Origin of the sequence: uncultured Devosia sp., assembly GCF_913055165.1 — a bacterium.
Taxonomy (GTDB): Bacteria; Pseudomonadota; Alphaproteobacteria; order Rhizobiales; family Devosiaceae; genus Devosia.
The window spans coordinates 1-57,490 of sequence record NZ_CAJXJS010000018.1 but is presented as its reverse complement, the minus strand read 5'-3'; the positions used below and the strand labels follow the sequence as shown (position 1 = coordinate 57,490).

Genomic DNA, 57,490 nt, shown 5'->3' with positions numbered 1-57,490 from the left:
GCGCTTGCGTGCCTCATTGGCGCCGATGACGGTTTCCACCAGTCGCAAATTGACGCCATGCTCCTGGGCGATGGCCAGGAGCGCTGAAGTGTCCTTGGGAAAGCACGATCCGCCATAGCCCGGCCCCGCCTGCAGGAATGCTTCCCCAATCCGGCTATCGAGCCCGATCCCGTGAGCGACTTCTCCGACATCGGCGCCCACGGCCTCGCAAAGGTCTGCACACTCATTGATGAAGGCGATCTTGGTTGCCAGGAAGGCATTGGCGGCGCACTTGACCAGTTCGGCCTCGCGCCGGCCCATGCAGACCACCGGCGTCCCTAGCTGTTCAAGCGGGGCATAGAGCGCCCGCAGGGTATTGCGCGCCGTTTCGTCTCCGGCACCGACGATGATGCGGTCCGGTGCCATGAAGTCCTCGATTGCCGAACCTTCGCGCAAAAATTCGGGATTGGAAATCACCGAGAACCGCATATCGGGGCGCGCCCGCTGCAACAGGGCTTGTACGCGATCCCCCGTGCCCACCGGCACGGTGGACTTGATAATCAGCATCTGCGGATGGGTCGCTTTCTCCGCGATCTCCTGGGCAACGGCGAAGATGGCGGAAAGGTCGGCGCTGCCATTGGCCTGCGGCGGGGTGCCAACGGCGGCCATTACGGCGTGAATCTCACGCCCGAGAGCCGGTAGCCTGCTGGTGAATCCAAGGCGTCCCCGGGCCACATTACGCGTGATCGTCTCGGTCAGTTGCGGTTCGTAAATGGGTATTTGGCCAGCCTGCAGCTGTTCGATCTTGGCCGGATCATTGTCCACGCACAGCACATGGTGTCCCAACTCAGCTAGGCATGCGCCCGATACCAAACCGACATATCCCGAACCGATGATAATAAGGCGCATGGTCTTGTACTCACACTGACTGACTGAAACTAGATAGAGACCGCGGCCTGGCTCCGCGGGACCGGCGCAACGCCGGGCTGACTTTGGATGGACGCCGACGGGCTAGTGTCGAGCCGGGCGAAATAACGGATGGTCTTGGCCAGCCCTTCAGCCAGCGGGACACGCGGCATCCAGCCCAGCAGGCTGCTGGCGCGGGTAATGTCGGGGCGGCGCCTGCGAGGGTCGTCGACCGGCAGGGGCTTGTGGACGATCCTTGAGGTCGAGCCGGTCATCTCGATGACGATCCGGGCCAGTTCGCCAACGCTGATTTCCGCCGGATTGCCGATATTGACCGGGCCTTCGACCTCCGGCCCCGAGGCCATCAGGCGTACGAAACCTTCGATCAGATCGTCGACATAACAGAAAGAACGCGTCTGCTGGCCCTCTCCATAGACAGTGATGTCCTCGCCGCGCAGGGCCTGGAGGATAAAATTCGACACCACCCGCCCATCGTCGGGTTGCATGCGCGGGCCGTAAGTGTTGAAGATGCGGACAATCTTGACCACCACACCGGTCTGCCGAGCGAAGTCGGTGATCAAGGTCTCGGCAAAGCGCTTGCCTTCGTCGTAGCAGGAGCGCGGCCCGACCGTGTTCACATTGCCGCAATAGTCTTCACGCTGGGGGTGCACTTCGGGGTCGCCATAGACCTCTGAGGTTGAGGCATGCATCACTCGCGCCCCGTCCCTGTCAGCCCGGTACAGCACATTGGCCGCCCCTTCTGCGCAGATCAGCGCGGTCCGCACAGGGTCGCTCTGATAGTGCACCGGTGAGGCCGGGCAGGCCAGGTTGTAGATCTCGTCAAAGGAGGGCAACTGGTCGGGCAGGGCATCCAACACATCATGCTCGACCAGTTCGAACCGGTTGCTGCGCGCCAGGGCGGCGACGTTGGCCGGGCGGCCGGTGTGGAAGTTGTCGATGCAGGTAACCCGGTGACCTTCCCCGATCAGGCGGGCGCACAGATGCGAGCCCAGAAAGCCCGCCCCACCTGTCACGCAGATGGATTTGGGCGCAGCTATCCTGCGGCCGGCGCGCTCCTCGCGTACCTGCCCGGTCGTTTTATGCCGGGCGCTCATTGCTGCACCAGGCCGACGCCGAGGGTCAGGTCCTTGGGGCGAGGAACCGGCAGGGGAATATCCACCATGCCAACCTTGGCGACTTCGTCCGCGCCACCAGCCATCCAACCACCTTCTGGCGGCCGGACGACGGCGCGATATCCGGCCTCATATATGGGTAGCAGGCCGGCCTGATAATTGTAGTGCACCTCGTCGCCATCGTGGATCAGCACCATCTCCGCCGAGGTGATTTCGATATCATTCACACGCACGAAATCGATGAACAGATTGCGGTCCAACACACCATCCTCGCCGAGCCCTTCCTGACGCGTGAACTTGTCATTGGTCAGCACCAGGCTGATCTCGGAATCCGGCATGAGCGCCGTGTCCGGGATGGTGAACGAGAATTGTTCGAGGAAGGAATTTGGCCGCGGCTTGGTGAACAGGCGTCCGTCACTCTCCGTGCTGATTGCCCGGGTCAGCGTCCCGCTGCCAATCACCTTGTCATTGATCAAAAGATCAAAGCTTGGCGGGCCGTCATACGCTTCTCCGGCAATCGAAACGACGATCAGCGAATCGGCCATCGCCGGCAAGATTGCCAACATGGAGAGCGCAGTCGAGGCGCCCAGGATTTTTGCCAATACTACTTGTGATATCTTCAACATCTTGACTCACCACTAATAAACGCACGTATCACAAAGCGTATGCAGAAAATCTCCCGCATAGATCGCCTCTATCCTGACAATACTGTAGCTTTTGAACTTAATTGCCGCCATTAATACAACGATCTAGACAGTTCTGACTAATTGCCCTGGTCTGGCCATTCCGTCATTTTTTCTCCCAGGGGATAGCCGGTGGACGATTCGGGGAGGCAGAAGTGAAGCGTCGGAACTTGATCGTGGGGGCCGCGGCAGCGCTCACTGTGGGCCAATTGGTCGGCTGTGCCCGCGTCGATCGAACCGAGACCGGTTCGGTAACCACCAGTCCTGATCAGGCCCCTGCCCGTCAGCCTCGCCCGGCCACGCCCCCGCCCGTCCGCGCTCTGCGTTCGGCGGCCTCGTCACGTGGGCTCTATTTCGGCGCGGCCATTCAGGCCGGCACGCTCGGCGACAGTCGTCTGCGCTCGATTGTGGTGCGGGATTGCTCCACCATCACACCGGAATGGGCGATGAAATGGGACGCCTTGGCTCCCGGCAGGACCTACAATTTCAGCGAGATGGACCAGCTCGCCAGCTTTGCTGCCCGCAATGGCCTGGCCATGCGTGGCCACACGTTGCTTTGGCACAAGAGCCTGCCGTCCTGGGCGGCATCTGCGCTCGCCTCCAGCCGGGACTGGGCGATCATCGACGACCATTTCTCAAAAGTGATTGGCCGTTATGGCAACCAGGTTCGCGAATGGGACGTGATAAACGAGCCAATCGAACCCAATCACGGGGGTAGGGGCCTGCGGAACAATCAGTTCTACAAGGCCTTTGGGGAGGATTACATCGAGCGCGCGCTGGAATCGGCTCGTGCCCGAGCCCCGCGCGCACGCATGGTCATCAATGAATATGGGCTGGAGTATAATAGCGGCTATGAGGGGCAGCGTCGTCTGTCACTCTTGCGCCTGCTTGAGCGGCTGCGCTCCCGCGGTGCCCCGGTCGATACAGTCGGCCTGCAGGCACATCTGGATCTGCGCAAGGGCACTGTCTATGCTGACGGCATCTATGGGCTGATGCGCGACATCCGCAATATGGGGCTCAAGGTTGCGATCACCGAGCTTGATGTAGCCGAAGCCAATACCGGCCTTTCCGTGGAGAGGCGCGACTCTCTCGTGGCAGATGAAACCCGCCGCTACCTCGATATCGTGCTGCAGTTCAACAATGTGCTGGGTGTCAGCACCTGGGGGTTGAATGACAGCCATTCCTGGTTGCGCACGCAAAGAAGCAGCGCCAATCGCGGCCTGCCCTACGACCGGGAATGGCAGGCTAAGCCCATGCATAATGCAATTCTGACCGCGTTCGCTTGATTGAGCCGCATCGGCTTAGCGGACCGCCTCCATCAGGCTGGTATAGAGCGCCCGTGTTTCGGGACTGGGCTCCACGCCCAGATCGTCCGCAAGCACCGAGCGCATTGACGCGTAGAGTTCGCTGACGCGAACGAAGTGCCGCCGTTCGGCCGCCTCGGCCATCAATACCCGCACCGCATCCTCACGATATGGATCAAGCTCAAGCAGCCGGCGGGCGCAGGCGGAACGCTCGTTCTGCGTGTATTGGCCATCGGCGTGGATGCCTTCGGCAATGCCGTCCACGGCCTGCAGCAATAGCTCATCTCGCCGGGATGACAGCCAATCCTCGAATTCAGAACTGCTGCTGCCCTGATCGGCCAGCAATTCGCCCCCGTAGATCTTGCACAGCGCATGGGGGCTGTAGGTGACATCGCCCGAGATATGGCGGATCATCTCGATCAGGTCACAATAGACCTCGGGCCCTGGCGCCAGATGCAGGGTGGAAACACTGGCTTCGATTAGCCGGAAGCCTTGCTGATCCTGCAGATGCCGGATACGAGCGACGGCTTGCCGCAGATTGGCGCCGGCCTTGCCGTCCTCGGCATTGGGCCATAGCAAAGCCGCCAGCCGGCTCCGCGGCTGCACTTGGTCAGGCGTGGACAGGATAAGGTAAGCGGCGATCCGAAAAAAACTCGCAGGGACGCCCTGAACCAGTGTGCCGTCCGCGATCAGACAGCAGGTGCCCAGCAGCTTTACCGTTATTTGGTGCGGCGCTTGAGTACCCATCTGCGCCCTCCGTCCCTTTGTACGCTAGTCTAACGCGGAATTTGTTTATCCTGTCCTAAACCAAGACTATTTTGTAGAAGCTACTTCTTCTAAATCGGCTCGTCACGAATTTTTGTTCGTCTGAGCTGCTGTCCTACTTTTTCACTATGGTCTTATGCCGCTTGCGGCAAAAAAGGCCCACATGTCTCTGTTGACTGCCGTGATCGCCTTGATGGCCGACTGCACCCTCTCAAATTCTGTGTCGTCCAAGGCCTCGGATTTCCCGTATTTCAACTCATCGCCAAATTCGACAATGCGCATTAATTGCGTCCCGCTCAATTCACCATTGGAGTCGAATGAATAGATGCAATGGTTATATTTGTTCCGGACCTTGGCTTCTTTCTTGAGGCGGTCGGTGAGATCCAGTACGGCGGTACGGGTGGCCGCGGGTGTCGAAGGCAATTTGGCCAGCCGGTCCAGCAGGTCCAGTCGCGCGCGCGTTGTGTTCAGCGTCAAAAAGATGATGACCGCGGCATCCTTGGATGTCCCGGCCAGATGCGCGATGAGATAGATGAACAGGCTCTCTGTATTGGTCCAGACATAGTTCAACTGGCCGACCTGCTGGAGCACCCTGTCCAGGCTGGGCATTGTCCTTACCCCGGATAGGCGCGGCGGCGGTGGTCTTGTCCCGTCACAGCGCCTCCTCTCTCCGAGCGATGCTCATGCAGATAGGCCGCCGCTTGCGTGCGATTGGTCACTCGGAGTTTGGCGATGAGATTGTGCACATGGGCTTTGACCGTGTGCTCGGAAAGCGCCATGCGATCGGCGATCAGCTTGTTCTGATAGCCTTCCGAGACCAGTGTCAGGATTTCCCGTTCCCGCGCGGTCAGAGAGTCAAGGCCGCTCTCGGCGCTGGTTTCGTTGCCCTGGTCACGCACAGCTGACTGTGCGCCATTGGCTCTCGGCGCTGGAGGGGTGGGTGCCTTGTCCACTGGTCCAGGCGGCGGCGACAGGCGCTGCTGCGCCTCAAAATGTCCGCCGGCGCTCTGAGACTCACGCGGTAAATACTCGCCGCCGGCCATGACCAGCCGCATCAAGGCGAACCAGACATCAAGCGGCAGGGTGGTCGGCAGCAGTCCCTGGATCAGACGGTGTTCGACCACGAGCGGGTCAACGACCGGACGTCCGCTATCGATGGCCACCGCAATAGCCGCCTTCGGGAACCGCACCCGGCATTGCTCGACGAAGGAGGGGCCGATCGATCGTGCGCCAGCCCCCAGCAAGACCAGTCTCACATTATTGTCGGGGCCAAGGCCATCATCTATCCGGTCGACAAGGAAAACCTCGACCTCCCGGAAGTGATCCTGCAGCGCACCGCATAGGCACTGATATATCGTCTGTTTCGGAGCAACAAAAATGAGACGCGGTGTCTCGGAGTCCAACGGCCGTTCTTCGATCTGCTGCGGATCGCGCAGACCGTCATAAAGGTTTTCACGCACTTTACCACTCCCTCCCCGGCGATTACTGTGTTTGGGGCCCACAGCTTTGCTTGGTGCCATCGCTCCCAAGGTTGACAAAAGGTTAACATCGGGGGCGTGACTCTGGCGTGATTCGTTCCCCGGCAAGACTAATTCAATGGATTGAGCTGTGGTGGCGCTTCCCCGCCGGAAATCAGCCATTCGATGGAGAAACACGCCCGTTTCATCCCTCCTTGAGGGTATTGAAAACGATCTAGCTCCGAAGTGCACCGAACAGATGTTCTAAATCGATAAGATTAAGATTGGGCCGATCAGCCTAGGCTGAAGTGGCAACTATACTTCTCTCCCTATCGAGCAATACTTGACCCTGCGATGCGAAATTCGCTGCGTCGCGTTGGGTAATTGGGTTCTGGATTCATACGTGCTGACCGGTTTCTGCGTACGGCACCAGCGATCTGCGTATCTCGCGTATGCCCTTCAAGTCATGAGCGACCAAGCATACCTCCATTCGAGATGACAGGGGGTCCTGGTAGCTCAGCCATTATTTATCATTGAGGAGAGTAACTATGGCTGACGACTTCAACAACAACAGCGGCGGACAGACCGATAACTCGGTCAATTTCGACGACTTCGACGACTTCGAACCCGAAGATTCCTATAACGATAATTCGACCGACAACTCGACGACGGTCGATGATATCGAAGTGGATGTCGAGGACTCGGGGAACTCCAATTCCTATAACGACAATTCCACCGACACCGATGTGGACGTGGATGCCGACATAGACGTTGAAGACACCGGAAACTCCAACTCCTACAACGACAACTCGACCGAGAACGATGTCGATCTGGATGTCGAGGTCGAGGACTCTCTGAATAACAATTCAGACAACAACTCGCACAACGACAACTCGGACAATCGTGACCAATCCCTGGCCTTCGCCATGGATGACTCGTTGAACGATAACTCCAACACCAACTCCCAGAACGACAACTCGACCGACAATTCGACCACCATCGATGACATCGAAGTTGAAGTTGAGGATGTGGGTAACACCAACTCCTACAACGACAATTCGACCGACGTCGATCTGGATGCCGACATCGAAGACGTTGCCAACAACAAGTCGGTCAACGGCTCGATGAACGACAACTCGAACAATTCGGTCAATGGCTCGATGAACGACAACTCGACCGACAACTCCACCGACATTGATGCCGATGTCGACCTGGATGTCGATGTGGAGATCGAGGACTCGTTCAACTCGTCCGACGACGATGCCACCGGCTCGTTCAATTCCGATGACGACTTCGCCGACCTCGATATCGGTACCGCCACGCTGGACAATATGCTCATCAACAGCGGTTCGCTCGAATTCGACCCAGGTGATGACGTCAACTTCGAGAACGTCTTCAATGGCGCCTTCTCGGGCGGCGGCGGCGACACCGGCTTTGCCATCAACCAGGTGGCAGACATCGTCGATAACGACTCGCTGAGCAACGTTCAGAACAACGCAAACGGCACGTACAACGCTTATGCCTATGCGGACGATGCTGACGCCGATGACAATGACTTCGAAGGTGATGCCGGCAACAACTCCACCGCCAGCAACATCGCCGATGCCAGCGCAGCGGTGAGCGGTTCGGCCTTCAACATGGAAGTCGTGCTTGGTGCAAACCTGCAGCAGAACGCAGTCGATGCGACGGTGGTTGGCGGCAACAACCACATGAACAACGACTCCAGCAGCGACGACGCATAAGCGAGCGCCCCCAACGCTTGCCAAGGATCTGCGCGGTAGCGCCCCCACCGCGCAGATCATCTGATTTTAGCCGGTCCGCTATCAGCCGGATGGGCAAATGGGAGGTGTTCCGTGTTTTTTCCAAGCGATCCGATTTCAGAAATTGTCGTCCACTTTCTCGGCTATTTCGAGATCGCGGTGGAAGACATGCGCGTCCGGATTGAGCTCGAGCAGATCGAGCACGATGGTGATCCGGCTCCCCAGGCCCCCGAGATGCGGCAGATTTCGGTAGACGTCCTCCAGGCCTATGCCCTGGGCGCCTACGACCCGGGCGTCCACTACGCCCCGCCCGATTTCCCTATTCGTGGTGAAGCGTTGTTCGGGCCGGTTCATATCGCCCTTCCAAGCGCTCCCAATTTTGCTCACCCCGATTTTGACAAGCCCCTTGCGCATTGGCCCTTCGCTCCTGGTGACATTGTCGTTCCGCTGATCGGCACCGAGCCGGGCTCGGTCATTGCGCTGATCTCGCAATCCCTCACCCAGTCCGACAATGACCTCTTCGTCATGGGCGCGCTCGACGAACCGCTAGTCTATCATTCCGGCGCCGATGCGGGGCTTCTCGGGCTCCAGTATGCCAGCGGCGCCGTTCTGGGTCCGCTTGCCAATGGTCCGGGCATGGAGGGGCATGAGGATGTGCCCCTGGTAATGGACGCTGTTGACGCAACCACGCTCCAGCATCAATCCAGTCCTGATACACAGTTCCACGAGGTCGATGGCCTGACCGGCACCTATGTCAACGGAGAGCTGGTGGACGAGGATCCTCTGCTGTCCGAAGCCCTGCCAGCGCATTTGCAGGCGGAGGTCGAGGACGCCACCCCGGCGGACACGATTGTGGTCACGGGCAAGCCCGAGGCGCATCTCCAGATCATAAGTGACGATACCCAGGGCTCGGTGACTTACAAGGCCGGCGGCAATTTTCTCGTCAACGAAGCGGCCGTCGTCAATGCCGGCCTGATCGGCACGCATTTCGTCGTCGGCGGTGATTTCCACCAGCTCGACGCAATCATCCAGACCAATTCCTACGCCGACAATGATACGATCAGCGATGACTTTCCCCTTGCGGCCAAGACTGGTGGCACGGAGGCGGTCAATATGGCCAGCTTCGTTCAGGAAACGCTCGATGTCGCCGGTGAGGCCGCCGAGGCCGATCCTGGGATATTCCCCGTCAATTGGCAGATCAGCATCGTTTCGGGCGACATCATCTTCCTGGAGTGGATGAAGCAGCTGACCTTCATGTCCGATCAGGACGTCGGCGTGCTGACTGCCGCCGGCTCCAATGCAGTGGTGACCAGCGGCGAGAATATCGGGCTGAACAGCGTCAGCTTTGCCAATATCGGCTCGCTCTATGACCTCATCCTGGTCGGAGGCAATGTATTCGACGCCAACATCATCATCCAGAACAACATCCTGTACGACAACGACACCATCGCCATGCTCGGCGCCGGTGATGACACCTATTCGGCCTCCGGAAGCCTCAATACCAGCAACAACCTGCTTTGGAACCAGGCGTCGATCCACAATGTCGGCGCCACGGACGTGCAGCAGGGTATTTCCGATCACTACCAGGCGGCCATGGATGGGCTCGCCAATGGCAACAAGTCCATGCCGACAAGCTTTCACAAATCGGCGGACTTCGAAGGCGTCTCCATCCCCAAGGTGCTCTATGTTTCCGGCAGCATCTATGATCTGCGCTATATCGAGCAGACCAATATCCTGGGCGATGCTGACTTCGTCGCCCTGCAGAAAAAGGCCTTTCTCGATGGTCAGCCGGCCACGGAATGGCAGATCGACACCGGCTCGAACGCCCTGGTCAATGTCGCCGCCATCAAGGACTATGACACCTTCGGCGACACCATCGAAGTCGGCGGCAATCACTATTCCGATGCGGTGCTCATCCAGGCCAATATCCTGGAGGCCCAGGGTGAGGACGACGAGCCCGATGCCCTTGTGAGCGAGGTCGTCGCCTTCCTCGACCATTCCGAGATCTTGGCCGACACCCCGGACTACACCCTCGCCGATACCTCCCACGACGCGGCGCCCGTCGATCTCATGCAATCCGTTCTCGCGTAATCCTGTACCCGGACCGACCAGATGACCTTTGAGCACCTGACCCGCACCGACCGAGAGGCGCTGGGCCGTCAGCTCCGCCAGGCCAGCCAGGTTCGATCCGACCGGATGGACCAGATCATGGACGATATCCATCTGGCCGCCGCCGAACTCGATGAGCTTGCGCGTGGCTATGCCCCGGCGACCCAGACAGGCGAGGACAATAGCGCCCAGCGCGCAGTTGAGGCCCCGACCGCCGCCCGAAAGAACGGCGCGACGCCTCCGCCACGTTCGGTGCTGCGGCCGCGGCCAGGCGACCTGCGCGATGAGGTTCCAGCGCTCGAGGAAGCCTCTGCCCGCGAGGTCGACCCGCCTCCCGCTTCCGAAGACATCACGCCCCCTGGTGAGTCAGACACGACCACGACTGTGCGTGCCGGAGCCTTGCAGGACGCAGACGAAGCCAAATCCGGGCCTGAGCCAGATTCTGAAGCGGTGGACGAGGCTCCCCAACCCCAGACGACGGACGCGCGTTCGGAAGGTCCGCAGGGGGACTTCCGAACCCCAGACAAGGACGCGCCAAAGACCCGCATCCCACCCATTGTTGAAGGAGACCGTGGACCACTTAAGTCGACACGCTCCGGGTCCGGGGGCGGAGGCAGCAAGGGCTCGAGTGGCGCCGGGAATGGCGGCGGGGGCGGGGATAATCGTGGCTTTCACAAGCGGGCGCCGCAGCCCAATTTTACCCAGAGCTTGGCCAATGGCATGGCGGCGGTGCGCACCAATCTGGCCATTGTCATGGCCTTCACCGTCTTCATCAACATCCTGGTCCTGGCCATTCCGATCTATCTGTTCCAGATTTCGGATCGCGTGCTGACCAGCCGGTCCATGGACACGCTGGTCATGCTGACAGCGGCTGTCGTCGGTGCCGTCGTGCTGCAGGCCATTCTCGACGCTGTGCGACGCTTCATTCTGATGCGCACGGCGGTCGAAATCGCCGTGCAGCTGGGCTCCCCAATCCTGAGCGCGGCGGCGCGCGCTTCGTTGCACAGCAATGGCCGGGACTATCAGGTGCTGGGCGATCTCCAGCAATTGCGCAGCTTTATCGTGTCGGGCACGCTGCTGTCCTTCCTCGATGCACCCATGGCGCCGCTGTTTGTGGTGGCAGTCTTCCTCATCCATCCCCAGCTCGGGCTGGTGGTGGTCGGTGCAGCGATCTGCCTGATGATCATCGCCATGATCAACCAACGCTTGACCGCCCGCTCCTTCACCGATGCCAATAATTTCCTCAGTCGCGCGACGCTGCACCTCGATTCCATGTCGCGCAACTCGCAGATTATCAATGCACTGGCCATGATCCCCGAAGTTGTCCGTATCTGGGGGCGCGACACGGCCAATTCCCTGCAGGCTCAGGTCAGGGCGCAGGACCGCAATATCATCATGTCGAGCATCTCCAAGGGCGTGCGCCTGCTGACCCAGGTGACGATGCTCGGCTGGGGCGCCTATCTGGCCATCCAGGGCGAAATCACCGGCGGCATGGTGATTGCCGGCTCGATCATCGCGGCTCGCGCCTTGACCCCCATCGAAGGCACGATCGAGGGGTGGAGCGGCTTTTCCCAGTTCCGCGCGTCCTTCGGGCGGATCAAGGGCCTGCTCAATTCGTCCCCATTCAACTTCCAGCGCCTGCTCCTGCCCGAGCCCAAGGGGCGGCTGGATGTCGAGCGCATCCTGTTTGTGCCGCCGCCCAACAAGAAGGTGTTGCTCAACGGCATTTCCTTCTCGCTGATGCCCGGCGAATCTCTGGCTGTCATCGGCAATTCGGGGGCCGGCAAGACCACGCTGGGCAAGATGCTGGTCGGCTCGATCCTGCCAACCTCGGGCTCGGTGCGCCTGGACCTGATGGACCTGCGCAACTGGGATCAGCGCCAATTCGGCGAAAATATCGGCTATCTGCCTCAGGACGTGCAGCTGTTTCCCGGCACCATCAAGGCCAATATCGCCCGCATGCGGGAGGATGTGAATGACCGCGACATCTTCGAGGCCGCCGTCCTGGCCGATGTGCACGAACTGATCGCCGGTCTGTCTCAGGGCTACGAAACCTTCGTTGCCGCCGACGGCGCTCCGCTCTCGGGCGGACAGAAGCAGCGCATTGCTCTGGCGCGGGCCTTTTTCGGCAATCCCAAGCTGGTGGTGCTCGACGAACCCAATTCCAACCTGGATTCTCAGGGCGAAGCGGCCCTGGCCAAGGCCCTGGAGCATGCCCGCAAGCAGAAGATCACCGTGGTGACCATCACCCAGCGCCCGGCCCTGCTCAATGTCGTCGACAAGATCCTGGTGCTCAACAATGGCTCGGTTTCCATGTTCGGCACGCGCACCGAGGTGATGGCGGCGTTGACCGGCAAGGCCGGCCCCAGCCCGGCCGGCATCAAGGCACAGGGACCTGTGAGGGAGAACTAGAACATGTCCGCTGCCGGCGAACTGCAGAATCTGGAATGGTATAGCGGCGTGCCGCGCTCTATCCGCACGCCGGTCTGGATCGGTATCCTGCTGGTGGCGCTGGCCTTCGGTGGATTTGGCAGCTGGTCGGCCACCGCGCCACTGTCCGCGGCTGTGATTGCTCAGGGCAGCTTCGTGGCCACGGGCGAAAACAAGATTGTCCAGCATCTCGAGGGCGGTATCATCAAGGACCTGCTGGTGCGCGAAGGCGACAAGGTCATTGCCGGGCAGAGCCTGCTCCTGCTCGATGAGACGGCGGCCAATGCTGCCACCAAGCAATTGCAGTTGCGGGTCATCCGCCTGGAAGCCATTCGCGCCCGGCTCAATGCCGAGGCTCTGGAGCTGGACGAATATGTGCCGCCTGACATCGTTAAGGACCACATGGGCAATCCTGAGATAGCCGCCGTGGTCGAAAGCCAGCGTACCAATTTCAAGGCAGCCCGCGACAAGCTGGTCAATGAAAAGCAGTTGATCGGGCAGAACGTGGCAGCGCTCGAATTCCGCATTAGTGGCCGGCAGGCCCAAATCGAATCCATGCAGCGCCAATTGGCATTGCTTCGCGAGGATCATGCGGCCATGCTCGAACTGTTCGATAAGGGCGTCGTCGCCCAGTCTTCTGTCCGGGCCATAGAACGCTCTGTCTTCGATGCCGAGGGCGATATCTCGCGCCTCGAGTCCGAAGTGCAGGAAGCCTATACCCAGCTCGACAAATATCAGGGCGAGGTCATCCAGGCCCGCGATGCGGTGCGCCAGGCAGCGCTTGATGAAATGCAGACCGTGGAAGGCGAATTGGAGGCGCTGCGCGAACAGACACTCCAGGCCCAGAACGTGCTCAATCGCACCACCGTCTCGTCTCCGGTCGCCGGCACGATCGTCCGCATGTACTATCACACGACCGGCGGCGTGGTGGAAAGCGGCAAGCCCATCTTCGAGATTCTGCCCGCCGATGTACCGCTGATCGTCGAGGTCAAGATCCCGCGCATGCAGATCGACGAGGTCAAGGAAGGCCAGATGGCCAATATCCGCCTGACCGCTCTTAACCAGCGCACCACGCCGGTGCTGGACGGGCAGGTGCAGTACATTTCCGCTGACACCATCGCCGATGCTCAGGGCATGCATCGCGATGTCTACCTGGCCCGGGTTACCATTCCACCCGACCAGATTGCCCGCGTTCCCGGCTTCAGCCCCACGCCGGGCATGCCGGCCGAAGTACTTGTTCGTACGCGCGAACGCACCTTCCTGGACTATCTGATCAAGCCAGTGATGGACAGCATGGCGCGGGCGTTCCACGAGCAGTAGCGCTGCGCCTCTCCGCCTGATCTGACGGTCGGGATGGAGATCCCCGCCGGATTGGTGCGCCCCCGCTGAATGCGCAGCCGATGTGATCGTCATCCTGCCGGGCCAGTCTGCGCGGTTGGTCCGGGTTATTGGCCTTCCGATAGACAAGTCCTACCATCCGCCAAGGCACCACGACACCTTCAGGGCAACAACCGGCCCGGTCGTGAGGTCCTGCTTGCCATATTTGGTTATGCTAGATAACTAAATATGGCGGCGGGTGCGAATTGGCCTGCTTGTCTGAATTCGAGGGAGGACGAACGATGGCATCGCCAGGGCACGAAGAGTCTATCTCTGCGAAGGCCTTGCGAGCGGCAGGCGATGTTGCGGCCGCACACGATATCGGCGCCTTGGACCAGGCAAGCGGTGGCGCTGACCGGAAGCTGGCACCCACCCGTCGCGGCCTCGTGGAACGCCTGATTTATGGGCCTCCGCCGGAGCCTGCAGAATTGCAGGCAGGTGGACGCATAGCGGCCGAGCTGATGAGACAGTCACATCCCGTCGTCGACCGCGCGCTCGATATCCTGGGGCAGGGGACGGCCTTCACCGCTGATGGCAATCTGTCCGATCAGGTGCGGCGGGCCTTGGCTGAAACCGGAGCCTACGGTTTGACTGTGCCGGCCCAGTTTGGCGGGCGCGGCGAGACCTATCTGCGACTGGCGGCCGTCGAGGAGGCACTGGCTGCCAACGGTCTTGGTCCGATGGCCGTGGAAATCTCCGGTCACCTGACCATCGGGGCAGGGTCATTGATCGCTTATGGCAATGACGACCAGCAACGCACATTCCTGCCTCTGGTGGCCGAAGGCGTACCCATGGCCTTTGCCCTTACCGAGGTCGGCACGGGCGTCAACGCGAAAAAGATCGAGGCCTATGTCACCCGAGACGAGAGCGGCGATTATCGCCTCTTCGCCGAGGGCGCCAGCAACAAGCTCTGGATCACCAATGCCCGCCATGGGGCACTTGTTGGCATCGTCGCGCGCCTAGGGAAGGGCGGCAAGCAGCTGGGTCTGTTCCTGACCCGCCTGCCCGAGACCGATGTTGAGGAAGCAGAGCAGGGCTGGTCGTTCCGCTGCACCCCTTCCGGAGTTGCCGCCTTCACGGCCAACGACAATAGCCGCCTGCACTTTTCCAACTATCCCATACCGGCCGCCAATTTGGTCGAAGGCGATGGGGTGGAGGTGCTGTTCTATAGCCTCCGGCTGGGTCGATGCATGCTGGCGGCGATGTCTGCCGGCTATCAGCGCATGCTGGCCTGCGATGCGGCCCACTATGCGCGCCAGCGGCCCGGCGTTGGCGGGCTGATCATGCGGCATGAATTGCCACAGCTAGCCATAGGACGGATGCTGGGTGGCTCGCTACAGGCGCAGGCATTGGCTTTTATGTCCCTTAGCCAGGATGCCAGCGGCGCCGATCTTGCCGGCCTGCGTGACCTGACCAAATCCTCGGCCGCCCAGACCGGACTTGAGTCCATGACCGCCTGCGAGCACGTCCTTGGAGGACGCAGCTTTGCCAGCGACAGCCGCGTCAATGCCGCTCGGGCCAATCTCCATCTCTTTGGCGTTGTCGAAGGTGAGGACGAGATGATCCGCATGGGCATGGTGCGGGACGTGACCCGGGCCTTTGTCGATCATTATCTGGCCCCACTTCTGGGCGAGTTGCAGGCGGCCAACCTGGATGCGGACGGCAGGCCGGTGGCCGCCGACCGGCGGATATTGAAGCTCGACCCATCCACACTGTTGCGCCATCCCCGCCGTGCGGGTGGAGCACTTTTGCGGTTGCTGCTGAACCCGGCCCTGTACCGCCTGGGGCTCTGGGTCCTGCGTAACCTCCGGCCACAAGGGCTGGAGCTGCGCCGACAGGATCTGTCCGGATTGCCTGAATCATTGCGCCATCATGCTGAATTTGCGGCCCGCGAATTGAGGCATCTGCGCTGGACCTATCTGCGCCTGAGCCTCAGTTTTCAGCTTGAGCTGGCCAGTGCCCAGATTGTGTTGCAAAGGTTTGGGCAGCAGGTGGAGTGGCTGGTCTCGATTCTGACCCTCTGTCATCACGTGGCAGCACAGGATGAATCGCAATGGCGGATCGCGGACCTGCAATGCGCGCTCCTTCGGGAACGCGTGCAGGCAGGCAAAGCGGGGCTCCGGTCGCGCCAGCTGCGAGAATTGCGCAAGCGGATCGGTGCCGTTGGCCGCGATGTAATCGACCAGACGAGCACCATGCTGGCCGGACTGGAGCCGGCGCCATTCGCGCACCCGTTCGAGGACAAGGCCGGGACTTAGCTATTGCGGCGATATATGTTATGTGTCATAACTAAATTGCCAGGGAGGAATGCATGACACATCAGGCGAATTCAATCCGCCAGGTGCGGCTGGGCAACATGGCCGCGACCGCCGAAAAACGACCGGACGGGACGATTATTTTGCAATCGGTGGCGGAGCTGGGTCCATACCCCCGCTCCATCGTTGATGCCCTGGCGGCATGGGCCCAGCGGACGCCAGATGCCCTGCTGATTGCGGACCGGCAAGGCGCGGGCTGGCGCGAGCTGAGCTATGCCGATGTGCTTGCGCGCATCGCCCCGCTTGCCCAGGCCCTACTGGACGCAGGCCTGTCAGCAGAACGTCCCCTGATGATCCTGTCGGGCAATGAAATCGAACATTTCCTGCTTGGCATGGCGGCCATCTGGGTCGGCATTCCCTATGCGCCAATTTCGCCGGCCTATTCGCTGATTTCGACTGACTATGGCAAGCTGCGCCACATAGCCGGCCTGCTCACCCCCGGCATGGTCTATGCCAGCGACGGCGAAAAGTTCGCCCCTGCCATCAATGCCGTATTCGGCGCCGAGATTCCCTTGGTCGTGCGCGCCAATCCCATTTCCGGTCGACCAGTTTCGGTCTTTGATGACCTGCTGACGACGCCGGTAACCGACGCGGTGGCCGCGGCCCATGAGGCTATCGCGGCCGATACTGTCGCCAAGGTGCTGTTCACCTCCGGCTCCACCGGCCTGCCCAAGGGCGTGATCACCACCAATCGTATGATGGCCTGTAACCAGCAGATGATCCGGCAGGCCCTGGCCTTTGTGGAAGACGAGCCTCCGGTCCTGCTCGATTGGATGCCCTGGAACCACGTGGCCGGTGGCAGTCACAATACCGGCCTTGCCATCTACAATGGCGGCAGCTTCTACATTGACGATGGCCAGCCCACGCCGGGCCGGTTTGATCGGACGCTGGAAAACCTGGCACTTGTTCAGCCGACATTTTTCACCAATGTCCCCAAAGCCTATGAAATTCTGGTCGGGGCGCTGGATGAGTACCCGCAGGCCCGGCGGAATCTGTTCGCGCGGCTCAAGGTCCTGCAATATGCGGGCGCAGGCCTGCCGCAGCATGTTTTTGAGGGGCTGCATCGGGCCGCGCTGGCCGAGACCGGCGAGCGCATCATGATCATCACCGGTTATGGCTCGACCGAGACGGCGCCCTTTGCTTCCACGACCACCTGGCCGGTTGAAGAGGCCGGACATATCGGATTGCCCGCCGCCGGCATTGCCTTCAAGCTCGTGCCCAGCGGTGACAAGACCGAACTCCGCCTCAAGGGCCCCAATGTCACGCCCGGCTACTGGCGCGACGCCGAAAAGACCGCCGAGGCTTTTGACGAGGAAGGCTTCTACAAGATCGGCGACGCGGTCCGCTTTGCTGATCCTCAGGACCTCTCCAAAGGTCTGGTTTTCGACGGCCGCGTCACGGAGGACTTCAAGCTCTCCACGGGTACCTGGGTCAATTTCGCCGCCGTGCGCTCGGGGGTCATAGCCGCCTGCGCCCCGCTGATCCGCGACGTGGTCATTACCGGCCTCGACCGCAATTTCATCGGCGCGATGATCTTTCCGGATATGGCGGCCTGCGCGCGCCATGCGGGGTTGCCCGCTGATGCAGGTGCGGAGGCCATTCTGGCCCATCCCGCCGTCCGGCAGACATTTGCGCAAAGCCTTGCGGCTTTGGCCGAAAAGGCAACCGGCAGCTCAAACCATGTCGCCCGCGCCTTGCTGATGCTCGACGCCCCCGACATCGACAAGGGCGAAGTTACCGACAAGGGATCGATCAACCAACGCGCCGTGCGCACGCACCGGGCCACTTTGCTCGAAAGCCTCTACGCTGATGCACCAGGTCCCGACATTTTCGTTCTAGCCAGGAAAGGCGCCTAGTATGAGCAAAGGCCTCCGCCTCACCTTCGACGACGCCTACCTGCTTGGAGGCGCCCGCACGCCCTTTGTCGACTATCGCGGCGCCTTGAGCGAGATCTCACCCATCGACCTCGGCATCAAGGCGGCGCGCGCTGCTATTGAAAGGACCGGCGTCAAGGCTGCCGATATCGGCCACACCATTGCCGGCTCCATGGCCCAGGCCTCGTTCGACGCCTATGTCACGCCGCGCCATATTGGGCTCTATGCCGGCGCGCCAATCGATGCGCCGGCGCATCTCGTGCAGCGCATCTGCGGCACCGGCATCGAGGTCATCGCCCAGGCGGCGGATTCGGTCTCACTGGGCCGCGTCGACCTGGCCCTGGCCGCAGGCTGTGAATCGATGAGCCGCAACCCGATTGCCGCCTACACCCATCGCAATGGCTTTGCCATGGGTAAGGTGGAGTTCAAGGACTTCCTCTGGGAAGCGCTCTACGACCCGGCCGGCTGTGTCAATATGGGCGACACGGCGGAGAACCTCGCCAAGCAGTACAACATCCCGCGCGAGCGGGTGGACCGCTTCGCCGAGCGCAGCTTCAACCGCGCCATCGCGGCCCGGGACGCACGCATCCTCGCCGAGGAAATCGTTCCGGTGATCAGCGAAACCTTCGAGATCGAAACGCTCGACAAGCGTGGCATCAAGCTGCCGCGCGGTGTCGAGAGCGTCGACACGGATTCGCACATCCGTCCCTCGCCCTATGAGGTCCTGTCCAAGCTCCGCCCCGCCTTTGGCGGCGTGCAGACCGGCGGCAATTCCTCGGCCATCGTCGATGGGGCAGGGGCTGTGCTTGTGGCTTCGGGCGCTTATGCCAGGGCCAATGGGCACAAGCCCCTGGCCCGTATTCTCGCCAGCGCTGCTGTCGGCGTGCCGCCACAGATCATGGGTATCGGACCGGCTCCCGCCATTCGTGCCGTGCTGGAAGTTGCCGGCATGCGGCTCGATCAGATCGACCGCATCGAGATCAACGAGGCCTTCGGCGCGCAGATCCTGGCCTGTGTCGATGAACTGGGACTGGACGAGGACAAGCTTAACGTCAATGGCGGCGCCATCGCCATCGGCCATCCGCTGGGCGTTACCGGCATCCGGCTCGGCTTGACCCTGGCCAATGAACTCAAGCGCTCCGGCACCCGCTACGGCATCGCCTCGGCCTGTATCGGCGGCGGCCAGGGCATTGCCATGCTGATCGAGAACCCGGAGGCCGCGTGATGGATATTGCCGGTAAGGTTGCCTTCGTCACTGGCGGCGCCTCGGGCCTCGGCGCGGCCACGGCGCGCACCCTCGCGGCAGGCGGCGCAAAGGTCGGTATTTTCGACCGCGACGCCGCCAAGGGTGAGGCCATTGCGGCCGAACTGGGCGGAAAATTCTTCACCGTTGACGTCTCGGACGCCGCCAGCGCCGAAGCGGCGGTAACGTCGGCCGTGGAAGCGCTCGGCGCCCCTTCGGTGCTGGTCAATTGCGCCGGCATCGGCACGGCCGGGCGCATTGTCGGGCGCGAAGGCCCCATGGCTCTGGATGCCTTTACCCGGGTCATCAACGTCAATCTGGTGGGCAGCTTCAACATGATGCGGCTTTGTGCCCATGCCATGTCCTTGGCGGAAGCCGACCAGAACGGTCAGCGCGGGGTGATCATCTCCACCGCCTCGGTCGCCGCATTTGAAGGACAGATCGGCCAGGCCGCCTATGCCGCCTCCAAGGGAGGCATCGTCTCGCTGACCCTGCCGGCCGCGCGCGAATTTGCCCGTTTCGGCATTCGTGTTCTCGCCATCGCGCCGGGCCTCTTCCTGACGCCATTGCTGGAGGGCCTGCCGCAGGAGACGCAGGAGGGCCTTGCCGCCGCTATTCCCAATCCGGCCCGCCTCGGTCGGCCGGACGAATTCGCGGCCCTGGTCAAGTCCATGGTCGAGAACGACTATCTCAATGGCGAAGTGGTGCGGCTCGACGGCGCCCTGCGCATGCAGCCCAAATAGGAGCCCGGGATGTTCAGCAACACCACACGGGTGGAAATCCAGTTCGGCGATTGCGACCCGGCCGGCATCGTCTATTACCCCAATTATTTCCGCTTCTTCGACAATGCCACCGCGGCCATGCTCTCGGCGGCCTTTGCCATGCACAAGCGCAACTGGCTGGCCCATTACGGCATTGCCGGCATTCCCATGGTCGATACCGGCGCCCGCTTCATCCGGCCATCCAGTTTTGGCGATGTTGTCGAGATCAGGAGCGAGATTGCCGAGCTGGGCCGTTCCAGCTTTGCCGTCAAGCACAGCCTCCTCAAGGATGGCGAGCTTGCCATTGAGGCCCATGAAAAGCGCGTCTGGGTCGTGCGCAGCGAGGATGGCGGCATTCGTTCTGCGCCGTTGCCCGAAGAAGTCCGCACGCTCCTGGGCCAGCCCGCATGACCAACCCGAAGGAAAAACTGATGCCCCAGGAGCAGGTGCTCACCATCACCAAAACGGGTTCGATCTGCCATCTGCAGCTCAACCGCCCCGACAAGCGCAACGCGCTCAACGACGATCTCATCGCCGCACTCGACGCCTTTTTTGCGGCGGTTCCGGCGTCGGCACGGGCGATCGTCATTTCCGGCACCGGCGGGCATTTTTCTTCCGGGCTTGATCTGTCCCAGCATGTGGCTCGCCAGCCGCTTGAGGTCATGGCCCATTCGCGCAACTGGCACCGGGTCATGGCGATGATCGCCAATTCGACCGTGCCGGTCATTGCGGCCATGAATGGCGCGGTCATGGGCGGTGGCCTGGAACTGGCCGCCACCTGCCATGTGCGGGTCGCCGAGGAAACCGTGCGGTTCCAGATGCCCGAGGGATTGCGCGGCATTTTTGTTGGCGGCGGCGGCTCGGTGCGCATTTCCCGTCTCATCGGTCCCGACCGGATGACCGAGATGATGCTGACTGGGCGCTCCTATTCGGGCATTGAGGGCGAGCGTCTGGGCCTTGCCCACCATGTGGTGCCCGAGGGCAGTGCCTTGGAAAAGGCCTTTGAACTGGCCGGGCGCATCGCGAAAAACTCGCCCACCATCAATGGTTTCATCATCCAGGCTATTGCCCAGATCGGCACCATGCCGCCTGAAGCCGGCCTCTATGCTGAAAGCCTGACGGCCGCATTGAGCCAGACGGGTCCCGATGCGGAAGAGGGCCTGCGGGCCTTCCTCGAGAAACGTGCCCCCAATTTTGGCTGAATTGGCTCCAGCCTCATTGCGGGGCTGGCGGCTGCCTGCTTCTGGTTCAGATCAGGCGGTCGAGCAGGGCCAGCAACAGCGCCCGCGCCTCTGTGCCGCCCAGCTGCGTGACGATTTCGTCTTCCAGGGCTCGGTGCCGGGACTTGGCCAATCGCAGAAAGTTCTGGCCCGCCGTGGTCAGGTGCAGCGCATTGGCGCGCTTATCCTCCAGCGAAGGAATGCGTTCGACCAGCCCGCGCTGTTCCAGGCCGTGCACCAGCGTCACGAAATTGGCGCGCTTGATACCGAGCACCTCGGCAATTTCGGTCTGCTTGCGACCAGGATTGTCGTCGATCAGCACCAGCACGGAATAGTCGGCTGGTCGCAGCTTGAGTTCTTCGAAGACGGCGATGAACTTCTGGAATACGCTCAGTTGCGCCCGGCGCAGCCGGTAGCCCACAATCGAGGTTGTGGCATCGGTCTTGAGGGCGGCATCCGCCTCGGGACCACTGGGAGAAGATTTTCTGGCGCGGCTCATGGTCATTCGACCCTAGCGGTGCCGGTAGGGAAGGCAAGCCGGCAAGGGACCAACGGCGACAAATGCACCGAAAAATGCACAAGATAAGCGCCGGGCTTTCCAGCGGGCGAGTCATGCGCTGCGGTTATCGGTTGCAGGGTCTCAATCGATGATTTTGGCAAGTAAGCTGTCGTTCATATAGTCTGAGTGTTATAGGTTGGCGGGCAATTGTCATTTTACTTGCGCCCCTGGAGCACCTTAAATCGACGCCGAAGGTAGGGGAGACCTGAGTGTTTAGAGACGAGTCCGCTTTGGGACGATTGGTGGTGGGGCTGGCAAGGGCTCTGGCGATCGCCGGGGGTCTGGTGCTCATGGCCATGGTCGCCATGATCGTGGTCAGCATCATTGGGCGCGCCTTGCTGTTCATCGGACTGCGGCCGATCACCGGAGACTATGAGCTGGTGTCGATCGGCATGGGGTTTGCCATTTTTGCCTTCATGCCCTGGGCGCATCTGACCCGAAGCCATGCCCTGGTGTCACTCGTCACCGATAGCTTTGGCGTGCGCATCAATAGCTGGATACTGGTCATCACTGACATCATGATGCTCGTGGCATCCGCCTTTATCGCGTGGCGGCTCTATTTCGGCATGATGGACAAGTTCGCCTACCGCGAAACCACACTGCTGCTGCGCTTTCCGTTGAGCTGGGCCTATGCGCTGGCCTTTGTCGGCGCGGTAGTTCTGGTCGTGGTGGCCCTTTACGTCTTGGGACGATCCTTGAGCTATGCCCTTAGCGGCGAAGCCGAGCCCAAGCAGGCGGGAGCGGAAGTATGACCGCATTGATGCTTGGTTTCCTCGGCTTGCCGGCCGTCCTCATTCTGATCTTCCTGCGCGTGCCCATCGGCATTGCCATGCTCACCATCGGGGTGTTCGGCAGCTGGTTGGTCACCGGTAGCTTCAATCCTATCTCCGCACAATTCAAGAACCTGGCCTATTCCACCTACGCGTCCTATTCGCTCTCGGTGGTGCCGCTCTTTCTGCTCATGGGCCAGTTCGCCACTCTCGGTGGCCTGTCTGCGGGGCTCTTCAATGCGGCGGCGGCTTGGCTCGGGCACAAGCGGGGCGGCGTCGCCATGGCCGCCATCGGTGCCAGTGCCGGCTTTGGCGCTATTTGCGGGTCCTCGCTGGCCACCGCGGCAACAATGGGCCAGGTGGCCCTGCCTGAGTTGAAGAAATACGGCTATTCAGGCGCCCTTTCCACCGGCGCAGTCGCAGCGGGCGGCACGCTTGGCATTCTCATCCCGCCCTCCATCATCCTGGTGATCTTTGCGGTCCTGACCGAGCAGAATATTGCCAAGCTGTTCATGGGCGCCTTTGTGCCCGGCATTCTGGCGGCGATCGGCTATATCATCGTCATCATGCTCTATGTCCGCATGGTTCCCGGTTCGGGCGGCGTGCGCGAGCGTCTCCCTTATAGCGAGCGGTTCCGGGCGCTGTTCAAGACCTGGCCGGTGCTGGTGGTTTTCCTGGCGGTGATCGGCGGCATCTATGCCGGTATCTTTACGCCCACCGAAGCGGCCGCGGTCGGCGCCGCGGGCACCTTCCTCATCGCCCTGGCGGCCCGCAGCCTGGATCGCAAGACGATCATGGAAGCGTGCCTCGCCACGGCCAGCTCCACGGCCATGATCTTCCTCATCGTGCTGGGTGCGGCCGCACTCAATGGCTTCCTGGCTTTGTCTCAGGTGCCTCAGGTTCTGGCCGCATGGGTCGGGGAGCAGGGCTTCAATCCCTGGCTCGTCATGATCCTGGTGCTGATCTTCTATCTGGTGATGGGCTGCGTCATGGACTCGCTCTCCATGATACTTCTCACCGTGCCGATCCTCTATCCGATGATGTCGGTGCTCGATTTCGGCCTGACGCCGGACGAGTTCGGCATCTGGTTCGGTATTATCGTGCTGATCGTGGTGGAAGTGGGTTTGATAACCCCACCCGTGGGCATGAATCTGTTTATCATCAATTCCATGGCTCGAGAAACGAAGCTGTCGGAAACCTATCGCGGCGTCCTGCCCTTCGTGGCCAGCGACATGGTCCGCACCGCCATTCTGGTTGCATTCCCGCCCATCACTTTGGGGCTGGTCTGGATGCTTTACTAGAATATTGACCCGCCTGCGCCCGATCGGGGAGACTGGGCGCAAGCAGTGAACCGGCCAATTTGGCCAAGACAGGGAGGAAAAATCCAATGAAGACCAAGATGTTGGTTATGGGGGCGCTGACTGCGCTGGCCATGTCCACCAGTGCCTTTGCCCAGGAAGTCACTCTGCGCATTCACCAGATGCTGCCGGCTCAGGCCACTATCCCGGCCCAGGCCATCGAGCCCTGGGCGGCCAAAGTGGCTGACGAGTCCGGCGGTCGCATCAAGTTCGAACTTTATCCGGCCATGCAGCTCGGTGGCGCGCCGCCGGAACTTTATGACCAGGCCAAGGATGGTGTGGTCGACATCATCTGGACCGTGCTCGGCTATACCCCCGGCCGCTTCCCCAAGTCGGAAGTGTTCGAATTGCCGTTCATGACCCCCAATGGCGAAGTGGGCTCGGCCGCCTTCTACAACTACGTCATGGAAAATTCGGCTGAAGAATTTGCCGGCGTGCATGTCATTGCCCTGCATACCCATGGTCCGGGCCTGTTCCACTCCAAGAACCCGATCACCAGCCTGGAAGACCTCCAGGGCATGAAGGTGCGCGGTGGTTCCCGGATCATCTCGGACATGCTGGCCAATCTGGGTGCCGAACCGATCGGCATGCCCGTGCCGCAGGTCACCGAGGCGCTCTCCAAGGGCGTTATCGATGCCACCACAATCCCCTGGGAAGTGACGCCGTCGCTGCGCGTGGCCGAGCTGGTCAAAAATCACACCGGCTTCACCAGCCAGAATGGTCTTTACACCCAGACCTTCGGCTTCGTGATGAACATGGACAGCTATAACAACCTGCCCGACGACCTGAAGGCGATCATCGACGCCAATTCCGGCCTCGAAACCTCGCGTCAGTTCGGCCGCGTCATGGACAATGGTGATGCCACTGGCCTCTCCATTGCCGTCAATGCTGGCAACAACGTTGTCCAGCTCGATGAAGCCGAAACGCAGCGCTGGATCGATGCGGCCCAGCCGACCATCGACAAGTGGTTCGCCGACATGGAAGCGCAGGGCATTGACGGCCAGGCACTCTATGCGGCCGCCCAGGCCGCCGTCGAAGCCCAGATGTAAGTTAGACAATCTGAACACGATGAAGGGCCCGGTCAGTGCGCTGACCGGGCCCCTTTCTTTTTGCGCTGTGCACGGACTTCCGTGCCTGCCTCGGCAGCGGAGCAGTTCCTACCCCGGCAAGCCCACATAGTTTTCTGCCAGCACTTCCTGCGCGGCGCGCGAGCCGGCCAGATAGTCGAACTCGGCGCGCTGGATGCGGCGGCCAAAGCGTCCGGTTTCAGGGAAGGTGTGCAAGAGGCTCGTCATCCACCAGCTGAAACGCTCGGCCTTCCAGATCCGGGCCAGAGCCCGCTGAGAATAAGTGTCGATGCCTGCCTGTGAGGCTTCGGCGTAATGCTCGATCAGCGCATCGGCAAGCATGCCCACATCGCTCATCGCCAGGTTTAGCCCCTTGGCGCCTGTTGGCGGCACGATATGGGCGGCATCGCCCGCCAGGAAAAGCCGTCCAAACCGCAGTGGTTCGGCCACAAAACTGCGCAGCGGCGCGATGGATTTTTCGATCGAGGGTCCGGTCTGCAGGGCTTCGGCGGTTTCACTGTTGAGGCGCAGGCGCAATTCGTCCCAGAAGCGCTCGTCGCTCCAGCTTTCCACCTTCTCTTCGGCAGGCACCTGCACATAATAGCGGCTGCGGGTCATGGAACGTTGCGAGCACAGAGCAAAGCCGCGCTCGTGATGGGCATAGATCAGTTCGTGAGCCACCGGCGGCTTGTCGACCAATACGCCCAGCCAGCCAAAGGGATAGACGCGCTCGAACGTGGTGAGTGCTTCGGCCGGAACGCTGGCCCGGCAGACCCCGTGATAGCCGTCGCAGCCGGCGATGTAGTCGCAATCGAGCCGGTGGGTCACCCCGTCCCTGGACCAGGTTACATAGGGCTGGCCGTCGAAATCATGCACGGCAACGTCGTCGGCCTCATAGATCGTTTCGCCCTGCCGGGCTTCCATCAGGTCGCGGGTAACCTCCGTCTGGCCATAGACGGTGACATGATTGCCGACCAGTCCTGTAAAGTCGATGCGCAGCCGGTCGCCATCGAAGCTCAGATCAGTGCCGTGATGGACCAGCCCTTCCGCATCCAGACGGTCGGCCACCTGTGCCCGGTGCATCAGGTCGACGGAGCCTTGCTCCAATACGCCGGCCCGAATACGACCCAGCACGTAGTCGGCGCTCTTGCGCTCGAGAATGACGTTGTCAATGCCTGCCAGATCCAGCAGGCGGCCCAGCATGAGGCCGGCGGGTCCGGCGCCAATAATGGCGACCTGTGTACGCATGTGCTCCTCCCATTTTGCGCAATCATGCGCATCTAGGGGGCGTGCGTGAATGGACAGAGCGCGCAAACTCTTGCATTATCTGAACATGACCTCGATCCCCACCTACACCCTCTATGGCGAAACCGACAAGGATGCCCGACAGGATTGGTTGCACTGGGAAACTATCCAGGCTCGCAGCCGCCTGCATGATTATCGCATAGCCCCGCACCGGCACGATCAGTTCTTCCAGGTGCTTCACCTCAGTGCTGGGCAGGCAAAAATGGCTCTGGATGGTGATGTGCACCCGCTTGTGCCCGAAAGTGTGGCTGTCGTGCCCGCCGGCACGGTGCATGGCTATGCCTTCAGCACCGATGTGCGGGGTTTGGTGGTGACCCTTATGGAACGCGATCTGGCGGGGTTGGGTCTGCCGGTACCGCCAGCCATGGTTATTGACAGTGGTTGCGGCGATATCGTCGCCGCCCTGGCTCGCCTCACCACAGAGGCGGATCGACCTGGCGCCGCGCATGACGTGGCCATGCGGGCCCATCTGACCCTGCTGCTGGTCTCGCTGCAGCGTGCGGGACCGGAGAGTGAGGCGGCAGACGCCGGCGGGCGGGCCGCGCAATTGGTGGCGCGGTTTCGCGAACTGGTCGAGCAGGGCTATCGTCAATCCCGGCGAGTGGCAGACTATGCCGATGCCATCGGGATCAGTCATACGCACCTCAATCGCCTGTGCCGGCAGCGTCTGGGCCTGTCGGCGCTGGCTGTGATCGAGCAGCGGGTGGCGCTGGAGGCCAGGCGGCAATTGCTGTTCTCGGCCCTGCCGATCAAGCAGATCGGCGCCGAACTCGGCTATGATGATCCGGCCTATTTTTCCCGCTTCATCACTCGTCTCTATGGCATGTCCCCGGCATCGCTGCGCGACCGCATGCGGCGGCATTGAGCTTGGTGCGGGCTACCCGCCGTCGTGCCGCAGGCGCTCGGCCACCTCGCGCACCGACTGCATCAGATTGGCTGTGGCAAGGGAGGTGGCCGTATCGGTTCGGGTGGTGAAGCCCACTGGGCCCAGTGTTTCGCTGGTATCCACCGGCAATATGGCCAATTGCCCTTCGGCCACGTCATCGGCCACCACGCCTTCAGAGATGATCCATATCGAGTCATTTTGGCGCACATAGGAGCGGCCAAAGGCATTGGAGACCGTTTCGATTTCGTCCCGCAACTGGGTAACCCCATGCGCCAAGAGGATGCGCTCCACCACCGGTCGGATCACCGAGTCGGGTGTGGGCATCAGGATCTGGTAGCTCTCGATCAGCGGCAGGCTGAATTCCTGAGCGCTGAGCACGGGGTGCCCCGGACGCACGGCCAGCACCACGCGTTCCGAATACAGATGTTCGAAGCTGAGCCCCATCATGGCATTCGGTTCGGCCATGCGTCCGATCACCAGATCGACATCGCCGGTGCGCAGCAGTGAGAGCAGGTATCCGTTTGGCCCGGTGATGATGCGGGTGGTTACGCCAGTATTCTGGTCGGTAAAGGCGCGGACGGCGTCGGGCAGCATGCGTGCCGACACGGTTGGCAGGGCCCCCACCCGCACCATGGCTGCATCATGGGTGCCCCGCGCCGCATCGATGCCCTGCCGCAGCGCCGCGATGCTGGTGGACGCATATCGGAAAAACACTTCACCAAAGGAGGTGAGGGCCAGACGCCGCCGGCTGCGATCGAACAATTGCTCGCCCAGCAGCGCCTCAAGCTCCTGAATGGTCTTGGTAGCGGCTGGCTGGCTGATATTGAGCGCGTCGGCGGCCCCGGCCATGGATCTCAGGCGCGCCACCTCCAGAAAGCAGGCGATGTGCCGAAGCCGGATTCGGGGGTCGATGATGCGTTGAGCCATGACGTTCAGTTATCGCTATTGGGGAAATCGAGCCGGATTTCTCAATTGCGGGGTCAACTCGATAACCCATGGATTATGAAATGCCCGAGACTTATCATTTTACAGCGCCCGTGCCAGCCCCTTAAATCGGAACAAGAGGACGCCATGACTTTCACCCGCATCAACGGCACATTGCTGCACTTTCGCCTTTCTGGGCCGGAGGATGCCCCGGCGTTGGTCTTCGTCAATTCCCTGGGCACCGATGCGCGCATTTGGGACGAGGTGATCGCGGCCTTGTCAGGCCAATATCGGTGCCTGTCCTATGACAAGCGTGGCCACGGCCTCAGCGACGCACCCCAGGGCGACTACAGCCTCGACGATCACCTCGATGATCTCGCCGGTCTCATGGACCAAACCGGCATTGGCCGGGTCGTGGTCATCGGCGTGTCGGTCGGCGGGTTGATTGCCCAGGGCCTTGCCCTTCGTGCCCCCGAGCGCGTGGCGGGTCTGGTTCTGTGTTGCACAGCGCCGCGCATGGGCGACGCCGCCATGTGGTCTGCCCGCATCGAAACGGCGCGGACCGAGGGCCTCCTGCCCCTGGCCGATCCGGTCATGGAGCGCTGGTTCAGCCCCGGCTTCCGGGCGCAACACACTGTCGAGTTGAGTGGCTGGCGCAACCTTTTCCTGCGCACCGATCCGCTTGGCTATGCCAATACCTGCGCCACCTTGCGCGATACCGATCTGACATCGCGTATTCCGGCCATTTCGGCGCCGACGCTGATCCTGGCCGGCAGCGCTGATCTTGCTGCGCCGGTCGATCTGGTGCGCAACTGCACCGCTATTCCTGGCTCACGTTTCGAAGTTCTCGATGGCGTTGGCCACATTCCCGGCATTGAGCAACCGGCCGCCGTGGCGCGCCTGGTGCGTGATTTTCTCAAGGAGGTCGGCCATGGCTGACGCGACTTTGTTTGACCGCGGCATGCGCACGCGCCGCTCGGTCCTGGGCGACAACCATGTCGACAATGCCACGGCGCGCAAGACCGGATTTGACGAGGACTTCCAGACCTTCATCACCGAAGGCGCCTGGGGCTCGGTCTGGTCACGGCCTGGTCTGACCCGGCGCGAGCGCTCGATCATCACCCTGGCGTTGCTTGCCGGCCTCGGACACGAGGAAGAATTCGCCATGCATGTGCGCGCCACGGTCAATACCGGCGCCACTGAAGACGATATCAAGGAACTGCTGCTGCATGTGGCCGTCTATGCCGGCGTGCCTGCAGCCAACAGCGCCTATAAAATTGCCAAAAACGAACTCGCCAAGCGCCAGGAGGCAGCACAATGAGTGGCATCATTCTACCCGGAGCCGACGGACTGCTGTTCCAGCGCGACCGCGACTGGCATCCGCCCGCCGATACACCCGGCTACAAGTCGTCCACCTTCCGGGCGCCCAAGCACAGTCTGCTCTCTCTGGGGCCGACCAAGTCGGAAATGACCGGTCCCACCTTTGGGCACGAAAAGCTCGGCGCGCTCGACAATGACCTCATCCGCAATTTCAGCCAGGACGGCACCGATGCCATCGGCCAGCGCATGATCGTCTACGGACAGGTGCTCGATGAGAATGCCCGGCCCGTGCCCAACACGCTGGTGGAATACTGGCAGGCCAATGCCGGCGGTCGCTATCGCCACAAGAAGGAAGGGTATCTCGCCGCGCTCGATCCCAATTTCGGCGGCTTCGGCCGTTCGATCACCGACGCGAACGGCTTCTATCACTTCCGCACCATCAAGCCCGGCGCCTATCCCTGGCCCAATACCGGCAATGACTGGCGTCCGGCCCATATCCACTTCTCGGTTTTCGGCCATGCCTTTGCGCAGCGCCTGATCACCCAGATGTATTTCGAGGGCGACCCGATGATCTGGCAGTGCCCGATTGTCTCGACCATCCCCGACAAGTCGGCCATCGACCAGTTGATCGCCCGGCTTGATCGCCTCAACACAACGCCCATGGATGCGCTCTGCTACCGCTTCGATATCGTGCTGCGCGGCCGCCGCTCGACCATGTTCGAAAACAAGCTGGAGGGGAACTGATGCTGCACCCTGTTCCGACCCTGAAAGAAACCCCGTCCCAGACCGCTGGCCCCTATGTCCATATCGGCATGACGCCCAATTTCTGCGGCATCACCGGAGTTGTCGACGCCGATTTGGGCAAGACCATGATCAACGGCGAAGTCGAGGGTGAGCGCATCAACGTGGCCGTCAACGTGTTTGACGGCGCGGGCGTGCCCCTGTTCGACGGTGTTGTCGAAATCTGGCAAGCCGATGCCAGCGGCAATTTCACCGGTCCCACGGCCCCCAATTCCAACTCTGCGCCCGCCTTTACCGGCTGGGGGCGCCAGCCGCTGACCGAGGCGGGGGCTGCCACCTTCGAAACCGTCAAGCCCGGCCGCGTGCCGGGGCCAGATGGCAAGCTCATGGCGCCCCATATCGCGCTCTGGATCGTGGCGCGCGGCATCAATATCGGCCTCCAGACCCGCCTCTATTTCGAGGACGAGGCCGAGGCCAATGCGAGTGATTTCGTGCTTAACAAGATCATGGACAAGCGTCGCCGCGAAACCCTGATCGCGCGGAAAGACGGCTCGACCTATACGCTGGACATCCATCTCCAGGGCGAAAAGGAAACCGTGTTCTTCGACATGTGAGGTGGGCCTGAAGCGCCCCCTCCCGACCTCCCCCTCAAGGGGGAGGTGTCGCAGCCAGTCTGTCGCTCGATCTGCGCAAAATCACCGGCCCGATATCCCCCCTTGCAGGGGAGGTTGGGAAGGGGGATGGTCGACGCGAAGCACGAAACGAAGCACTGAGCGATGACCCTCCTTTCCGCCCTCGCCGGCGATCCGGAAATCGAAACCCTGCTCTCGGACGAGGCCCAGCTAGCCGCCATGCTGGCATTCGAACGCGCCTTGGCCGAGGCCAGTGCGGAAGTGGGCTTCATCTCCGAGGATGCCGCGACGACGATTCTGTCTGCCCTTCGTAGTTTCCAGCCCGACTGGCCGGACCTAGAAGCCGGCATGGCCCAGGATGGCGTCGTCGTTCCAGCGCTGATCAGGCAGCTCAAGGCACTGTTTCCCGAACCGCATCGTGCTGCCCTGCACAAGGGCGCCACCAGCCAGGACGTCACTGACACCGCGCTGATGCTGCAGCTGGCGGAAATCTTCGACGTCTATGAAGCGCGGCTTTCTGCGCTGCTGGAAAAGCTCGACCTCCTGGCTGCCGAGAATGGCGGCAAGGCGCTCATGGCCCATACTCGCATGCAGGTGGCCCTGCCCACGACATGGGGGGCAAAGCTAGCCTCATGGTCCGAGCCGCTCAAGCGTCACTTGCAGGCGCTGGTTTCCATGCGCCGCAGCCTTCTCGTCGTCCAGCTCGGTGGCCCGGTCGGCGATCGCGGCAGCTTTGGCACCCAGGGCGATACCATCGCCGCGGGCATGGCCAAACGCCTCGATCTGGGCCTCGCTACGCCCTGGCAGGCGACCCGCGACCCCATCATGGCGTTGGGGAGCCTTCTTGCGCAGATCTCTGGCTCGCTGGGCAAGCTCGGCATGGATGTAACGCTTTTGGCGCAGAACGAGATCGGCGCAATCGGCCTTGCCGGCGGCGGCGGGTCCTCGGCCATGGCGCACAAGTCCAACCCGGTTAATGCCGAGGTTCTGGTGGCGCTGGCCCGCTACAATGCCGGCCTTTCGGGTACGCTGGCGCAAGCCCAGGTGCACGAGAATGAGCGCTCCGGCGCCGCCTGGACGCTCGAATGGCTGACCCTGCCGCCCATGCTGGTCACGACCGGCGCCAGCCTGCGAATGACCCGGAAACTGCTCGATCAGCTCCGCATCGCCTAGAGCGTTTCCAGCAAATCTGGCAACGGTTTTGCGGATCGCAAACGCGAATGTTCTAGCTCAGCATGGAACGCAGCTCCGCTTGAACCTTCTGCATGGGCTTGAGATAGAGCCTGACCAATTCGCCGATTTCCGCCCGGTTGACCGGCAGACCGATATTGAGGGCGGCAATCACCTTGCCCCGCGCATTGGCGACCGGCACGGCGATCGATCTGAGGCCTAGCTCCACCTCCTGGTCGATTAGCGCATAGCCTTGCGCCCGGACCGTTTCCAGGATCGCCATCAGGGCTTCGATGTCGGTGATCGTATGGGGCGTGCGCGCCACCGGTGGCGTGCTTTCGAGCAGTTTTCGGGCCTCTGCTTCGGACAGGGCCGCCAGCATCACTCGCCCCATCGAGGTGCAAAAGGCCGGCAGGCGCGAACCGGGCATCAGGGCAATGGACATGACTTTGCGCTGGGCGGCGCGGGCCACATAGACGATCTCGGCCTCGTCCAGAATGGAAACCGATGAGCTTTCGCCCAGTTCGTCAGAAAGACGATCCAGCAGCGGTTGCACCATTTGCGGCAGGGGCATGGTCGCGAGGCACGCCGTACCAAGACGCAGGATGCGGGGGGTCAGGGTGAAATACTTCCCGTCATAATCGGCATAGCCGAGGTGGGCGAGCGTCAGCAGGCAACGGCGCGCGGTGGCGCGATCAAGGCCGGATGCTGCCGAAACGTCAGAGATCGATTGGCGGGGACGATCGGCGGTGAAGGCCTCGATCACCGAAAGCCCCTTGGCGAGGCCACCCATAATGTCACGCTCAAGCATGTCCGCCTCAGTTTGTGCGATATATCAACAAGTGAAGCATATCGCACAAACTGCATTGCCCACAACTCGCGCGACGGCGTATTTCAGACAACACAATCCGGCATTTGAGGAAGGACCAGAACGCCCATGGACAAGACAGTCCCCGATCTCGCCACGGCAGTGGCAGGGATTGAAGACGGAATGGTGCTGATGGTGGGCGGCTTCGGCGGCTCCGGCGCGCCGATCGAGCTCATCCACGCCCTGATCGACCGTTTCAAGGCCACCGGCAGCCCGAAAAGCCTCACCGTGGTCAACAACAATGCCGGCAATGGCCGCATCGGCATCGCCGCCATGATCGATGCGGGCATGGTCGCCAAGATGATCTGTTCGTTTCCGCGCTCTGCTGATCCGCGCGCCTTCACCGAGAAATATCTCGCCGGTGAGATCGGGCTCGAACTGGTGCCGCAGGGCACCCTGGCCGAACGCATCCGCGCCGGTGGCGCCGGCATTCCGGCCTTCTACACGCCGGCCAGCTACGGCACCGATGTCGCCAAGGGCAAGCCGGTGGCCGAGTTCGACGGCAAGCACTATGTGCAGGAGCGCTGGCTCAAGGCCGACGTGGCCATCATCAAGGCCGAACTGGCCGACACGCTGGGCAACCTCACCTATCGCAAGGCTGCCCGCAATTTCTCGCCCCTGATGGCGTCCGCCGCCGCCAAGACGATCGTGCAGGCCACAAAGATTGTGCAGCCGGGCGAGATCGATCCCGAACATGTCGTGACCCCGGGCATCTTCGTCGATGCCATTGTTGAGGTCAGCGATCCCAAACAGGAAGAAGCCCTGATGCGCGAAGGAGTGGCCTACGCATGACCAGCAAGCTCTCAAACGCCCAGATCGCCTGGCGCGCCGCCCAGGACATCGAGGACGGCGCCTATGTGAACCTCGGCATCGGCTTTCCTGAAATGGTCGCCAAGTTCCAGCCACCGGGCAAGCAGGCCATCTTCCACACCGAGAACGGCGTGCTGAACTTCGGTGAAGCGCCGGCCGCAGGCGAAGAGGACTGGGACCTCATCAATGCGGGCAAGAAGGCTATTACCCTTCGTCCCGGCGCGGCCTTCTTCCACCATGCCGACAGCTTCGCCATGGTGCGCGGCGGACACCTCGATGTGGCGATCCTGGGCACTTATGAAGTGGCCGAGAATGGCGATCTCGCCAACTGGTCGACCGGCCCCAAGGGCGTTCCTGCCGTCGGTGGTGCCATGGACCTGGTGCATGGCGCCAAGCGCGTGGCGGTGATCACCGATCATGTGACCAAGGACGACAAGCCCAAGCTGGTCAAGCGTTGCACCCTGCCATTGACCGGCGTCGGCTGCGTCACCCGCGTCTATACCAGCCTTGCCGTGCTCGACATCGAGAATGGCCGCTTCGTCCTGCGCGAAAAGCTGCCCACGATGAGTGTCGCGGAATTGCAGGCTGTAACCGGCGCCGAAATGGTGCTGCCCGACCAGATCGGCGACCTCGTCGCCCCGGAGCTTTGAGATGACCGAGGCCTATATCTGCGCCTATAAGCGCACCCCCATCGGCCGTTTCGGCGGGTCGCTCTCCGCGGTCCGTCCCGACGATCTCGGCGCCATTCCTCTGAAGGCCCTGATGGCCGAGTACGCCTCGGTCGATTGGGAAGCCGTCGACGACGTCATCTTCGGCAATGCCAATGGCGCGGGCGAGGAGAACCGCAACGTGGCGCGCATGAGCGCGCTGCTAGCTGGGTTCCCCGTCGGCGTCACCGGCACGACCATGAACCGGCTCTGCGGCTCGGGCATGGATGCGGTGATCACTGCGGCCCGGGCCATCAAGTCGGGTGAGGCGGAACTGCTTATTGCCGGCGGCACCGAGAGCATGAGCCGAGCCCCCTTTGTGCTGCCCAAGGCGGAAACAGCCTTTTCCCGCAACGCCGAAATCTACGACACCACCATTGGCTGGCGCTTCGTCAACCCGCTGATGAAGGCGCAATACGGCGTCGATTCCATGCCTGAGACCGGCGAGAACGTCGCGCAGGAATTCGGCGTCTCCCGCGAGGCGCAGGATCATTTTGCGGTGCGCAGCCAGGACAAGGCAGTGGCGGCACAGCAGAATGGTCGCCTCGCTAAGGAAATCGTGCCGGTCACCATCCCGCAGAAAAAGGGCGATCCAACAATCGTCGACAAGGACGAGCATCCGCGCGCCGGTACCACCATGGAAACCCTGGGCAAGCTGCGCGCCCTCTTCCCCAACGGCACCGTCACGGCTGGCAATGCCTCGGGCGTCAATGACGGTGCGGCGGCTCTCATCATCGCCTCCGAAGCGGCGGCGAAAAAGCACGGCCTCACCCCCATCGCCCGTATTCTTGGCGGCGCCACCGCCGGCGTGCCGCCGCGCATTATGGGCATGGGTCCGGCCCCGGCGAGCAAGAAGCTCTTTGCGCGCCTCGGTCTCACCCAGGCTGATTTCGACATCATCGAGCTCAACGAAGCCTTTGCCAGCCAAGGCATAGCAGTTCTGCGCGATCTCGGCATTGCCGAGGACGACGCCCGCGTGAACCCCAATGGTGGCGCCATTGCCCTGGGCCATCCGCTTGGCATGAGCGGCGCCCGCATCACCGGTACGGCCGCGCTCGAACTCGCGCTCACCGGCAAAGGCCGGGCGCTGGCCACCATGTGCATCGGCGTTGGCCAGGGCATCGCCATCGCTCTCGAGCGGGTCTAGCGACCAGAACCGGCGTCGGTGGAAATCACCGGCGCCGATTGCTTTTGCGCGGTTGCAGGGCCACAAGCGCGTGTCCAGCTTTGTCCCGGCACGCTTCATGATCACCTGCTTCGATATCGGCGGCACCACCATCAAGGCCGCCACCGCAACCGCCCCCAACGCGCTCGCCACCATCGGGCGGGTCCCGACGCCCCTTGATGATTTCGAAGCGTTCACGGCCACTATTGCCAGCTTGGTGGAGCAGGGCGGAGCACCTGAGGGTACGCCGATTTCCATCTCCGTGACTGGCGTAGTCGATCCCGATACCGGCATCACCACCGTCGCCAATATTCCCTGCATCGATGGGCGCAATCTGGCCGGTGATCTGGCCACGCTTCTGGGCTGCACCGTCCTCGTCGCCAATGATGCCGACTGTTTTACCCTGGCCGAAGCCCATGCAGGGGCCGGGCAGGGGCATCGCGTCGTCTTCGGCGCCATTCTGGGCACCGGCATAGGCGGCGGCATCGTCGCCGATGGCCGCCTGTTCCGTGGTGCCGGCGGTCTCTCCGGCGAATGGGGCCATGGCACAGCCGTCGCCACAAAGGTCGGTGTACCGCCGTTCGAAGTGCCGCATTTCGCCTGTGGCTGCGGTCAGGCCGGCTGCGTCGATACGATCGGCGGGGCCCGCGGCATCGAGCGGCTGCACCGGCTGCTGCATGATGTCGATCTGCCCAGCACCGGCATCATCGCCGCCTGGCAGGCCGGCGATCCCGCTGCCTCGCAGACAGTGGATCTCCATGTGGAACTGGTGAGCGTACCTCTAGCATTGACCGTCAACATCGTCGGCCCTGACATCATTCCGGTCGGAGGCGGTCTGGGCAATGCCCATGCCCTGGTTGCCCGGTTGGACGCGGCGGTGCGCGCGCGTATCCTCAGGCGTATCGACCGGCCGCTTGTCGTGCCAGCACAACTGACCGTCGATGCGGGCCTGATTGGGGCAGCGAGCCTCGCCTATTCGGAGGGCGCGAAATGACCTTGCTTGAAATCTGTGTGGACGATGCCGATGGCTTGGCTGCGGCCATCGAAGGGGGCGCCGACCGCGTCGAACTCTGTTCCGTGCTCGAACTGGGCGGGCTCACTCCAATGCCTGGCCTCATGGCTCTGGCCGCCGCATCCCCGGCGCCGGTGCGCGCCTTGATCCGGCCCCGTGGCGGCGATTTTGTCTTCGGCCCACGAGATTGCGATGCCATGCTGGGCGATATCGAGGCGGTCCGCCAGGCCGGCCTAGAAGGCGTGGTGCTGGGCGCCAGTCTGCCCGATGGGCGCCTCGACATCGCCATGCTGGAGCGGCTGGTCGACGAGGCGGGCGAAATGCCCAAGACCCTGCACCGCGCCTTCGACCTCGTCCCCGATATGGCAGAGGCCGTGGAACAGGCTGTGGCCCTGGGCTTCGATACCATCCTGACCTCCGGGCGGACCCGCACCGCGCCGGAGGGAATCTCCGATCTCGCCTTGGCCCATAGATTTGCCGATGGCCGCATCACCATCATGGCCGGGTCGGGTGTCACCGCGGAAACGGCCCCTGCCATTCTCGCGGCCGCGCCCCTGGCGGCGCTGCATGGCGCCTGCGGCGAACCGGCGGACGCTGACTCAGCCCCCGCCCAGCGTCTCGGCTTCGTCAGTCCCACACGTCGCAAGACCAGCCGCGACCGCGTGGCCGCGCTCAAGGCGGCGATTTCAGGCTGATCGCATCTTCTATTCCCAGGCCTCAAGCATTGCATCGGCGACAAATTGCAGATGCTTGGCCATGGCGCTCCGCGCGGCGTCTGCATTGCCGCTGACCACGGCTGCGACGATGGCTTCATGGTCGCCCAGGATATGCTCGCGCACCTCGCCCACTTCCAGCAGGTGCTGGTGAAAGCGCGTATCGACCTCGTCGCCGCGCGCTTTCCATAGGCCATCGAGCATTTCGCGCAGCACCGAATTGCCGCAGGCGTCGGCCAGGGTCATGTGCAGGTTGCGATCGGCGTCGAAAGACCAGAGGCCACTGGCCGATTCGGACCGCATCTGGCGCAGCGTCTCGGCCAGCCGTGTCATGCCTTCGGGGGAGATGTTCTGGCTGGCAAGGGCCGCCGCTTCCGGCTCCAGCAACCGCCGCACGGCGGTCACTTCCAGGGGCGAAGCGCTCAACTCGGGCAGAGCCATGCGCGCATCGCCGCGCTTGCGCACAAAGGCGCCCACGCCCACGCGCACCTCGACAAGCCCGGCGACTTCGAGCGCTATTAGCGCCTCGCGCACCGTAGGGCGGGAGACGCCAAGGCTCAGGGCCAGGTCGCGCTCGGATGGCAATTGCCGCCCGGCCTCGACCGCCCCGCCCATGATCTGGTCACGGATCTGGTCGGCGATCTGGATATAGAGTTTGCGGTTGGAAACGGCCTGCAGTTTCATCTGATCCCCTCGGGCACACTCATAGCTGCACTCAACGCGGATGTCCACTGGTCTGACCACTTGACAGCCTGACTGACTTGCCATTAGCTCATGTCAGGTAGATAGACCGGACCAACACCGGCGACACCGCGGAGGAACAGACGATGGGGGAGGGTTCGCAGGCCGAGTTGGCTTCGCATTCGACCACGCCACTGGTCGAAATGACCGGCATCGACAAGAACTTTCCCGGTGTGCGGGCGCTATCGCAGGCCCGGTTCGAGCTTGTCCCGGGCGAAGTCCATGCCCTGATGGGCGAGAATGGTGCTGGCAAGTCCACGCTCATGAAAGTGCTTTCCGGCGTTTATGCCCGCGATGCTGGCGTCGTAAAGCTCAATGGAGAGCCGGTCGAAATCTCCTCGCCGCGCCAGGCGCAGGATGCTGGCATCTCCATCATTCACCAGGAACTGGCCCTCATGCGCGACCTGACCGCCGCGCAGAACATCTTCATCGGACGCGAGCCGCGCCGGTTCGGCATTCTCGACGAAGGCCAGCTCAATCGCGACGCAGCGGCCATTTTCAAATCCATGAACCTCAAGCTTGAGCCAACAGTGCTGGTGGAGAACCTGACCATCGCAAAGCAGCAGATGGTGGAGATCGCCAAGGCCCTGTCCTACCGCTCGCGCGTTCTGATCATGGACGAGCCGACTGCGGCGCTCAACGATGCGGAAATCGCCGAGCTCTTCGCCATTATCAACCGCTTGAAGGCGGAAGGCGTCGGCATTGTCTACATCTCTCACAAGATGGATGAGATCAAACGCATTTCCGACCGTGTGACCGTCATGCGAGACGGGGAATATGTCGGTACCGTCCCGGCCGCCGAAACGCCTATCGAAACCATCATTTCCATGATGGTCGGTCGTACCCTGACCAACGAAGCGCTGGTCATTCCCAATGTCGCCGATCAGCCGGTGGCGCTGGAAGTGCGCGGCCTCAACCGCGGGCGCGAAATTCGCGATGTCAGCTTCTCGGTGCGCCAGGGCGAAATCCTCGGCTTCGCCGGGTTGATGGGCGCCGGGCGCACAGAGGTGGCGCGCGCCATTTTCGGGGCGGACCGCAAGGAGAGTGGCGAGATCTGGGTGCATGGCCAGCGGGTTGGCATCACCACGCCGCGCGATGCTGTGGCCAAGGGGATCGGTTATCTCTCTGAAGACCGCAAGCTCTTTGGGCTCGCCACCGGTCTCGACGTCCGCAACAATATCGCTTTGGCCAGTCTGGAACGCTTCACCGGTCCCACCGGCGTACTCAACGAGGCCGGCATGGAAGCAGCGGCCAAGGACTATATTCGCCAGCTCGCCATCAAGACCCCCAGCGATTCCCAGGAAGCGCGCCTCTTGTCCGGCGGCAACCAGCAGAAGGTCGTCATCGCCAAATGGCTCCTGCGCGATTGCGACATCCTGATCTTTGACGAGCCGACGCGCGGCATCGATGTCGGCGCCAAGTCCGAAATCTACAAGCTGCTCAACAATCTCGCCGCCCAGGGTAAGGCCATCATCGTCATCTCCTCCGAACTGCCCGAAATCCTGCGCCTGTCCCACCGCATCGCGGTGATGTGCGAGGGGCGGCTCACCGGCATCTTGCCGGGCGGCTCGAGCCAGGAGGAGATCATGCACCTGGCCACCATGCGTGAGGCGGCCATGATGCCGGACGAGGAGGTGCGCCGTGCGGGGTGACACCACTCTTTGCCTCTCCCCCATAGGGAGAGGGGATGCAGGCGCCGAAATAACGACTTCAATGGGGATACCGAAATGACCGATACCACAGCCCCCGCTCAGAAATCCGGCATACGCTTTACAGGCGCGTTCCATCGGCTCCTGGCCTTCTCCGGCCTGATCGCTCTGGTGCTGGTGTTCTCCCTGGCCTCGCCCAATTTCATGCAGACCCAGAACATCCTGGCGATCCTGCAGGCGACGGCGGTCAATGGCGTCCTGGCCATCGCCGTGACACTGGTGATCATCACCGGCGGCATCGATCTCAGCGTCGGAACGCTCATGACCTTCTGTGCGGTTATCGCCGGGGTGATCCTGACCTATTGGGGCCTGCCCATGCCACTGGGCATCATCGGCGCCATTCTCGCCGGTACGGCCAGCGGGCTCATCTCCGGCACGGTCGTGGCCAAGCTCAAAGTGCCACCCTTCATTGCCACCCTGGGCATGATGCTGATCCTCAAGGGCCTGTCGCTGGTCATCTCCGGCACGCGCCCGATCTATTTCAACGACACGCCTGGCTTCAACCAGATCGCCTTGGGCTCGGTCGTCGGCCAGATCATCCCGGCGGTGCCGGTGCCCAATGGCGTGATGATCCTGTTCGCAGTCGCCCTGCTGGCTTCCTTCGTTCTGGGGAAGACCGCACTGGGGCGCTACACCTTCGCACTGGGCTCCAACGAAGAGGCCGTGCGGCTCTCCGGCGTCAATGTCGATCGCTGGAAGATCGGCGTCTACGCACTCTCCGGTGCCATTGTCGGTGTCGGCGGTGTGTTGATCGCCAGCCGCCTCAATTCCGCCCAGCCCGCTCTCGGGCAGGGCTATGAACTCGAAGCCATTGCGGCCGTGGTCATCGGCGGCACCTCGCTCTCGGGCGGCCGCGGCACCGTGCTCGGCACGTTGATCGGCGCGCTTATCATCTCTGTGCTGGCCAATGGCCTGCGCATTCTATCGGTGGCTCAGGAATGGCAGACGGTGGTGACCGGCACCATCATCATCCTGGCCGTCTATGCCGACATACTGCGGCGCCGCAATCTTTAGGCGCCGGTTGACGACTGCGCATCCGCGCCAACAAGAGGCAAAACAAATGCCCCCAACTTCGACAGCAGCATTTGGGAGGATTACCATGCTCAACCGCCGTACCCTGCTCGGCGCCATCAGCGCCGTGGCCATGCTGGCCGCCAGCACCCCTGTGATGGCTCAGGACAATTATGACATCGCCCTGATCTCGAAAGGCTTCCAGCACCAGTTCTGGCAGGCCGTGAAGGCCGGGGCCGACCAGGCCGCCGCCGACCTCGGCGTCACCGTGACCTTCGAAGGTCCGGAGACCGAAAGCCAGGTCGATCGTCAGATGGACATGCTGGCCGCCGCCCTGTCGCGCCAACCGGACGCCATCGGCTTCGCCGCGCTCGACAGCCAGGCCGCGACCCCGTTGCTGCAGCAGGCCCAGGACGCCGGTATCCCCGTCATCGCCTTCGACTCGGGCGTGGATAGCGACATTCCGCTCACCACCGCCACCACCGACAACGTCGCCGCCGCAGCGCTGGCCGCCGACGTGATGGCCGAGCTGATCGGCGGCGAAGGCAAGGTTGCCATCGTGGCCCACGACCAGACCAGCCGCACCGGCATCGACCGCGTTGAAGGCTTCTCCAACCGCATCAAGGAAGCCTATCCCAATATCGAGATCGTCTCGGTGCAATATGGCGGCGGCGATCAGCTGCAGTCGACCGAAATCACCAAGTCGATCCTGCTCGCCAATCCCGACCTCAAGGGCATTTTCGGTGCCAATGAAGGCTCGGTCCTGGGCGTTGCCAACGGCAAGCAGGAACTGGGCAGCGACATCGTGGTGATCGGCTACGACTCCGGTGCGGCCCAGAAGGCCTTCATCGAGAGCGGCGTCATCGCCGGCGCCATCACCCAGAACCCGGTCGGCATCGGCTACCAGACCGTTCAGGCCGCCGTCTCGGCGCTCAAGGGTGAAGAACTGCCTGAGATCATCGATACCGGCTTTTACTACTACAATGCCGATAACATGAGCGATCCTCAGATCGCGGCCGTTCTCTACGATTGATTTCCCCCTGGGTCGGGCGGCTCTCCCAACGGCCGCCCGGCCGAATTCATCAGGACAGCTATGGCCGACCTTTCCGGAAAAATCGTCCTCATCACCGCCGCCGCCCAGGGTATTGGCAGGGCTTCGGCCGAAGCTTTTGCCAGCGCCGGGGCGAAAGTGGTTGCGACCGACATCAACGCCCAGCTCCTGGCTGAGCTCGATGTGATACCCAATGTGACCACCCGCGTGCTCGACGTGCTGTCCGATGCGGCGGTCAACGAGGCCGTGGCCGAGATCGGTCATATTGATGTGCTCTTCAACTGCGCCGGTGTGGTACATTCGGGCACGGTGCTGGAAATGACCGACGCCGAGCTCGATTTCGCGCTCGACCTCAACGTCAGGGCGCAGATCCGCACCATCCGGGCGGTCTTGCCACAAATGCTGGAGCGCAAGGACGGCGCCATCATCAATATGGCCACCGTGGCGTCCTCCATCAAAGGCGTTCCCAACCGCGCCGCCTATACCATTTCCAAGGCAGCCGTAGTGGGTCTCACCAAATCCATCGCCGCCGACTACACCACATCCAATATCCGCGTGAACGCCATCTGCCCGGGAACCGTGGATAGCCCCAGCCTGCATGAGCGCTGGCATGCCACCGGCGATTTCGAGGCCGCGAGAAAAGCGTTCATCGCCCGCCAGCCCATCGGTCGCATCGCCCGCCCCGAAGAAGTGGCGGACCTGGCCGTCTATCTGGCCGGCGCCACCTATACCACCGGCCAGGTCCACATCATCGATGGCGGCTGGACGGCTTGAGAACTTGAAGCGGTGAGAAAGGCCCCCTCACCCTGACCCTCTCCCCCGGGGGAGAGGGGACCTAGGAGCCGATATTTCGAGACAGGGCGCCATGCCCCACCTCTCCCTTGGGGGAGAGGTCGGCCCGAGGGGCCGGGTGAGGGGGCCTTCCGGATTAGAGCAAATGACAAAAATCATATCCCTCACCACTCACGACCTGCGCTTCCCCACCTCGGCTTCGCTCGATGGCTCCGATGCCATGAATCCGGATCCGGACTATTCGGCCGCCTATGTCGTGCTGGGCACCGATGGCGATCTCGAAGGCCATGGCCTCACCTTCACCATCGGGCGCGGCAATGAAGTGGTTGTGGCCGCCATCAAGGCCCTGACCGACCGCGTCGTGGGCCTCGACCTCGACTGGATCGAGGCCGATCCCGGCCGCTTCTGGCGCCATGTCACCGGCGATAGCCAGCTGCGCTGGATCGGGCCCGACAAGGGCGCCATGCATCTGGCGACCGGTGCCGTCGTCAATGCCGTCTGGGATCTTCTGGCCAAGCGCGCGAATAAGCCGGTCTGGCTCTATGTCAGCGAAATGAGCCCCGAACAGCTCGTTTCCATCATCGATTTCCGCTATCTGACTGATGCCATCACCCCCGCCGAGGCGCTGGAGATTTTCCGTGCCGCCGAGCCGGGCAAGGCCGAGCGCATCGCGCGCCTCCGGGACGAGGGCTACCCCTGCTACACCACCTCGGCGGGCTGGCTGGGCTATTCCAACGAGAAGTTGACGCGCCTCGCCACCGAGGCAGTGAACGAGGGCTTCACCCATATCAAGATGAAGGTCGGCCGTGACTTCGAAGACGATGTTCGCCGTCTCGAAATTGTTCGCTCCATCATGGGCCCGGACCGTTTCCTGATGATCGATGCCAACCAGGTCTGGGAGGTCGATCAGGCGATCAGCTGGGTCAACCAGCTCAAGCGCTTCAACCCCTATTTCATCGAAGAACCGACCAGCCCCGACGATGTCGAAGGTCACCGTAAGATTCGCGAGGCCATTGCTCCGGTCAGGGTCGCCACCGGCGAAATGTGCCAGAACCGTATCCTGTTCAAGCAGTTCATCACCCGCAATGCCATCGATGTGGTGCAGATCGATGCCTGCCGCATCGGTGGCCTCAATGAAGTGCTTTCCGTGCTGCTGATGGCCGCCAAATACGGTAAGCCGGTCTGGCCACATGCCGGCGGCGTGGGCTTGTGCGAATATGTCCAGCATCTGTCGATGATCGATTATCTCGCCGTCTCCGGCACCAAGGAGGGCCGCGTGATCGAGTTCGTTGACCACCTGCACGAGCATTTTCTCGATCCCTGCGTCATCAAGGGGGCCGCCTATGTGCCGCCCGAACGCCCGGGCTTTTCCATCGAGATGAAGCCGGCTTCCATCACGGAGAATACGTTCCGCGGCTGATCAGGCCTTCACCTCTCCCCCTGGGGGAGTGGTCGGCGCGGAGCGCCGGGTGAGGGGGCCTTCACTACACGTCAAACCTAAGCCGCGCCCGTCTCGAGCAGCCTGATGCCGCCTTCCGCGCAGACCTTGCGGATGGACTCGAGCGGACAGACATCGGTAATGAAGCTGTGCGCCTGGCTCAGATGCCCGATCCGTACCGGCGCGGTACGGGTGAACTTGGTCTGGTCGGCCACCAGGATGACATGGCGCGCATTGGCGATGATCGCCTGCGCCACTTTCACTTCACGATAATCGAAATCCAGCAGCGCGCCGTCCGGATCGATGGCGGACACGCCGATGACGGCGAAATCCACCTTGAACTGGCGGATGAAATCCACCGCCGCCTCGCCGACAATGCCGCCATCGCTGGGCCGCACCACGCCCCCCGCAATGACGACCTCGGCCGTTGGCACGACGCGCAGATGATTGGCCACATTGATATTGTTGGTAATCACCATCAGTCCGCGATGGTCGACAAGCGCCTGGCTCACCGCCTCGGTGGTGGTGCCGATATTGATGAAGAGCGAGGCGTGATCGGGGATCAGCGCCGCCGCGGCCTTGCCAATGGCCCGCTTTTCCGCCGGCGCAATCTGCCGTCTGGCCTCATATTCCACATTCTCCACGCCCGACGGGTGCATCGCCCCGCCATGGGTGCGCTTCAGCGCCCCCCGGTCGCAGAGCACATTGAGATCCTTGCGGATGGTCTGGGGTGTAACGTCGAAGGCAGCAACCAGTTCTTCGACGCTGACCTCGCCCTGCTGGCGCGCCAGCTCGACGATCTTCGCCTGCCGCATTGATGGGGTCATTTCGGCGCGCTCCCTTTCGTTTTTTGATTAAACGAAAGGGGGTGAAGAGGGAAGGCGCTCGGGTGGCAGAGAAGTCACCTCACCCTCATTCCCTCCCCATCAAGGGGAGGGAGGCGCAGGACTGATCTGCCGGTGTTCATCGTCTCCCTCCCCCTTGTGGGCTTCGACCCGACCCGAAGGGCAAACCTCTCCAGCGGAGAGGTTTGAGGAGAGAAGGATCAAGGGTGGGGGTTACAGAGCCCGCTTCGACCACTTCACCGCCGGTACAAACTTAAAATCCTTGTCAAACGGATAGCTCGGCCGCGGCGTATACTTGCGTTCCGTCCGCTCCACGAACTGGTCCACCACGCCCGGCGACAGCGCCATGATCCCCGGATTGGCGATGGGCCCCAGCTCGGGGGAGAGATAGCCCGATTTCACCGCAATGATTTTCGCCCCATGCGGGTCGAGGCTGAGGCGGGTAAAATCCACGATATTGTGGAAGGGCCTGCGCCGGGCAGTGAGCACGAGATCAATGCCGCCGATGCGCACTACGGCTTCTCGCAGGCGCGGCTCTCCGGTCTCGAGCAGAAACACCACTTCGGCTTCCGCATCCACCGGCGTGCTCGATGGATCAAGGCTCGCCCCGATATGTAGTGGCACTCTGGCGCCGACGCCCGCCGCATAGGCCTTGTCCGTCGCGGCCTTGTCGGCAATGCCGGCAAAGATCACGCCGGTCGCGCCCTTGGCGATGAGTTCAGCCAGCACTTCGGCTCGGTCGCCCACACCGCCGCCCGTCGGGTTGTCGCCGGACTCGGCCAGCACCACCGGATGGGATGTGCTCGCAATGGCGCGGTCGACGCATTCGGTAATCGAACCCGTCTCCATGCCGAAGACAAAGCCTTCGCGGATGTCCCAATAATCCTGCGCCAGATGGGTCGCCGCCTTTTCCATGGCCGCCCGGTCAGTCCCGGTCACTACCGCGCAGGCCGTGGCGCGCGGCTCATCGGCCCAGACATAGCCCACCTGGAACGAGGCGTCCCAGATGCCGGTCGGCTCTTCGACCTCGTGAATCTGCGCGTAGAACGTCCGCGCGGGTTCATCCTGCGTCGAGGTGCGCTCGCCCGGCAGCAGCACCGGCACCGGCGCCCAGGCCAGTAGCGGCCGCACGCCGGTCTTTAGCGCCCGCACCAGCATCGTCACCGCGCGGCGCATCGTGTCCTGCACATCGATATGCGGCGCCGTGCGATAGGTCGAGAACATGTCCAGTCCATCAATGATGCGCTGGGAAATATTGCCATGAAGGTCATAGCTGGCTGAGATCAGCACGTCCGGCCCGACCACCTCGCGCACCGCAGCGATAAAATCGCCCTCGGCATCGAACATGCCCTCGACAAACATGGCCCCGTGCATGGCGAGATAAACCCCGTCGAGTGGCATGGCGGCCTTCAACCCGTCTAGAATTTCTTGCTTCCAGCGGTCATAGAGCGCCCGCTCCACCGGTCCGCCGGCAATGGCCCGGGCATGCAGGATCGTCACGAACTCGGCCGGGAAGTGCGTCAGGAAGTCGAAATACTGGTCCCTGATCATGGCCGGTCCTCGCAACACACGGAAATCAGCTTCGCGGGCGAGGACGGGGTTATAGGTGCTGCACTCGGTATGCAGTCCGGCAACGGCGATCTTCACTAGAGGACTCCAGGAACTTCAGATTCAAGGTTTTGGGCAGGCTGGGTGCGGCGCGGTGTGAGCCTTCCGGTGAGGAACAGGCTGACCACGAGCATGGGAATGACGCAGGCCACCCCAAGCCGAATATCGCTATGCTCGGCTACAAAGCCGATCAGCGGTGGCCCAATCAGGAAGCCGGTCAGCGCTACAAAGGAGAGCACGGCCACATTGGCCGAAGCGGCGCGGTCGCCAATGCCGGCTGCCGCGGTGACGGCCAGGGGAAATCCGACCGACACACCAACGCCGATAATGCCGAACCCGATCAGCGCCAGTTCGACGCTCGGGGCCACGAACAGCAGCACCGCCCCGGCCACCGCCAGCGTGCCGCAGAGCCGCGCCGTATTGACGCTGCCGAAGCGGCGCTTCAGCGTGTCGCCGCCGAAGCGCCCGGCCGCCACCATCAGGGCAAAGACCGAATAGCCCAGGCCCACCAGCCCACCTTCGGCATCAAGCGCGTCGCGCAGGAAAATGGCCGACCAGTCGGCCATGGCGCCCTCGGTCATGGTGATGCCGAAGACGAAGAGACAGACCCCGATCAGCGCCGGGCTGGGCAACGACCAGGCCGAGCGCGGCGCCTCGCCTTGCGACGGCGCATCATGGAGCACGGGGAGCGCAATGGCGCTCACCAGGGCGACCGGTAGCGCGATGGCCGCCAGCAAGGGCACGGCCACCGCTGGCGCGACACCTGCCCCGGCGAAGCCCGAACCGATCAGGCTCCCGGCCATGATGCCGAGCGACCAGAAGCCATGCGAGGTGTTCATGATCATCGTGCCGGTGGATTTCTCCACCAGGTCCGCCTGAACATTAAGGCCCAGTTCCACAAAAGAGATGGACGAGCCCGCCAGCATCAGGGCGATAAAAAGCAGGATCGGGTCGGGCGCCAGCACCGGCAGGCCCGCGGCGATGGAATAGAAGATGAAGCCGGTGAGAATGGCCGTGCGCGCCCCGATCCGGCCCACCAGCGGCCCGGCAAAGGGCAGGGTGATCAGCGTTCCGACCGGCATGCCGAGCAGCGCCAGGGCGAGCGACGCCGGCCCAAGCCCCATGCTGGCCTGCACTTCGGGAATGCGCGGCAACCACGACCCAAAGGCGATTGGCTGGAGAAAGAAGACCAGCATGACGAGGCGCTGGGGGGTAAGGAAAGACATGAAAAGCTCAAAGTGATGGCCACCGGCCCACCCGGCAGCGCGATGCAACTAACTGCCCTTGATGGTGAGGGCAGGGGTGGGGCGCTTCACGGGCACTCTGCTTACCGACCCCCATCCTCAATCCCTCTCCACAAGGCAGGAGGGAGCCAAGCCGGTGCACTTGCTGACCTCAGCCCTGCTTTGGCATCGGATAGGGCAGGTAGCCAACAAACCCGGTCAGCTTCCACTGCCCGTCGACCTTGCGGCAGAGATAGAGCGTCTGCCAGTTGAGGCGATCCACGCCGCCATCGGCCTTTCGAATCTCCCCGTCGAATTTCTTGTGGGCAATGGCCCGGTCGCCACTGATCTCGATCTCGGTCAGGCTGGTGGCCCGGTGAATGCCGGTCTCCACGTCCTCGGCATATTGGGTCTTCTGTCCCTCATGCGCCTGGCGCAGCCACTCGTCGCGATAGTCGGCAAGCGTGGGGAAGCTGATGGTCCAGCCATCGGGATTGTCGCTGCGATTGCCATTGATGCCCATGAAATCACTGGCAACGAAGTCATCTTCCACCATCGACCAGTCGGCCTGCACATAGGCCGCGATGTCGCGCGGCACCAGCATGGTCCAGATCGCGGAACGGTCCGGATCGTTGGGGAACGGATTTGTCGAAAGGCTCATCTGCGTCTCTGCCGTGAAATGACACGCCTGTCTGCGTGCGACGATTTCTGTTTTAAATTTTCACTTGCGTCATGTGGGGGTCACCTCATGAAAGAGGCCACATGGATACCAATTGCGACATGCTGCGCCCATTTTGGCGGTTTGTCCACACCCTAGCCGCTCAGAAAGACCCCAAAAACGCTTAGAAATACGGCAAACTGCCAGCGGTTTGAGCAATCTGCAGGGGTGGCTTAAATTGGTATTGTATTGGCGTCGAATCTGTGTTGACATTGTGTAAGGAACACGACTAGTCTTGAAAATCGTTTACACGAACGACGCCGATCCACAAGAGGTCGGGGGACTGCAACAAGGGAACGTCAAGGGATGCGGGTAGGCATTATTGGCCTCGGCTATCGTCTGGGTTATCTGGCGCGGGTCTTTTCCGCCGCGCGGGACGATTTCGAGATCGTCGGCTATGTGGACCCGGCTCCGGCGGGCCTTCCCTATGCAACCGAGCATGGCGTTTCGGTCGGCCAGGCCTATGACAGCCTCGAGCAGATGATCGATAGCGCCAATCTCGATCTGCTCATGGTCGGCTCGCCAAACCACCTCCATCTCGAACATATCCGCATCGGCCTTGAGCGCGGCATGAAGATCTTTGCCGAAAAGCCGGTGGTGACCTCGGTCGAGGACACCATGGCCCTGGCCGGGCTGGTCGGCAAATACGGCTCGGACAATGTCATGGTCGGTCTCGTGCTGCGCTATGCGCCGCTTTATGTCGATCTCAGGAAAGCGCAGGCCGAAGGCAAGCTGGGCGACGTCACCTCCATCGAGGCGTCCGAGACCATTCCGCCGTATCACGGTGCCTTCTTCATGCGCGATTGGCGCCGCTACCAGCAATATTCGGGCAGCTTCATGCTCGAAAAGTGCTGCCATGACCTCGATCTTTACAATGGCGTCATGGGTTGCCGCCCGCGCTTTGTTGCCAGCTTTGGTGGGCGCAAGAGCTTCACGCCCGAAAATGCGCCGCAAGACAGTGGCGCCAACGATCTCAACGTCTATCACCGCAAGCCGTCCGGCTGGATGGGGTCGGACAAGGTCTTTGACAGCGATGGCGACATCATCGATTTCCAGTCGGCACTGGTCCAGTACGACAATGGCGCTGCGCTGACCTTCCACACTAATATGAACGTTCCCGACGACTTCCGTCGCTTTGCTGTCATCGGCACTCGCGGCATGGCCGAGGGCGACTTTATCCGCAACTACTTCAAGGTCACCGACGCCCGCACCTCGGACCGGCTTGAGGACAAGACCTATCAGGTCTCCGAACTCAGCCAGCACTACGGGGCCGACGAGCAGATGGCCGAGGATATTTTGAAGCATGTCATGGATGGGGCGCCGCTGCCCGTCTCGGTCACCGATGCCCTGGAGGCGGGTCTTCTGGCCCTTTCCATGGATGAGGCCATGCGCACCAAGTCGGTCATCGACATGACCCCCATCTGGCAGCGTTTCGATGCCGCCCTGGGCCGTGGGCACTGAGGAGAAACGCCGATGACCAGCACCAGAAGCGCCACCCTCTTCGCCCTCGCCCTGCTGGCTCCGGCACTGATCTATATCCTGACCATCGTGGCCTACCCGCTGGTCGATACCATCATTCTCTCCTTTACCAACGCCTCCCTGCGTCCCGGCTATGATTTTGTCGGCTGGGCCAATTACGAGCGCATCTTTGGCGCGGGTAACTTCACTGAAGTCATCATCCGCACCTTCATCTGGACGTTCTTTTCGGTTTCTCTGAAGATGGTCATCGGCATGTGCGGCGCCGTGCTGCTCAATGCCGCCATTCCCGGCCAGGCCCTGTTCCGCATTCTCACCATGCCGCCCTGGATCGTGCCCATGGCCATCGGCATCTTCATGTGGGGCTGGATGTATAATGGCCAGTTCGGGATGATCTCGGGCCTGTTGCAGAACTTTGGCATCATCAGTGGGCCGGTCGCCTGGCTGGCCTATGGCGAGACCGCCTTCTGGGCCACGATCGTCACCGATGTGTGGATCGGGGTGCCCATGGTCACGATCTACTTCCTGGCTGCCATGCAGTCGATCCCGCGGGACCTGCACGAGGCCGCCTGGACCGATGGTGCCGGCCGCTTCTATCGCTTCCGCCGCATCACCCTGCCGTTGATGGTGCCGGCCATCATCACCATGAGCCTGCTTTCGCTCATCGCCACCTTCAATTCCTTCGACATCATCTGGATCCTTACCCAGGGCGGTCCGTCCGGCTCGACCACCACCATGATCATCGACACCTACAAGACGGCCATGGGCTCCCGGAAATACGGCGAGGGTGCCGCGCGCGCGGTGGTCATCTCCATCTTCGTGACCATGTTCTGCATCGTCTACTTCCGCGCCGTCCGCAAGCTGCAGCAGGGAGAAGCCAAATGAGCGACGTCGCCCGTTCCACCGAAGTCGCCGCGGCCGACAGCAAGGCCAGCGTCAAGCCCCAGGCCAAAGCCCGCCGCGGCCTCTGGTCTGCCTCCCGCCCGATGATCGACCGCTACAAGTGGTACGAAGTCGCGGCCCTCTATGCCGGCCTCTTCGTCTTCCTGTTCTTCGTGCTGGCCCCCTTCATCGAAGGCTTCCTGGTCTCATTGAAGCCGCTCGCGCAGCTCTTTTCGACGCCCTACAGCTTCATTCCCGAGAACGGCTCATTCGATGCCTATATCAACATGTGGACCTCGGTCCCCATGCTGGGCATGCACATCTTCAATTCCTTCTTCATCTCCACCGTGGTGACGCTGATCGTGGTCGCCGTGGTCGTGCCGGCAGCCTATGCCTTCGCCCGGTTCAACTTCGCCGGCGCCGGCCTGATGCTGGCCGGGTTCCTCGCGGTCAACATGTTCTCGGGCGCCGTGCTCCTGATCCCGCTGTTCCGGTTGATGCGCACCATGGGCCTGCTCAATACCTATTGGGCCATGATCGTGCCGGGCGCGGCCTTCCTCATTCCCTCCTCGGTCTGGCTGCTGCGCACCTATATGATGCGCATTCCCCGCGAGCTGGATGAGGCCGCCTGGGTCGACGGGGCCTCGCGTCTCTATACCCTGCGCCGGGTCATCCTGCCGCTGGCCATGCCGGGCATCGTCGTGGTCGCCATCATGACGTTCATTGGCGCCTACGCCCAGCAGTTCATCTTCGCGCTGACCTTCAACTCCAAGACCGAGTTCATGCCGCTGCCGATCGGCCTCTTCGCCTTCTTCGGCAAGCAGGAAGTGGTCTGGAACGAGCTGATGGCGGCCTCTTTCGTCGGAATCCTGCCGGTCATGATCGTCATCGTGTTCCTGCAGCGCTACCTCGTCGCCGGTCTGACCGCCGGTGCCGTGAAGCAATAGGAGCACGGCCGCCTTCTCACGCGGGCGGCCGCGCAATCAACAAGGAGTTTGGAACTCGCCAGGCGTCTCACGCAGACACCAAGCGGTTCCACAAAGGGCCGAGGGGCCCGCAATCAAGGGAGACTACCAAGTGAAAAAGACAATCGGTTTGATGACCGTGTCGATGCTGGCCCTGGCCGGCGCCGCGCCGGCAGCCTATGCCCAGGACAAGGAAATTACCTTTATCAACTGTGGTGACTCGCTGACCGCCGGCTATGCTGACTACTTCGCCGAGTGGGAAGCCGAGAACCCGGGCTACAAGGTCGTGCCCGAAGTGGTGGGCTGGGGCCAGTGCCAGGACAAGGTGACCACGCTCGCCGCTGCCGGCACGCCGGTTGCCCTGGCCTATGTCGGCTCGCGCACGCTCAAGCAGTTCGCCATGAACGATCTGATCGTTCCCGTTCCCATGACCGATGAGGAAAAGGCGTCCTACTACAATTTCGTTCCCGAGACCGTGACGTTCGACGGCACCCAGTGGGGCGTGCCGGTCGCTTTCTCGACCAAAGCCCTGTTCTGGAACAAGGACCTGTTCGAGGAAGCCGGTCTTGATCCGGACACCCCGCCCAAGACCTGGGAAGAAAAGATCGCTTTCGCCAAGCAGGTCACCGAGAACACCGACGCTGCCGGCTATGGCGCTGTCGCCAAGACCTTCGACAACACCATGCACCAGTTCCTCCATTGGGTTTACACCAATGACGGCCTGGTGATCGACGCCGACGGCAATATCACGCTCAACTCGCCGCAGGTGCTGGCTGCCCTGACCGCTCTGGATGACATCATCCCCTATTCGGAAGAAGGCCCGACCGCTTACGAGCAGAACGAAGTGCGTGCCATCTGGCTCGACGGTGGCGTTGCCATGATCGAAGCCTCGGTCGGTGCAGCCCTGCGCGCCGAGGAAGCCGGCATGAACTGGGGCGTCGCTCCGCTGCCGCTCGGTCCGGATGCCAAGGGTCCCGGCACCCTGCTGATCACCGACTCGCTGGCTGTCTTCAAGGGCACCGGTGTTGAGGAGCAGGCCATTAGCCTCGCCAAGTTCATCACCGCACCGGAACGCCAGTGGGCCGCCGAAATGGCCCAGGGCCTGACCCCGCTGCGTCCGCTCGAACCGCAGACCTCTGAACTGGTCGAGGAAGCTCCCTACTGGAAGCCGTTCCTGGACGGCATCGAGTTCGGTGGTCCCGAGCCGCTGTTCACCGACTATATCGGTCTGCAGAACGTCATGATCGAGATGGTTCAGTCGGTTGTCACCGGCGCTGCCGAGCCCCAGGCTGCCCTCGAAAAGGCCGCTAGCGAACTCGAGCAGTACAAGTAACTTCGAGCCGTCCCTTGGGGCAGATCGATCCGGTGGATCGATCTGAGGCGAGAAGGCCATGAGAGCTGTGCTCGAATGGCAAAGCCGTCCCTTGGGGCAGATCGATCCGGTGGATCGATCTGAGGCGAGAAGGCCATGAGAGCTGTGCTCGAATGGCGCGACTGACCTGGCGCCGCCGCCTTTGGCGGCGGCGCTCAATCCAAAGATTCCCCGTGCCCGGAGACGCGAACCATGTCGCAACTGAGCCTCAAGCGCCTCGAAAAGTCCTTCAACGAAGCCCGCATCATCAAGGGCATCGATCTGGATGTCAGTGAAGGCGAATTCGTGGTCTTCGTCGGCCCCTCGGGCTGCGGCAAGTCCACCCTTTTGCGCATGATTGCGGGTCTCGAAGACGTCAGCGCCGGTGAGATCGAGATCGGCGGCAATATCGTCAACGAGCTGCCGCCGGTGCAGCGCGGCATCGCCATGGTGTTCCAGTCCTATGCGCTCTATCCGCATATGACGGTCTATGAGAACATCGCCTTTCCGCTGCGCGTCGAAAAACTGCCCCAGGCCGAGGTCGATAGCCGCGTCCAGGCGGCCGCCAGGGTGCTCCAGCTCGAAAGCCGTTTGCAGCACCGCCCGGGCCAGCTTTCCGGCGGCCAGCGCCAGCGCGTCGCCATTGGCCGCGCCATTGTGCGACAGCCCAAGATTTTCCTTTTCGACGAGCCGCTTTCCAATCTGGACGCCGCCCTGCGCTCGGAGATGCGTATTGAGCTGATGGAGCTGCACAAGCGCCTGGGCTCCACCATGATCTATGTAACGCACGACCAGATCGAGGCCATGACCATGGCCGACAAGATCGTCGTGCTCAATGCCGGCGAGATCGCCCAGATCGGCTCGCCGCTCGAACTCTACCACAAGCCCGACAATCTCTTTGTCGCCGGTTTCATCGGCTCGCCCAAGATGAACTTCATCAATGGCAAGGTCCGCGCAGCCGATGGCAGCAATGTTACGGTCGACCTGGGCAAGCTGGGAACGATCAGCTTGCCGCGTACCAGCCGCGATGTTGCAGGGCAGGATGTGACACTGGGCATCCGCCCCGAACATCTCTCCCTTGATGGTGGACAGTTCGTCATCGAGATCACCCCCAATATCGTCGAGCATCTGGGCATTCACACCATTGGCTACGCCATCCTGCCGGGTGGGGAGAACTTCATCGGGCTGTTCGAAGGCAATCCCGATCTGGAAGACGGCAAGCCCATGAAGGTGGGTTTCGACATCGACCAGGCACATCTGTTCGACTCCAGGGGGCTGGCGGTTTACTGAACCAGTCGGGCAGATCGAGGGGACGCGCGATGCTGGACATAGTGGGGCTGTTGCAGACCGAGAAAGACGCCTTCACGCGCTCCGAGCGGGCCCTGACCGAGATCGTGTTGGCCGATGTCGATAGCGTGCTCAAGATGAGCATTGTCGATCTGGCCGCAGAGGCAGAAGTCTCGCCGCCCACGGTCACCCGCTTCTGCCGGCGCCTGGGCTGTGACAGCTATGCCGATTTCAAGGTGCGGCTGGCCCAGTCCCGCTTTGTCGGCCAGCGCTATTTCGCGCCCAAGGCCGGACCGACCAGCGTGCCCGAAATCGCCCAGGGCGTGGTCAATGGCATCCAGTCCATCATCTACGAAACCTTCGAACAGCTCGATTTCAATGCCGTCGAGCGGGCCGCGGAAAGCATCGTCAAGTCGAACTATGTCCTGGCCTTCGGCTCGGGCGGCGCCTCCTCGATGATGGCCGGCGAGATCGAAACCCGCCTGTTCCGCCTCGGGCTCAGGGTTGCTTCCACCGACGACCATCAGCTCCAGCTGATGCGTGTGGCCGCCGCGCCGGCCGGTACCGTCATCATCGGCTTCTCGCTGTCGGGCAACAATGCCCAATTGGCCAAGACCCTCACTGTCGCCGGTGAATATGGTCTCACGCGCGTCGTGGCCACCCGTTCCGGTTCCATTGTGTCCGCCCAGGCCGATATCCTGCTGCCGGTCAACTGGCATGAGAACACCGATATCCTGCGTCCCACGCCGGGCCGCTATGCCTTTCTCGCCACCGTCGACGTCTTGGCCCAGACCGTTGCCACCCGCCTCGGCCCCTCCGCCGTCGCCAGCATGCGCCGCATCAAGCACCAGCTCGTCGTCAACCGCGATGGCGACGACGCCCAGCCGCTGGGGGATTGATGCCTCGTGCTTTCGCGGATGCTCCGGCGCACTGGATGACACACCTCCCCAACCCTCCCCGCTAGGGGGAGGGTGCCGTGCGATGCCCCGGCAGCGTCGCAGACTGTTTCGATTTTTGTAGGAATTTTCCAATGACCAAATCATTTTCCCTCGCCACCACATGGTCTCCTGCGACCGATAGCGAGCCGCTTGGCTATGGCCTCGAGTTGACCAACACAGGTGACACACCTGTCACCAATTTTCAGCTCGGCTTTTCTGGTCCCGCCCGCATCGATCCCCATGCCACGCTTGAAAACGGCAAGCTCCTGAAGCGTCTCTCCAATCACACCCTCATCGCCCCACTCGATGGCTTCGTGCTGCAGCCCGGCGAGACCTGGACGGCGACCGCACGGGGCCTTTCCTATGGCCTCCGGCACTGGAGCGACGGCGCCAATTCCGCCTATGTGGTGCTCGAAGGTGGCGAGATCATCGCCGTGCCGACGGCCCCGACACAGGGCAAGGGCCACAATTCACCCCTCCTCAAGGGCACGATGAAATTCCCGGTCCCGGCAAAGGCCCCCGCACCCTATTCGATCATTCCCTGGCCCAGGCATGTCGACGCCGCCGGCAGCCGCATCGCTCCGCCCGGTCTTGACCTCAAGCCCGAGGGCGATCTTGCCACTCGCGCCGCCAAGGCCTTCGCCGATCTCACCGCCGAGCTCTTCCCGGTGGAAGCCATCGTGCGTCCCGCCGCCGAAGCCGGCATGCCGGTCCATGTGGTCGAGAAAGCGGGCCTCGGCGACGAAGCCTACGAAATCGCCTTTGCCGACGACAGCGCCACGGTTTCCGCTACCACGCGTCAGGGCATGTTCTATGGCTTGGTGACCCTGGGGCACATGCTGCGCGGGGCGAAGCAATACCCTTCAACCTTCCTCTTCCCCACCTCCGGCACGATCAAGGACGAACCCGGCTTTGGTTTCCGCGGCAGCCATCTCGACGTCGCGCGCCAGTTCTATACCGCCGCCGAGGTCAGCCGCCTCATCCGCATCATGGCCTGGAACAAGATGAACAAGTTCCACTGGCACCTGACCGAGGACGAAGCCTGGCGCCTGGAAATCGAGGCCTATCCCGCATTGACCGAAATCGCGGCATGGCGCGGTCACGGCAAGGCCCTGCCGCCGCTGCTCGGCTCCGGTCCGCAGCCGACCGGCGGCTACTACAGCAAGCAGACCGTGCGCGAGATCGTCGCCCTGGCCGATGATCTCGGCATTGCCGTCATCCCCGAAATCGACATGCCGGGCCATTTCTATGCCGCGCTGCAGGCGCTGCCCGAATTGCGCGACCCCGATGAAAAGGGCGAATACCAGTCGGTCCAGGGCTTCCCCAATAACAGCCTCAACCCTGCGCACGAGCCGGTCTACAAGTTCATCGAGACGGTCATCGACGAGACCCTGGAACTCTTCCCCGCGGGCATTTTCCATCTCGGTGCCGACGAAGTGCCGCTGGCCGCCTGGTCCGGCTCGCCGCTGGCCCTCGACATGCTCGAAAAGTTGGCGGGTCCCGCCATGCGGAAGAAGCACGAGGCCCAGTTCAACCAGCTCGGCAATCACCACGGCGCCGACGAGATTGAGGGCTCGCCCACCGCGATACTCCAAGCCGAGTTCATCAAGCGTGTGCACAAGTATATTGCGTCCAAGGGCGCCATTACCGGCGGCTGGGAGGAGGCGGCCCATGGCGATGCCGTCGACAAGACCAAGTCCTATGTCATCGGCTGGCGCAATGTGGAGATCAACGCGGCCTTGGCCGAACGTGGCTTCGACATCGTCGTCTCGCCCGGCCAGCGCTATTATCTCGACATGGCCAATGGCGTGAGCTGGGCCGAACCCGGCGCTGGCTGGGCCGGCTGGTCCGGTCCCCAGGAAACTTACGAATTCGAAGCCCGCGCCGGTTTTTCCGAACAGGGGCTCAAGCATTTGAAGGGCATCCAGAGCTGCATCTGGTCGGAATCGATGACCGACCGCGCCATCTTCGACCGCCTGGTCTTCCCCCGCCTCTCCGCCATCGCCGAAGCCGGCTGGACCCTGCCCGAGCGCAAGTCCTGGGACCGTTTCAAGTCCATGGTTGGCCTGATGCCCATCATGTATGGGAACTTCGAGCAGGCCGTGTAACGGCCTACGCCGCACCGTCCTCCC

Annotated in this window: 52 protein-coding genes (1 of these 52 cut by a window edge); 37 read left to right on the top strand and 15 right to left on the bottom strand. The window is 62.3% G+C overall.

Translation table 11 applies throughout. The annotated features are described in order from the left end of the window. The 3 genes in view from QZ564_RS08230 to QZ564_RS08220 are tightly spaced (at most 29 nt apart) and all read right to left on the bottom strand, a layout consistent with a single transcriptional unit that may run on beyond the window. On the bottom strand, window positions 1-888 hold the 5' portion of the coding sequence (locus tag QZ564_RS08230; RefSeq protein WP_297107607.1) for a UDP-glucose/GDP-mannose dehydrogenase family protein. Its footprint begins 540 nt before the window's first position; only the first 888 of its 1,428 coding nucleotides appear in the window; it begins with the start codon at window positions 886-888; its stop codon lies off the left edge, out of view. Window positions 889-917: 29 nt separating this feature from the next. Then, window positions 918-2,000, bottom strand: coding sequence for a UDP-glucuronic acid decarboxylase family protein (locus tag QZ564_RS08225; RefSeq protein ID WP_297107603.1), 1,083 nt, complete (start codon window positions 1,998-2,000; stop codon window positions 918-920). Then, window positions 1,997-2,644, bottom strand: coding sequence for a carbohydrate-binding domain-containing protein (locus QZ564_RS08220; RefSeq protein WP_297107600.1), 648 nt, complete (start codon window positions 2,642-2,644; stop codon window positions 1,997-1,999). The genes QZ564_RS08225 and QZ564_RS08220 overlap by 4 nt, the downstream gene beginning before the upstream one ends. A 212-nt stretch (window positions 2,645-2,856) precedes the next feature. Here QZ564_RS08220 and QZ564_RS08215 point away from each other — a divergent pair, with 212 nt between their 5' ends. Continuing rightward, window positions 2,857-3,987, top strand: coding sequence for an endo-1,4-beta-xylanase (locus QZ564_RS08215; protein ID WP_297107597.1), 1,131 nt, complete (start codon window positions 2,857-2,859; stop codon window positions 3,985-3,987). Between the two features lie 15 nt (window positions 3,988-4,002). Here the strand turns inward: QZ564_RS08215 and QZ564_RS08210 are convergent, their stop codons facing one another. The 3 genes from QZ564_RS08210 to QZ564_RS08200 form a co-directional block, all read right to left on the bottom strand. Next, a complete protein-coding gene (locus QZ564_RS08210; RefSeq protein WP_297107593.1) occupies window positions 4,003-4,752 on the bottom strand; it encodes a BTAD domain-containing putative transcriptional regulator in 750 nt (249 codons plus the stop codon). A gap of 144 nt (window positions 4,753-4,896) precedes the next feature. Further along, a complete protein-coding gene (locus tag QZ564_RS08205; RefSeq protein WP_297107590.1) occupies window positions 4,897-5,379 on the bottom strand; it encodes a hypothetical protein in 483 nt (160 codons plus the stop codon). A 5-nt stretch (window positions 5,380-5,384) separates the two neighbouring features. Further along, window positions 5,385-6,230, bottom strand: coding sequence for a response regulator transcription factor (locus tag QZ564_RS08200; RefSeq protein WP_297107587.1), 846 nt, complete (start codon window positions 6,228-6,230; stop codon window positions 5,385-5,387). Between the two features lie 545 nt (window positions 6,231-6,775). Between QZ564_RS08200 and QZ564_RS08195 the strand changes: the two genes are divergently transcribed. The 10 genes from QZ564_RS08195 (at window position 6,776) to QZ564_RS08150 (ending at window position 21,298) form a co-directional block, all read left to right on the top strand. Further along, window positions 6,776-7,969 (top strand): hypothetical protein, encoded by a 1,194-nt coding sequence (locus tag QZ564_RS08195; protein WP_297107584.1) that lies wholly within the window; start codon window positions 6,776-6,778, stop codon window positions 7,967-7,969. 111 nt (window positions 7,970-8,080) lie between these two features. Beyond that, window positions 8,081-10,078 (top strand): hypothetical protein, encoded by a 1,998-nt coding sequence (locus QZ564_RS08190; protein ID WP_297107582.1) that lies wholly within the window; start codon window positions 8,081-8,083, stop codon window positions 10,076-10,078. A gap of 21 nt (window positions 10,079-10,099) precedes the next feature. After that, window positions 10,100-12,508: a type I secretion system permease/ATPase gene (locus QZ564_RS08185; protein WP_297107579.1), complete on the top strand. Its 2,409-nt coding sequence runs from the start codon at window positions 10,100-10,102 to the stop codon at window positions 12,506-12,508. Window positions 12,509-12,511: 3 nt separating this feature from the next. Continuing rightward, window positions 12,512-13,846, top strand: coding sequence for an HlyD family type I secretion periplasmic adaptor subunit (locus QZ564_RS08180; protein ID WP_297107575.1), 1,335 nt, complete (start codon window positions 12,512-12,514; stop codon window positions 13,844-13,846). A 518-nt stretch (window positions 13,847-14,364) separates the two neighbouring features. Further along, entirely contained in the window at window positions 14,365-16,161 is a 1,797-nt protein-coding gene (locus QZ564_RS08175) for an acyl-CoA dehydrogenase family protein (RefSeq protein WP_297107572.1), read from the top strand. 53 nt (window positions 16,162-16,214) lie between these two features. Continuing rightward, entirely contained in the window at window positions 16,215-18,074 is a 1,860-nt protein-coding gene (locus tag QZ564_RS08170; RefSeq protein ID WP_297107569.1) for a feruloyl-CoA synthase, read from the top strand. Window position 18,075: 1 nt separating this feature from the next. Beyond that, a complete protein-coding gene (locus QZ564_RS08165; protein WP_297107566.1) occupies window positions 18,076-19,317 on the top strand; it encodes a thiolase family protein in 1,242 nt (413 codons plus the stop codon). Beyond that, window positions 19,317-20,078, top strand: coding sequence for an SDR family NAD(P)-dependent oxidoreductase (locus tag QZ564_RS08160; protein ID WP_297107563.1), 762 nt, complete (start codon window positions 19,317-19,319; stop codon window positions 20,076-20,078). Before QZ564_RS08165 ends, QZ564_RS08160 begins: the two co-directional genes overlap by 1 nt. A gap of 9 nt (window positions 20,079-20,087) precedes the next feature. Then, complete coding sequence (locus QZ564_RS08155; protein WP_297107560.1) at window positions 20,088-20,507, top strand: thioesterase family protein; 420 nt, start codon at window positions 20,088-20,090, stop codon at window positions 20,505-20,507. Then, window positions 20,504-21,298 carry a crotonase/enoyl-CoA hydratase family protein gene (locus QZ564_RS08150; protein WP_297107557.1) on the top strand — a complete coding sequence of 265 codons (795 nt, stop codon included), beginning with the start codon at window positions 20,504-20,506 and terminating at the stop codon, window positions 21,296-21,298. The genes QZ564_RS08155 and QZ564_RS08150 overlap by 4 nt, the downstream gene beginning before the upstream one ends. A 46-nt stretch (window positions 21,299-21,344) precedes the next feature. On the opposite strand, the gene QZ564_RS08145 is transcribed toward QZ564_RS08150, so the two are convergent. Beyond that, the gene (locus tag QZ564_RS08145) at window positions 21,345-21,815 is read right to left on the bottom strand and encodes a MarR family transcriptional regulator (protein WP_297107554.1); all 471 of its coding nucleotides are present in this window, start codon (window positions 21,813-21,815) and stop codon (window positions 21,345-21,347) included. Between the two features lie 269 nt (window positions 21,816-22,084). Between QZ564_RS08145 and QZ564_RS08140 the strand changes: the two genes are divergently transcribed. The 3 genes from QZ564_RS08140 (at window position 22,085) to QZ564_RS08130 (ending at window position 25,052) form a co-directional block, all read left to right on the top strand. After that, window positions 22,085-22,627, top strand: a complete 543-nt coding sequence (locus QZ564_RS08140) for a TRAP transporter small permease (protein WP_297107550.1) — start codon at window positions 22,085-22,087, stop codon at window positions 22,625-22,627. Next, on the top strand, window positions 22,624-23,946 hold the full coding sequence (locus QZ564_RS08135) for a TRAP transporter large permease (protein WP_297107547.1): 1,323 nt from the start codon (window positions 22,624-22,626) through the stop codon (window positions 23,944-23,946). Before QZ564_RS08140 ends, QZ564_RS08135 begins: the two co-directional genes overlap by 4 nt. An 86-nt stretch (window positions 23,947-24,032) precedes the next feature. Continuing rightward, window positions 24,033-25,052, top strand: coding sequence for a TRAP transporter substrate-binding protein (locus QZ564_RS08130; protein WP_297107544.1), 1,020 nt, complete (start codon window positions 24,033-24,035; stop codon window positions 25,050-25,052). 108 nt (window positions 25,053-25,160) lie between these two features. Here QZ564_RS08130 and pobA read toward each other — a convergent pair whose 3' ends face one another. After that, entirely contained in the window at window positions 25,161-26,318 is a 1,158-nt protein-coding gene (pobA, locus tag QZ564_RS08125; protein WP_297107541.1) for a 4-hydroxybenzoate 3-monooxygenase, read from the bottom strand. 49 nt (window positions 26,319-26,367) lie between these two features. On the opposite strand from pobA, the gene QZ564_RS08120 reads away from it, so the two are divergent. Further along, a complete protein-coding gene (locus QZ564_RS08120) occupies window positions 26,368-27,240 on the top strand; it encodes a helix-turn-helix domain-containing protein (protein WP_297107538.1) in 873 nt (290 codons plus the stop codon). Window positions 27,241-27,252: 12 nt separating this feature from the next. Here QZ564_RS08120 and pcaQ read toward each other — a convergent pair whose 3' ends face one another. Continuing rightward, window positions 27,253-28,188, bottom strand: a complete 936-nt coding sequence (gene pcaQ, locus QZ564_RS08115) for a pca operon transcription factor PcaQ (RefSeq protein WP_297107535.1) — start codon at window positions 28,186-28,188, stop codon at window positions 27,253-27,255. Window positions 28,189-28,332: 144 nt separating this feature from the next. On the opposite strand from pcaQ, the gene pcaD reads away from it, so the two are divergent. The 5 genes from pcaD to QZ564_RS08090 all read left to right on the top strand — a co-directional run bounded on the left by pcaD (window position 28,333) and on the right by QZ564_RS08090 (window position 32,051). Continuing rightward, window positions 28,333-29,124, top strand: coding sequence for a 3-oxoadipate enol-lactonase (gene pcaD, locus QZ564_RS08110; protein WP_297107532.1), 792 nt, complete (start codon window positions 28,333-28,335; stop codon window positions 29,122-29,124). Then, a complete protein-coding gene (pcaC, locus tag QZ564_RS08105; protein WP_297107529.1) occupies window positions 29,117-29,506 on the top strand; it encodes a 4-carboxymuconolactone decarboxylase in 390 nt (129 codons plus the stop codon). Before pcaD ends, pcaC begins: the two co-directional genes overlap by 8 nt. Next, window positions 29,503-30,249: a protocatechuate 3,4-dioxygenase subunit beta gene (gene pcaH, locus QZ564_RS08100; RefSeq protein ID WP_297107526.1), complete on the top strand. Its 747-nt coding sequence runs from the start codon at window positions 29,503-29,505 to the stop codon at window positions 30,247-30,249. Before pcaC ends, pcaH begins: the two co-directional genes overlap by 4 nt. After that, the gene (gene pcaG, locus QZ564_RS08095; RefSeq protein WP_297107522.1) at window positions 30,249-30,860 is read left to right on the top strand and encodes a protocatechuate 3,4-dioxygenase subunit alpha; all 612 of its coding nucleotides are present in this window, start codon (window positions 30,249-30,251) and stop codon (window positions 30,858-30,860) included. The genes pcaH and pcaG overlap by 1 nt, the downstream gene beginning before the upstream one ends. 162 nt (window positions 30,861-31,022) lie before the next feature. Next, on the top strand, window positions 31,023-32,051 hold the full coding sequence (locus QZ564_RS08090; protein WP_297107519.1) for a 3-carboxy-cis,cis-muconate cycloisomerase: 1,029 nt from the start codon (window positions 31,023-31,025) through the stop codon (window positions 32,049-32,051). Between the two features lie 52 nt (window positions 32,052-32,103). Here QZ564_RS08090 and QZ564_RS08085 read toward each other — a convergent pair whose 3' ends face one another. Beyond that, window positions 32,104-32,859 (bottom strand): IclR family transcriptional regulator, encoded by a 756-nt coding sequence (locus QZ564_RS08085; RefSeq protein WP_297107516.1) that lies wholly within the window; start codon window positions 32,857-32,859, stop codon window positions 32,104-32,106. A 126-nt stretch (window positions 32,860-32,985) separates the two neighbouring features. On the opposite strand from QZ564_RS08085, the gene QZ564_RS08080 reads away from it, so the two are divergent. The 5 genes from QZ564_RS08080 (at window position 32,986) to QZ564_RS08060 (ending at window position 37,305) form a co-directional block, all read left to right on the top strand. Then, on the top strand, window positions 32,986-33,708 hold the full coding sequence (locus QZ564_RS08080; RefSeq protein ID WP_297107513.1) for a 3-oxoacid CoA-transferase subunit A: 723 nt from the start codon (window positions 32,986-32,988) through the stop codon (window positions 33,706-33,708). Beyond that, the gene (locus QZ564_RS08075; protein WP_297107510.1) at window positions 33,705-34,376 is read left to right on the top strand and encodes a 3-oxoacid CoA-transferase subunit B; all 672 of its coding nucleotides are present in this window, start codon (window positions 33,705-33,707) and stop codon (window positions 34,374-34,376) included. Before QZ564_RS08080 ends, QZ564_RS08075 begins: the two co-directional genes overlap by 4 nt. Window position 34,377: 1 nt before the next feature. Further along, window positions 34,378-35,580: a 3-oxoadipyl-CoA thiolase gene (gene pcaF / locus QZ564_RS08070; protein WP_297107505.1), complete on the top strand. Its 1,203-nt coding sequence runs from the start codon at window positions 34,378-34,380 to the stop codon at window positions 35,578-35,580. Between the two features lie 97 nt (window positions 35,581-35,677). Continuing rightward, on the top strand, window positions 35,678-36,592 hold the full coding sequence (locus tag QZ564_RS08065; protein ID WP_297107638.1) for an ROK family protein: 915 nt from the start codon (window positions 35,678-35,680) through the stop codon (window positions 36,590-36,592). Beyond that, window positions 36,589-37,305 carry a copper homeostasis protein CutC gene (locus tag QZ564_RS08060; RefSeq protein ID WP_297107502.1) on the top strand — a complete coding sequence of 239 codons (717 nt, stop codon included), beginning with the start codon at window positions 36,589-36,591 and terminating at the stop codon, window positions 37,303-37,305. The genes QZ564_RS08065 and QZ564_RS08060 overlap by 4 nt, the downstream gene beginning before the upstream one ends. A 9-nt stretch (window positions 37,306-37,314) precedes the next feature. Here QZ564_RS08060 and QZ564_RS08055 read toward each other — a convergent pair whose 3' ends face one another. Beyond that, window positions 37,315-38,007: a FadR/GntR family transcriptional regulator gene (locus QZ564_RS08055; RefSeq protein WP_297107499.1), complete on the bottom strand. Its 693-nt coding sequence runs from the start codon at window positions 38,005-38,007 to the stop codon at window positions 37,315-37,317. A gap of 143 nt (window positions 38,008-38,150) precedes the next feature. On the opposite strand from QZ564_RS08055, the gene QZ564_RS08050 reads away from it, so the two are divergent. The 5 genes from QZ564_RS08050 to QZ564_RS08030 all read left to right on the top strand — a co-directional run bounded on the left by QZ564_RS08050 (window position 38,151) and on the right by QZ564_RS08030 (window position 44,047). Beyond that, window positions 38,151-39,716, top strand: coding sequence for a sugar ABC transporter ATP-binding protein (locus tag QZ564_RS08050; protein WP_297107497.1), 1,566 nt, complete (start codon window positions 38,151-38,153; stop codon window positions 39,714-39,716). A 75-nt stretch (window positions 39,717-39,791) separates the two neighbouring features. Further along, the gene (locus QZ564_RS08045; protein ID WP_297107493.1) at window positions 39,792-40,787 is read left to right on the top strand and encodes an ABC transporter permease; all 996 of its coding nucleotides are present in this window, start codon (window positions 39,792-39,794) and stop codon (window positions 40,785-40,787) included. Between the two features lie 85 nt (window positions 40,788-40,872). After that, window positions 40,873-41,817 carry an ABC transporter substrate-binding protein gene (locus tag QZ564_RS08040; protein WP_297107489.1) on the top strand — a complete coding sequence of 315 codons (945 nt, stop codon included), beginning with the start codon at window positions 40,873-40,875 and terminating at the stop codon, window positions 41,815-41,817. Between the two features lie 60 nt (window positions 41,818-41,877). Beyond that, window positions 41,878-42,609, top strand: coding sequence for an SDR family oxidoreductase (locus QZ564_RS08035; protein ID WP_297107486.1), 732 nt, complete (start codon window positions 41,878-41,880; stop codon window positions 42,607-42,609). A 163-nt stretch (window positions 42,610-42,772) separates the two neighbouring features. After that, window positions 42,773-44,047 (top strand): L-fuconate dehydratase, encoded by a 1,275-nt coding sequence (locus QZ564_RS08030; protein WP_297107483.1) that lies wholly within the window; start codon window positions 42,773-42,775, stop codon window positions 44,045-44,047. Between the two features lie 77 nt (window positions 44,048-44,124). On the opposite strand, the gene QZ564_RS08025 is transcribed toward QZ564_RS08030, so the two are convergent. The 4 genes from QZ564_RS08025 to QZ564_RS08010 form a co-directional block, all read right to left on the bottom strand. Then, on the bottom strand, window positions 44,125-44,892 hold the full coding sequence (locus QZ564_RS08025) for a DeoR/GlpR family DNA-binding transcription regulator (protein WP_297107480.1): 768 nt from the start codon (window positions 44,890-44,892) through the stop codon (window positions 44,125-44,127). Between the two features lie 231 nt (window positions 44,893-45,123). Continuing rightward, window positions 45,124-46,557, bottom strand: a complete 1,434-nt coding sequence (locus tag QZ564_RS08020) for a M81 family metallopeptidase (protein ID WP_297107477.1) — start codon at window positions 46,555-46,557, stop codon at window positions 45,124-45,126. Beyond that, a complete protein-coding gene (locus QZ564_RS08015) occupies window positions 46,557-47,744 on the bottom strand; it encodes an MFS transporter (protein ID WP_297107474.1) in 1,188 nt (395 codons plus the stop codon). Before QZ564_RS08015 ends, QZ564_RS08020 begins: the two co-directional genes overlap by 1 nt. Before the next feature lie 169 nt (window positions 47,745-47,913). Continuing rightward, entirely contained in the window at window positions 47,914-48,402 is a 489-nt protein-coding gene (locus tag QZ564_RS08010) for a hypothetical protein (RefSeq protein WP_297107471.1), read from the bottom strand. A 363-nt stretch (window positions 48,403-48,765) separates the two neighbouring features. On the opposite strand from QZ564_RS08010, the gene QZ564_RS08005 reads away from it, so the two are divergent. From QZ564_RS08005 to QZ564_RS07975, 7 genes are all read left to right on the top strand, one after another. Beyond that, window positions 48,766-49,920 carry a Gfo/Idh/MocA family oxidoreductase gene (locus tag QZ564_RS08005; protein WP_297107467.1) on the top strand — a complete coding sequence of 385 codons (1,155 nt, stop codon included), beginning with the start codon at window positions 48,766-48,768 and terminating at the stop codon, window positions 49,918-49,920. Window positions 49,921-49,932: 12 nt separating this feature from the next. Next, window positions 49,933-50,820 carry a sugar ABC transporter permease gene (locus QZ564_RS08000; protein WP_297107464.1) on the top strand — a complete coding sequence of 296 codons (888 nt, stop codon included), beginning with the start codon at window positions 49,933-49,935 and terminating at the stop codon, window positions 50,818-50,820. 101 nt (window positions 50,821-50,921) lie between these two features. Then, window positions 50,922-51,764, top strand: coding sequence for a carbohydrate ABC transporter permease (locus tag QZ564_RS07995; protein WP_297107635.1), 843 nt, complete (start codon window positions 50,922-50,924; stop codon window positions 51,762-51,764). Window positions 51,765-51,915: 151 nt separating this feature from the next. Next, the gene (locus tag QZ564_RS07990; protein WP_297107630.1) at window positions 51,916-53,115 is read left to right on the top strand and encodes an extracellular solute-binding protein; all 1,200 of its coding nucleotides are present in this window, start codon (window positions 51,916-51,918) and stop codon (window positions 53,113-53,115) included. A gap of 231 nt (window positions 53,116-53,346) precedes the next feature. Continuing rightward, window positions 53,347-54,423: a sn-glycerol-3-phosphate ABC transporter ATP-binding protein UgpC gene (gene ugpC, locus QZ564_RS07985; RefSeq protein ID WP_297107461.1), complete on the top strand. Its 1,077-nt coding sequence runs from the start codon at window positions 53,347-53,349 to the stop codon at window positions 54,421-54,423. 29 nt (window positions 54,424-54,452) lie between these two features. Beyond that, a complete protein-coding gene (locus QZ564_RS07980) occupies window positions 54,453-55,319 on the top strand; it encodes a MurR/RpiR family transcriptional regulator (RefSeq protein ID WP_297107458.1) in 867 nt (288 codons plus the stop codon). Between the two features lie 131 nt (window positions 55,320-55,450). Next, window positions 55,451-57,466, top strand: coding sequence for a beta-N-acetylhexosaminidase (locus tag QZ564_RS07975; RefSeq protein ID WP_297107454.1), 2,016 nt, complete (start codon window positions 55,451-55,453; stop codon window positions 57,464-57,466). Window positions 57,467-57,490 lie beyond the last annotated feature (24 nt).

Coding starts and splice junctions, on each gene's coding strand:
- QZ564_RS08225 (WP_297107603.1), bottom strand. CDS start 2,000: ATGAGCGCCCGGCATAAAACGACCGGGCAGGTACGCGAGGAGCGCGCC.
- QZ564_RS08220 (WP_297107600.1), bottom strand. CDS start 2,644: ATGTTGAAGATATCACAAGTAGTATTGGCAAAAATCCTGGGCGCCTCG.
- QZ564_RS08210 (WP_297107593.1), bottom strand. CDS start 4,752: ATGGGTACTCAAGCGCCGCACCAAATAACGGTAAAGCTGCTGGGCACC.
- QZ564_RS08205 (WP_297107590.1), bottom strand. CDS start 5,379: ATGCCCAGCCTGGACAGGGTGCTCCAGCAGGTCGGCCAGTTGAACTAT.
- QZ564_RS08195 (WP_297107584.1), top strand. CDS start 6,776: ATGGCTGACGACTTCAACAACAACAGCGGCGGACAGACCGATAACTCG.
- QZ564_RS08185 (WP_297107579.1), top strand. CDS start 10,100: ATGACCTTTGAGCACCTGACCCGCACCGACCGAGAGGCGCTGGGCCGT.
- QZ564_RS08180 (WP_297107575.1), top strand. CDS start 12,512: ATGTCCGCTGCCGGCGAACTGCAGAATCTGGAATGGTATAGCGGCGTG.
- QZ564_RS08175 (WP_297107572.1), top strand. CDS start 14,365: ATGAGACAGTCACATCCCGTCGTCGACCGCGCGCTCGATATCCTGGGG.
- QZ564_RS08170 (WP_297107569.1), top strand. CDS start 16,215: ATGACACATCAGGCGAATTCAATCCGCCAGGTGCGGCTGGGCAACATG.
- QZ564_RS08165 (WP_297107566.1), top strand. CDS start 18,076: ATGAGCAAAGGCCTCCGCCTCACCTTCGACGACGCCTACCTGCTTGGA.
- QZ564_RS08160 (WP_297107563.1), top strand. CDS start 19,317: ATGGATATTGCCGGTAAGGTTGCCTTCGTCACTGGCGGCGCCTCGGGC.
- QZ564_RS08155 (WP_297107560.1), top strand. CDS start 20,088: ATGTTCAGCAACACCACACGGGTGGAAATCCAGTTCGGCGATTGCGAC.
- QZ564_RS08150 (WP_297107557.1), top strand. CDS start 20,504: ATGACCAACCCGAAGGAAAAACTGATGCCCCAGGAGCAGGTGCTCACC.
- QZ564_RS08145 (WP_297107554.1), bottom strand. CDS start 21,815: ATGAGCCGCGCCAGAAAATCTTCTCCCAGTGGTCCCGAGGCGGATGCC.
- QZ564_RS08135 (WP_297107547.1), top strand. CDS start 22,624: ATGACCGCATTGATGCTTGGTTTCCTCGGCTTGCCGGCCGTCCTCATT.
- QZ564_RS08130 (WP_297107544.1), top strand. CDS start 24,033: ATGAAGACCAAGATGTTGGTTATGGGGGCGCTGACTGCGCTGGCCATG.
- pobA (WP_297107541.1), bottom strand. CDS start 26,318: ATGCGTACACAGGTCGCCATTATTGGCGCCGGACCCGCCGGCCTCATG.
- QZ564_RS08120 (WP_297107538.1), top strand. CDS start 26,368: ATGGACAGAGCGCGCAAACTCTTGCATTATCTGAACATGACCTCGATC.
- pcaQ (WP_297107535.1), bottom strand. CDS start 28,188: ATGGCTCAACGCATCATCGACCCCCGAATCCGGCTTCGGCACATCGCC.
- pcaD (WP_297107532.1), top strand. CDS start 28,333: ATGACTTTCACCCGCATCAACGGCACATTGCTGCACTTTCGCCTTTCT.
- pcaC (WP_297107529.1), top strand. CDS start 29,117: ATGGCTGACGCGACTTTGTTTGACCGCGGCATGCGCACGCGCCGCTCG.
- pcaH (WP_297107526.1), top strand. CDS start 29,503: ATGAGTGGCATCATTCTACCCGGAGCCGACGGACTGCTGTTCCAGCGC.
- pcaG (WP_297107522.1), top strand. CDS start 30,249: ATGCTGCACCCTGTTCCGACCCTGAAAGAAACCCCGTCCCAGACCGCT.
- QZ564_RS08090 (WP_297107519.1), top strand. CDS start 31,023: ATGACCCTCCTTTCCGCCCTCGCCGGCGATCCGGAAATCGAAACCCTG.
- QZ564_RS08085 (WP_297107516.1), bottom strand. CDS start 32,859: ATGCTTGAGCGTGACATTATGGGTGGCCTCGCCAAGGGGCTTTCGGTG.
- QZ564_RS08080 (WP_297107513.1), top strand. CDS start 32,986: ATGGACAAGACAGTCCCCGATCTCGCCACGGCAGTGGCAGGGATTGAA.
- QZ564_RS08075 (WP_297107510.1), top strand. CDS start 33,705: ATGACCAGCAAGCTCTCAAACGCCCAGATCGCCTGGCGCGCCGCCCAG.
- pcaF (WP_297107505.1), top strand. CDS start 34,378: ATGACCGAGGCCTATATCTGCGCCTATAAGCGCACCCCCATCGGCCGT.
- QZ564_RS08065 (WP_297107638.1), top strand. CDS start 35,678: ATGATCACCTGCTTCGATATCGGCGGCACCACCATCAAGGCCGCCACC.
- QZ564_RS08060 (WP_297107502.1), top strand. CDS start 36,589: ATGACCTTGCTTGAAATCTGTGTGGACGATGCCGATGGCTTGGCTGCG.
- QZ564_RS08055 (WP_297107499.1), bottom strand. CDS start 38,007: ATGAAACTGCAGGCCGTTTCCAACCGCAAACTCTATATCCAGATCGCC.
- QZ564_RS08050 (WP_297107497.1), top strand. CDS start 38,151: ATGGGGGAGGGTTCGCAGGCCGAGTTGGCTTCGCATTCGACCACGCCA.
- QZ564_RS08045 (WP_297107493.1), top strand. CDS start 39,792: ATGACCGATACCACAGCCCCCGCTCAGAAATCCGGCATACGCTTTACA.
- QZ564_RS08040 (WP_297107489.1), top strand. CDS start 40,873: ATGCTCAACCGCCGTACCCTGCTCGGCGCCATCAGCGCCGTGGCCATG.
- QZ564_RS08035 (WP_297107486.1), top strand. CDS start 41,878: ATGGCCGACCTTTCCGGAAAAATCGTCCTCATCACCGCCGCCGCCCAG.
- QZ564_RS08030 (WP_297107483.1), top strand. CDS start 42,773: ATGACAAAAATCATATCCCTCACCACTCACGACCTGCGCTTCCCCACC.
- QZ564_RS08025 (WP_297107480.1), bottom strand. CDS start 44,892: ATGACCCCATCAATGCGGCAGGCGAAGATCGTCGAGCTGGCGCGCCAG.
- QZ564_RS08015 (WP_297107474.1), bottom strand. CDS start 47,744: ATGTCTTTCCTTACCCCCCAGCGCCTCGTCATGCTGGTCTTCTTTCTC.
- QZ564_RS08010 (WP_297107471.1), bottom strand. CDS start 48,402: ATGAGCCTTTCGACAAATCCGTTCCCCAACGATCCGGACCGTTCCGCG.
- QZ564_RS08005 (WP_297107467.1), top strand. CDS start 48,766: ATGCGGGTAGGCATTATTGGCCTCGGCTATCGTCTGGGTTATCTGGCG.
- QZ564_RS08000 (WP_297107464.1), top strand. CDS start 49,933: ATGACCAGCACCAGAAGCGCCACCCTCTTCGCCCTCGCCCTGCTGGCT.
- QZ564_RS07995 (WP_297107635.1), top strand. CDS start 50,922: ATGATCGACCGCTACAAGTGGTACGAAGTCGCGGCCCTCTATGCCGGC.
- QZ564_RS07990 (WP_297107630.1), top strand. CDS start 51,916: ATGACCGTGTCGATGCTGGCCCTGGCCGGCGCCGCGCCGGCAGCCTAT.
- ugpC (WP_297107461.1), top strand. CDS start 53,347: ATGTCGCAACTGAGCCTCAAGCGCCTCGAAAAGTCCTTCAACGAAGCC.
- QZ564_RS07980 (WP_297107458.1), top strand. CDS start 54,453: ATGCTGGACATAGTGGGGCTGTTGCAGACCGAGAAAGACGCCTTCACG.
- QZ564_RS07975 (WP_297107454.1), top strand. CDS start 55,451: ATGACCAAATCATTTTCCCTCGCCACCACATGGTCTCCTGCGACCGAT.